Raw genomic sequence first — 57671 nt, 5'->3', positions numbered from 1 at the left:
TCGGGGTCACCTGTCCCGGATGCGGGGGTGACCTCGAACTACAGGCCGATTTTTTCGTTCTAACCTGCCAGCATTGCGGCTCCCATTTGCGGATTGTCATGCCGGAAACGCCGCCGGTTTACCTGGTTCGCTCGGAAAAGCCCAATAGCGAAATCCGTTTCCAGATCGATCGTTTTCTCAAACAGAACAATCTTCCCCTGACCCGGTCGGACCTGTCAATCAGAAGTATCTATTATCCTTACTGGAAAATCGATGCCGTTGTTTTGAAAGTCAGGAATAAAATTGTAGAACGTTATACCGGGCAACAGGATAATTGCGAACAGGAAATCACTTGTGAACAACATATGACCGATATTCGCCTGACTCCTTACATCGCCACCGTGGCGGCGGGAGTAAGACATGACTATATCCCCCAGACCATTGGGATGCGAACGGAATATATAAGAATGGTTCCGTTTTCAAGAGAAAATGTCGAGGATGACTTCGGTTGTTTGCCTATTCTCAAAACCTGGGAACAAGCCCGTACAGACCTTCAGGGAGCCATTTCGGCCATCGGTAAAATCGATCAGGCCGATTTCGGGAAAAACAAAACCGAATTGTTTCACCCGATCGGTTCACTCCTCTATTTTCCCTACTATCTGGCCGAATCTCCTCATCGGGATACTAACCGCTTTTTTATTATTGACGGCGTTACCGGGCGAGTTGTCAAACATCTCGAAAACATGCCGGAGGAAGATTTTTTGTTTGAAGATGATCTGGCCGTTCATGAATCCTCCAGTCTCCAAGTGGATTTTCATCGTTGTCCCGAATGCGGTTTTGATCTCCCGACCGACCAATCATACATCTATATCTGTGATAATTGCCGGCAGTTGATTATGATGGATAAAACCAAGCTGACTGATAACGGCCTGGCCCAGGCGGTATCAGATATCGGGCCCCATGACCGGCTTTTTCCCTTCTGGTCCTTTGGCCTGTCCGACCCGGATATGGTCCGCTTTCGACCGGTAATCGGCGGTATCCATGATTCCAACCGGCTGGTGATTCCGGCCTTCAAATTCCCCAACCTCGAGTCGTTGTATAAACTGACCAGGCGAATATCATCGGCCTACCCCAAACTGGATCTGACTCCGCTGGATAGTCTCGATGGCCGCTTTGCCCGGGTTACTCTGGGTTTGGAAGACGCCTGTACGCTGGCCGAAGTTGTTATTTACCGCGATCGGATCCAGAAAGGAATTCGTTCCGAATCGACCGGATGGAAATTCGAACCCGCTGAAGTCAGCCTGTTCTACACTCCTTTTCACCCCGAAAGTTATTTTTATGTCGATTCGATACTGGGGGCGGTGACTTTTGAGAAAAAAACGGTCCCCTGCTGAAAAACGACCCCTGCCTTGAAAAATTAAAAAACCGGCTCAATGAAGCCGGTTTTTTTAATAAGGAGAAGAAGCCAAAAAAACCCGACGGCGAGAGCACGGCACCGTCGGGTCAAGGTGCTCATTCTCACGAATGAGCTATTTGGCTTCCCCCCGAAAATATTTATTATGACAAATCCGGTTGATTAGTAAAGTCCTATTATCCCCGGAACGGAATTCAATATTTCCTATCCGTTTAATATTTAACAACAAAAACCATGCCGGAAATCGATTCCGATATTCGATCAATTATTCGTTGATAATTAATGACTTACATATGGAGAGGGATTTTATTAAGGCAATAAAGGTTAATTTCACCGGATGGCCCGATCGTTCATATGGTAGAATTAACCTGATTGAATCTTCAATTCTATAATCATTTTGCGGAGATTGGAGGGATCGAGAGAAAGCATTCTCGCTGCGGCGCTGATATTGTTACCGGATCTGTATAATGCCCTGGCAATAATTTTTTTTCTGGCATGGTTAAGCTGCAAATTGAAACTCTGGTCATTGATTTCCTCGCTGATTCCGAAATTCAGGTATTCTTCCACATTATCGCGGGTAATATAAGACGATATCGAAAGATCTATCAGTGATTGGACGGCATGCAATAACTGGCGGACATTGCCCGGCCAGTCGTATTCGATCAGAAGCTCCATCGCCGCCGGCTCAAAGACCTTGAAGCAGTTTCCGTTTTCAAGGTAGTACTGCTCGCTGAAAGAGGTCACCAGGTCGGGAATATCCATCCGTCTCTCAGAAAGCGGCGGCAACTCGATAATAATTCCCTTCAGCCGATAATAAAGATCTTCCCGGAAAACCTTTGCTGCCACCATCTCATCCAGATTCTTATTGGTAGCACAGATTACGCGGACATCGACTTTCTGCATATCCGGAGACCCGATTTTTTTTATCTGTCCGGTTTCAATCGCCCGCAGGAGTTTGGCCTGGGTAGTAACATCCAGATCGCCGATTTCATCCAGGAAAATCGTGCCCCCATCGGCATATTCAAAAAGCCCGATCCTATCCTCGACCGCCCCGGTAAAGGAACCTTTCAAATGGCCGAAAAGTTCCGATTCGACCAAGTCCGGTTGTTTATGATTGCAGTTGAAAATTTTTATTCCCTGCCTCTCCCGGCGACTGCGGTTGTGGATAGCCATGGCCACCAGTTCCTTACCGCTTCCGGTGGGTCCCGTAATTATCACCCGGCTTTCGGTCGGGGCAACCTTTTCTATCAGCCGATAAACTTCCTGCATCCGGGCCGATTTCCCGACCATGCGGTACTGCGAGCGAGCCAGGCTGACTATCTCCTCCGAGCGATTCCGGTAGCTATGTATCTGAATGGCGTTTCTGACCGCCCGCCGAAGCCGCGCCGGACGCTCATCTTTAACAACATAATCATATGGGTGGTATTCTGCTTCGATCTGTTTTTCCGAGTATTCGCCCGGATGGCCGGTATGGAATATGATGGGGAGATCAGGATTGATTTCTTTTATACCTGCGGCTGTTTGCAGACCATCCATCCGAGCCATTTTTATATCCAGAATGACCACTTCCAGTTCGGGCTGTTCTCGGATAATTTTAAGAGCCTCCTCTCCCGAGGCGGCCAGGATGACATTATACTCATCGATAAAGGTTTCGTTGAGAGCCCGCAAAACAGGACCATCATCATCGACGATTAAGATCGTGCTCTTGGTTTTCATAATTTAAAATTTAATTAAGCCTGAGTATCTGATTCCAGTAATGACATTAATATAATAAATTTGGTGCCTTTGTCCAGTTCTGATTTGATTTTAATATCGCCGCCATATAATTCCGTTATTTTTTTTACGATTGCCAGACCGAGTCCCGTCCCGGTGTTCGGTTTGGTACTGAAAAAGGCATCAAAAACCCGGGGAATATTTTCCTGAGGAATCCCCGTCCCGCTATCGGCGAATTCTATCCTGATATATTTATCCTCAGCGGGCCCGGCTTTTATTGCAATAGTCTTACACTCCGCTCCGTTAAGAGCGTCAAGAGCATTTATCATCAGGTTATTGAACAGCGAAAAGGCATGAGCCTGGTGGCAGTATATCGCCGTCTCCGGGGGTATATCGATATTGATCTGCACCTCCTGCTCCTTTATTCTATCCGCGTTTTGCTCGATAATAGCGTGTAACACCTGCTGTAAATTGATTGCTTCCGTCCGGCGTTCAGATTCCAGTTTTGAATATTGAGTGACAAGATCTATCATCTTGTTGGCATTTTTTATCGACCCGCCGATCATTTCCAGCAGACGCTGAATTCTCTCAGGATCTTCAATCCGCCCTGATTGAAGTAAATCCTGGAGTTTGTCCAGCAGACTTCCGGCTGGGTACAAAGCATTGCGGATTTCATGGGCTACGCCTCCGGCAATATCTCTGGCAAGCCTGTATTTTTCGGCGGCAATCAGCTTTTCCTGGGTTTTCTTTAATTCCAATAAAGTCTTATCCAGTTCGTTTTTCTGACGTGAAATGATTTTATTCTTGGCCCGGAATTTCGCCAGGATCAACCAGACAACACCGATTATGATACTCAAAGGAATAAAGGCGGCCAGAAAGGCAAGAATGGGATGGCGAGAGAAAATGGTAAACCAGGGGGCTTTTTGAAACCCGAAAATATAGTTTTCTCGGGCGAAATCGTTATTGATAAGAATATGCTCCCGTGCTGATCCGCCCCGGGCACCGGTAGTAAAATAGGTCGAAACCCTGATATTATCCTTCGAATCGGTTATGGCCAGGGGTTTAAAATTTATATCGGTCAGGAGCAATCGATTATCGCCGGTTGCAAATAATAACTGCCGGTCATCTCCTCCCAGAAAGCTGCGGCAATCCAGAATTCTTGAGATAACATACAGACTGCAGACTTTGATTAAGTTTATCGACCGGTCGTACACATAGACATAATTGTCTCTATAATCGAATATAATTTCGTCAATATTATCCCCATCCAGATCAAGCGTTTCAGAAACGAAAACCTGGCGCTCGGGACCCGGATTAATTTTCTGAAGTTCTTTTCCATCCAGCGAATACAGCCCCAGCCATCCCCGTCCGCCGGGAATATCCATTCCCGCAGTATCTTTACTGAAATAGAAATCGGTCAGTATTTCCGGCCGGCCGTCACCGTCATAATCCACCAGTACCGGATTTGTCCCCGAAAATGTTTCCCCTGCCACGACTTTCCACTTTTCTTTCCCTCCGCCATCCAGGACCACCAGATATGTATGCTGGTCATCCATATCCTTTTCACGGACCGCATTGCCCTTGGACGAGATCCCGAAAATAATCAGAAATCCATCCTGTTCAGGATCGCGAATAATATGAAAATTGGCATCGTTGACAATTCCGGCGATATTATATTGCCAGAGAACCTGATTCCGAAAAATATCCAGGCACATTATCCCGCGCGGATAGAGATCATAGCCGGTATCGAAACCGATAAGAATTTCGGCCCGCCCGTCTTCGTTTAAATCGTGGGCCGCCAGAATATCACCTGTGCCATCCCAGTACCCGTTACTATCAAGATCGTCGCCGGTTACCAGACAACGACGATAAATCAGACCGGAATCAACATTGTAAACCTCAAACCACAGGCTGTCGAAGGCGGTATAAGTGACCGCGATTTCCTCGTTGCCATCACCGTTAAAATCATAGGCAAATGGTTTGTCAACCCGAAGAGTCCTCATATTGAAATGTCGAATGGCTCGGGAACGATAAATATCGGTGTAAAATATCAGGCATGACAGAGTATCCGGGGGACGCCAGTTCTGGCCGACGGCGGCCATCCCCGGCCGCTCATCATTATTTAAATCCACGGGAATGCATATGTCGCCGTTGCGATTGGTATTCCTTATTTTTGTTAAAAAGCGGTATGGCAAAACCAGGGGATCGTCGATAGGGTCGATAATATATTGTTCCGCGGCCATGACCGATGTAACGGCCGCGACACCCAGGATATAAAATAAAAATAGTGCTAATTTCATGGACATAAAAGACTTGCCTGATTTTTACAGGATAATATATCATGAATATGGAAGACGTCAAGATCGGATTTTTTAAAATATCCGGTCAATGATTATCATTAATTTCTCTGAAAATCTATTTTTTGATTGACACGAAATCTCAATACATTTATACCTTTAATAATCGGTAATGGGAGTCCGTGGTAAAATTAATACCCGACCGAATACGCCATTATTTTACATTTATTAATCTTTTTGATCGGCGGTGAAAATTATCGGATATATTTTGTCGGTCTTATGGTTGATCGGCGGCGGCGCGGCAATATACCTGATTTCCCGATTATTCGGACTGAAATACCGGGCGCCTCATTTTGATAATCCCCGAAAAAGCGCTACGACTGCTTTGCTGGCGGTTTTTATTGGAATCCTGGCAGTATCTGTACTTTTCTTTTCAATTCCGCAAATCAGCCGGGATGAAACTCAAAACGGGGAAATTCAGCCGGACCCCGACATTAAACTACCGGCTCAATTCGATTCCATGGCCGTCGAAGAAATCCTTCCCGATCTGGAATTCCTCCAGCCAGCCGATTCCGCCCTTCTCAGGGAAATGGCTTTTGTCAAAGACAGCTGCCCCGTAAATGATTCAGCAGAGTCTGCGGTTGATAATTCTCAGCCGAGGTCTTATTATATTTCCGAGATTTTTAATCTGATCATTATCTCTTTGCTGATACTAATTCCCGTGGGAATTGCTCTGAAGACTCTCCATGAGTCCTATTCCACAGCCGGAGTTAATTCCAATAACCTGTGGGGCTCACTTGTAATCGGTTTGATTATCGGATTGGTCGCTATATTTGTAACTTTGGTCAGGAATTCCGGTCATCCGGGTTTGGGATCGCTGCATTTCCGGGCTTTTATTTATTTCTCGATAGTCGGTCTCGCCGAGGAATTTGTTTATCGTGGTTATTTGCAGACTCGCATGATGGCCTGGTTGAAGACGATTCCCGGATGGATATTAACTTCGATTATAATGGCTATGGCTCATTTCGCCCAGAGAATCGGTGTCGGGGGAATGGACCCCGGATCCGCTCTTTTAGACTGCCTGGCATTGATTCCGATTAGTCTCTTCTTCGGCTATACTTATCTGAGAACCGGCAATATTTGGGGTGTCGGTTTGATGCACGCTTTTTCCGACTGGATAAATTTGTTCAGATAATAGCCCCGGAAACATCGAATCCGAAAAGATTGTATCTATTTTGAAATCGAGCCTATAAAAGACTGGGTTGGGATGGATCAAATTATGTCGTGGCTATATTCTTCTTCGGAGAATCCGAGTTTATTCATTATTTCATGAGAAATTTCTTCAATTGCCCGCCGGGTGACATCGATGGTCTGCCATCCAATCTCATCATACAGCTTAAGGCAAAATTTTAGTTCTTTCTGAATTTCATGGAGATCATAATATTGTTTTAGTTTTTCATGTTCGGATTCGGCCCGAACCAGATATTGCAGGCGTTCTTCGCGGACTTCGGCCAGAATCTCCGGGTGCATGATCAATCCGAAAATTATTTCCTTGTTCACGACCTTGAGGCGATCAAGCAAGTATTCCTTTACATGATCCTCCGGAAAGATGGGGATATTGGCCACTTTGAGTCCGTGATTGCAGGCCAGGTACATACTGATCGGTGTCTTGCAGGTTCGTGAAAGTCCAACCAGAACCAGATCAGCTTCAGTTATCAATGGTCCCCCGCCATCATCGTGTTGAACCGTATAGCCGATAGCATCGACTTTCTTATAATAACGATCATCTACAATCTGGAGAATACCGGGGCGGTAATCAGGATGAACCCCCAGGAATTTCGATACCGTTTTAAGCATCGGGCGCAGGACATTGAGATGGAGAATGCCTCTCTTAGATAACTTCTCATGAAAATACCGGCTTAGATTTTCGGATATGATGGAATAAATAACGAGGTAATCGTTCTCGATATTCTTTAAAATCACGTTGATTTTCTTTTTATCTCTGGCTTCTTGGTAAATGCCAGCTATGGAATATTCAACTTCGTGCTGGTCATACTGGGCCAGGACCGCATCCATGAGCCGCTTGGCGGTTTTCCCGGTTCCATCGGAGACTATGACTATTTTCTTTTCCTCATCCATGCCGACCATTAACCTCATGATAGAGGGGGGGTACATACCCTCCTCTATTGAATTTATGTCGGCAGATAAGGATTTTCAAGCAATAAACGAATTCAAAATAAATCAATAATACCCTGAGGCCGTCAGGACTCCCGGCTGTTCCAACAGACCCAGGCGTCTGGCCAGGACGGCCAGGGGTTGAATTAATTCCGTTGTCCGAACCAGAACCGAGGTTTCTTCGCTATTGGCCGGATCTGATTTCAGCAACCTGTTCAGCATTGATTTTTTCTCCGGAAATTCCTTCAGGTCGATATCCGCATCAGGTTCGATCCCGGTCAGCTCTTTAATCAGCGCGATGGCTTCAGGATAGCCGCCAAGTTTATCCACCAGGCCGAGTTCCAGGGCATCTTCGCCGGTCCAGACTCGCCCGCGGGCGATCTCGAGAACCTTTTCCAAAGGCAAATTGCGGCCTTCGGCTACCTTGGCCGTGAAATCCTCATAGATTCGATCCAGTGCCGCATCGCCTCTGGCCATCTGGTCGGGAGTATAATCATCCACCCCGCTCCAGATATCGGCATTGGCACTGCTTTTTACCTTGTCCCAGGTAATACCAATTTTCTTCCACATTTCCCGGGTATACATTTTGCCGCCGTAAACGCCGATCGATCCGGTTATCGTCCCGGGTTGGGCGACAATTTTATCGGCCGCCATGGATACGAAGTATCCGCCGGAAGCCGCCACTTCACCCATGGAGACCACCACCGGCTTGCCTTTTTCTCGGGCCCGCTTGACCTCATGCCAGACCACATCCGAAGCGACATAGGATCCTCCGGGGCTGTCAACCCGGAATAAAATGGCTTTCACATCATCATCGTCGACCGCTTTCCTGAAAGCCTCCGCTACCGTTTCGGCGCCCATAATGATATCCCCGAAAAGCGGATCATAACCGCTGGCGCCCCGCGAAACGCCTCCGACTCCGAATATAAGAGCCACGGTTTTACCCTTTGAATATGGCCGATCGGAACGCTTGAAATATTCATTCAAATACAGCAATTCGGCTTCTTTATCAGTTAGTTCTTTAATTCTCTCATAGGCCTCATCCCGATAGGCCAGACCATCCACCAACCCGGCCTCAAGAGCCTCTTTTCCGATAAAGGGCCCGTGATCGATCATTGTCCGCAGTTTCTCCTGCTCCAGGTTTCGGGCCCCGGCGATATCACCAACCATTTGACCAAACATCGATTCTGTCACCCGTTCGTAAGATTCACGATGGGCCGGGGTGCATTTCTCCTGCGTGAACATGTTAACAGCGGTCTTGTATTCATACCGCTGACCCATCCGCGGAACCACCCCCAGCTTATCCAGAGTTCCCTTAACAAAAGGCGTTTCGGCCATAATCCCGGTCAGACCGATATCCCCTGAAGGTTGCAGGTAGACTTCATCGAAAGCCGAAGCCAGGTAATAGCAGCCGTTGCCGGCCCCCCATTCGCCGAATGTTTCCGAAAAAATGACCGCTATCTTCCCGGCCCGACGGAAATCGATAATCGCCTGCCGGATTTCCTGTATCTCGGCCAATCCGATTCGGCCCGCTCCGGTGGTGGCAATAAGCCCGATAACCCGGTCATCGGAGGTGCCTATTTTCAGGGCCTCAATCACATCCCGAACAATAAGGCTATTATTCAGCATGGCCCGGGCCAGTGGATCATCCGGGATATATTCCACAAATGATTTTTCAAAGTTGACTTCAAGAATAGTCTTTCCCGGAACACTATCCTTGCCGGTCAGCGTTAGAAGCGCGATTGCCACTACCAGGATCACGACCACGGCGATGACCCCGATTACCGCAAAAAGCTTACCCCAGAAAGATTTCATTGATAACCTCCACAGATTAATGACACCATATTATCATTATATGTATTTGACGTTCGGATCCGGCCAAAGGTTGCCGGACTCGTGCAAAGATTATAATTTATACTATTCCGTGATAAATGTAAACAGCCATGATAAAACATTTATCTCATCTCCTTTCATAAGATTCCGCCGTCAGCATTTTATGCAGATACTTATTCTGTATCCGCCAATAAATCTTCCCGATTCCTTAAATGAAATCGAGATGGCTATTTTTTCCCCATGGAAAATCCGTTTTATTATATCGAAAAACATCTTTCAATTCCTTCTGTCCGAATTTTGGCCTGTCTGACATGCCGGAATAATCTTCATGAATATAGGCCGGCATTTGCTTTCGGGTCGTTCGGCCGCGTGTAACGGCGGCCGCCTGATCCCGGGTGGTCAACCAGTCTGGTGGTAGTATTGAAAGATGAATTATTCCATGGAGGGAATTAAGAAAGGTTGCAGAATAAACTTATGAAATCCTTAAAACCTGACTTTCTTCCTCATCCGGAATACCATCTTTCACTCCGGCCACCGGTTTGCACGGTTGACCAGTTTCCGTTTTGAATCATAAACGGGTTCATAATTTCAACTCCTTCAATTAGATGGATTCCGATCACAGTCCCTGAATCCGACCTTAAAAGACCTCTGACATGTCTCATATTTTTCCTCCTTTCCGAAAATAGATAAAAAAAGCCCGGGTGGTTAACCCGGGCGATACATGCAATATTTTATATCCCTGGTTATCCCATTCCCCACAATCCGGTCAGCGACCGAATAAAAAGGCAATTCGAAATTTCAATCGGCGTAAACATATATATTTCCTCGGTCTTTTATTCCTATTCTTAACAAGAACTGATAATTAATTTTAGATAATAATACCCATTTATCCACCTGTCAAGAAAAAAATACCAAAATTTTCGCGAATTTCAGACTCCCGATATCAAGTGCGTTATATGCTTTAATCTGTCCCTTGATGTATTTCAATACTCAATAGTATATTTATTAATAATTTTTTATCGCTATGATTTCGGGGACGCTGTTTTAGGTTGCCTTATCATTTGCGGTCTCTTATATTGGGCCACAGAGGATAGCACTATTGGCTCAGATTTTTCCAAAATGGACTAATAGACTCCCCACTTATGCGGCTGTTATAGTGGTGATTAAAATCGTGGCGGTGGTCGCTTTCGTCTGGTATTTCTTTTCGCCGTGGTACACCGATGTCGGCTACCGGCCGCTTCAGTCGGTTCCGTACAGTCATAAACTGCATGCCGGTGACCTGGGGCTGGATTGCCGGTACTGCCACAACGCCGTGGAATTATCGCCGGTAGCCAATGTTCCTCCGACCCAGACCTGCGTGAACTGCCACACGCTGATTCTGCCCGACAGCGACCGTCTGTTGCCGATCCGCGAAAGCTGGGGGAAAAAAGAGCCGATGCGCTGGATCCGGGTGCATATGCTGCCGGATTACGTTTATTTCGATCATAGCGCTCATCTCCGAGCCGGGGTGGGATGTTTCAGCTGTCATGATAATGTGGGTGAAATGGTTGTGGTCCAGCAAAAACAGCCGTTGAGCATGTCCTGGTGCCTGGATTGCCATCGCAATCCCGATCTATATCTGCGCCCGCACGAGGAGTTGACCAATATGGGCTGGGCGCCACCCGAAAGCCAGTTGCAGTTTGCTGAGCGGCTAAAAAATGAACTCAATATCAATCCACCGGTGGATTGTTCGGGATGTCACCGATGAGTGATAGGGATATGAAAAAGACCAATACATATTACTGGACCAGTCTGGATCAGCTTAAATGCACGCCGCGGTATCGCCGGCATCTTCTGGAGCAATATCGTGACCGGGATAATCATCATGATGATAATACCGTAACCCGGCGTGATTTTCTGACGGTTATGGCCGCTTCCCTGGCGCTGGCCGGATTGGCCGGATGCCGCAAACCGGTGGAAAAAATCATTCCCTACGTTTCCCAGCCCGAGGAGATTATTCCGGGAGTCCCGCAGTATTACGCCACCTCGATGCCGCTGGGACTGTCGGCTTTCGGATTGATCGTCGAATGTCATGAGGGACGGCCGACCAAAGTCGAGGGGAATCCGGTCCACTCCTCCACCGGCGGAGCTACCGGCCTTTTTATCCAGTCCTCGACCCTTGGCCTCTACGATCCGGATCGCTCGAAGATGGCTCGAAATCGTAACGTTGAAGTCACGTATGATACCTTTGTCACGGTTTGGCGGGAACTGCATGATAAGTTTATCGCAAATAAGGGCGATGGCCTGGCGTTTATATCAGAAGAATTCTCCTCGCCCACTCTGGCCCGCCTGAAAACCGAGATACTGAAGGCTTTCCCGAAAGCAAAATGGGTCAGCTATGAACCAATAAGTGATGAAAATATACTCGGGGCTGTTAAAAATCTGACCGGAAACGACTTAAGACCGATTTACAAATATGACCTGGCTTCGGTAATACTTTCTCTCGATTCCGATTTTCTTCAGACTGAGAGTGAGGCTTTGAGGGCGGCGCGCGAGTTTGCCGACGGGCGGCGGATGAATAATACGGACGACAGCATGAACCGTCTGTATGTGGTTGAAAGCGCCTTTACCATAACCGGCGGCATGGCTGACCATCGGTATGCCATTCAAAGCAGCCGGATCGACGCCTTTCTCTCGACCCTGCTGAAGGAACTTCAGAAGCGCGGTCTCGATATCAGCGGAAATATCGCGGAATATCATGAGACTTTTGACATATCATGGATTTCTGCTCTGGCCGAGGATTTGATGGCCAATAAAGGGGCCAATCTGGTGGTCGCGGGTCGGCGTCAACCCGCTCAGGTTCATGAATTGGTACTGCTATTGAATAATGCCCTGGGCAATATCGGGCGGACCATGGATTTAATCCCGATGAGGGACACATCCCGATCAGACACCGGGCAGTTGAAAACAATGATCGATGCCATTGCGGCCGGCAAAGTCGACACCCTGGTCATCCTGGGCGGTAATCCGGTATACAATGCCCCGGTTGATCTGAATTTCGGCGAAGCGATTCAAAAGATAGAACACAATATTCATTTCAGTGAATATTACGATGAAACTTCGCAAAAATGCGAGTGGCATATTCCCCGTGCTCATTATCTTGAAAGCTGGGGTGATGTCCGTGCCGCCGATGGTACGGTCGGCATCATTCAACCGATGATCGAGCCGCTTTATGGTGCTCATTCCGACAGCGAAATGTACTCCCTGATGGCGACCGGGCGGGATCAGCGAGGTTATGATATCGTTCGTGAAACCTGGGGCAATATTCTGAACGGAGGTGATTTCGAGAATAGATGGCGCCGGGTTCTTCATGAAGGCTTGCTTAAAACCGAACCGTTATTATCATACGGGTTCCGGCCACTTAAAAATTTCGGGGCCGTTTTTGAAAATCTTCCGGATTCATCAAAGGATTCATCCGATGAGCTTGAGCTGGGCTTTTATCCATCGTATCTGTATGACGGCCGTTATGCCAACAATGGCTGGCTCCAGGAATTGCCGCATTCGGTCAGCAAGCTGGCCTGGTCCAACGCCGCCCTGATAAATCCCCAAACGGCGGCAACCCTGGAGGTGGGAAATAATGATATCGTCAGCTTGGGATTGAATTCCCTCGAAATCGAAATCCCGGTCTGGATCGTTCCGGGAATTGCCGATCGGACCGTTGTTCTCCCTCTGGGTTACGGTCGTGATAAAGTTGGCCGGGTGGCCGATGGGGTCGGAGTCGATACCTATCGTTTACGAACTGCGGCCGGGATGTCATTTATAAAGGGCGCAAATGTTACTCAAACGGATCGGGTAAGCCGCTTGGCCAATACTCAGGATCACAATCTTATGGAAGGCCGACCGCTGGTCGGCGAGGCCACTCTTGAGGAGTATCGCAGTAACCCCGGATTCGTATCTGAAATGGTAGAGCACCCCTCCTTAAAGTCGATATATCCCGATCATGATTACAGCACCGGTTATCAATGGGGTATGGTTATCGATCTGAATACCTGTATCGGATGTGATGCCTGCACCATTGCCTGCCAGAGCGAGAATAATATTCCGATCGTAGGTCAAGAACAGGTTTACCGCGGACGGGAGATGCACTGGATCAGAATCGATCGCTATTTCTCCGGCGACATGGACCATCCCGGCATGGTTCATCAACCGGTTCCCTGCCAGCAATGCGAAAATGCGCCTTGCGAGGCAGTCTGCCCGGTCGCCGCCACCGTTCATGACCGCGAGGGATTGAACAATATGACCTATAATCGTTGTATCGGAACCAGGTATTGTTCCAACAACTGCCCGTATAAAGTACGAAGATTCAATTTCTTCAATTATACTAATAGGCTACCGGAAACCGTCAAGATGGCCCAGAACCCGGATGTCACCGTTCGTTCTCGCGGCGTCATGGAAAAATGTACTTTCTGCATCCAGCGGATCAATCGTGCCAAACAGGCCGCCAAAAAGGAGAATCGCGCTGTCCGCGACGGTGAAATAATAACCGCCTGTCAGCAGGCCTGCCCGACCAGAGCCATCACCTTCGGGAATATCAACGATACTTCGAGTGCCGTGACAGCTTTAAAGAAAATGGATCGCAACTATGAACTGCTGGTCGAACTCAATGTTCGCCCGCGAAATTCATACCTGGCCAGACTGCGGAATCCTAATCTGAAACTGGCGGAAGGTATGGATAATAATGATAAAGCGGAACAGGGTTAATTAGTGGATACCATTGCCAGAAATGCGGCCGGATTGCCGGAGCATGATCCGCCCCTTATAACCGGCCACCAGACCTTCAGGAGCATTACCGACAAAATCTCCGGTATTGTCGAGCGCCGGACCCCGCGAGTCTGGTTTTTGGCCATGGGGGCCGCTCTTTCGCTTCTGATGGTGCTTCTCGGATCGATCGGCTACCTGGTTTACGAGGGCATCGGCATCTGGGGATTGAATAATCCGGTTGGCTGGGGCTGGGCAATTATCAATTTTGTCTGGTGGGTCGGTATCGGTCATGCCGGAACCCTGATCTCGGCTATTCTTTTCCTGTTGCGTCAGCGCTGGCGGACTTCCATAAATCGCTTCGCCGAAGCCATGACTCTTTTTGCTATCTCCTGCGCCCTGATTTTCCCGGCCATCCATGTCGGGCGGATCTGGGTGGTGTACTGGATGTTTCCGCTGCCCAACCAAATGAATATGTGGCCCAATTTCCGTTCTCCCCTGCTCTGGGACGTTTTCGCGGTCAGCACCTATTTCATCGCCTCGCTGCTATTCTGGTACACCGGACTGATCCCGGATCTGGCTACTTTCCGTGATCGCGCCAAGAATAAAATCAAGAAAATTATATTCGGTATTCTGGCGGTCGGGTGGCGCGGAGGTAATCGCCAGTGGCGGCATTACGAACTGGCTTATCTTATACTGGCCGGTATTTCCACGCCGCTGGTTCTTTCCGTACATAGTGTGGTTTCGACCGACTTCGCCGTCAGCATTCTGCCCGGCTGGCATACGACTCTTTTTCCGCCCTACTTCGTCGCCGGGGCGATTTTCTCCGGGTTTGCCATGGTCATCACCCTAACCATTATCGCGCGCAAAATTTTCCACCTGGAGGATATCATTACCCTCAACCACCTCGAAAAAATGACCAAGGTTATTCTGCTTACCGGTACCATGGTCGGATATGCTTACAGCATGGAATTTTTCATTGCCTGGTACAGCGGCAATATATATGAGCAATTCGTATTCATGAACCGCGCCTTCGGCCAGTACGCCTGGGCCTACTGGATCATGATAACCTGTAATGTTCTCGTCCCGCAATTGTTCTGGTTTAAAAAACTGCGCACCAGTATCCCGGTCCTGTTCATTGCCTCAATCCTGATCAATGTCGGCATGTGGTTCGAGCGCTTTGTAATTGTGGTGACATCCCTGGCCCGGGATTTTCTCCCGGCCAACTGGGATTATTACAGCCCGACCATCTGGGATATAAGTATTTTCGTCGGGTCGTTCGGTCTATTTTTCACGCTCTTCCTTCTGTTCATCAGATTTTTACCGATGATTTCGATGGCCGAAGTGAAGACGGTTCTGCCTGAGGCGGAGGTACCGCATGGAGGTGGTCATGAGTAATCAAATGAAAATCCAGGGGCTTCTGGCTCAGTTCGACAGTCCGGCGGTCCTGATGGAGGCCGCTCGAAAAACCGGCGAAGCAGGGTATCGAAAATTCGATTGCCATTCTCCTTTCCCCATCCATGGCATGGATCGGGCAATGGGCCTGAAGCGTTCCCCGCTGGGCTGGATTATCGGCCTGGCCGCGTTGATCGGGACTTCCGGTGCCCTGGCGCTTCAATGGTGGACCAGCACCATCGACTATCCCCTGGTTATATCCGGCAAACCATTCTTCAGTTACCAGGCTTATGTCCCGGTGACTTTTGCCCTTGGAGTCGTGTTTTCGGCTTTCGCCGCCCTGATCGGTATGCTGGCGATCAACGGCCTGCCCAGATTTCATCACCCGGTTTTTTATTCCGACAATTTTGTTCGCGCTACTGATGATGGCTTCTTTATCAGTCTTGAAGCGGCCGATCCGAAATTCCATATCGAGCAAAGCCGCATTTTTCTGGAATCAATTGGTGGCAAAAATGTGGAGGTCTTGAGCGGAGAATGAACCGTTTGAATAAAAATATGCTCATGGTTTTTTGGACAATCATGGTTCTCATATTTATGGCCGCTTTTATGGCCGGATGCGCCCGGGAAAGGCCGTCGACGCGGACGCCGATCCACGTCAATCCCAATATGGACCACCAGCCGAAATACCGACCCCAGAGCGAGAGTAATTTTTTTGCCGACAGCGCCAGTATGCGGGTACCGGCCGCCGGAACCGTGGCACATGGTCAGTTGCGGGATAATATCGTCTTTTATCAAGGGAAAAAACCAACCGGTGAATTCGTGAAGGAAAATCCGATTCCAATCACCATGGAGTTACTCCGAAGAGGCCATGAACGCTTTGATATTTATTGCTCTCCCTGTCACAGCCGTCTTGGCGATGGCAAAGGAATCATGCTAAGCCGGGGCTATGTTCCGCCGCCGTCGTTCCATACCGATCGTATTCGATCCATACCGGACGGACAGATTTTTGATGTCATCAGCAACGGCTTCGGCAACATGCCATCTTACAGCCACCAGATTCCGGCCGATGACGGCTGGACCATTGTGGCTTATCTGCGGGCCCTGCAGCTAAGCCAGAAAGCCGGTGTCGATGATGTGCCGGTGGAATTGAGGGATAGAATCAAATAGGCCATATGGAATTCAACCGCCAAACATACCGTCTGACTACCGCCGGTAACACCGGGAAAATTGCGGCTTTTCTGGCGGTTTCGGGATTGATCCTGACCGCAATCGGATATTTAGTCAACAGCGATCAATTCTATTTCTCTTATTTAACCGCGTACATATTCTGGTTGTCAATCGCTCTTGGCGGGCTCTTTTTTACCATGCTTCATCACCTGGTCGGTGCCAGATGGAGTGTTGTTCTACGGCGGCTCTCTGAAAATATTATGGCCGTCATCCCGATTATGGCTCTTTTCTTTATTCCGGTGCTTCCGGGGATTCACCATGTCTTTCACTGGAGCCATCCCGAAATCGTCGCCGGGGACCATCTGCTCCAGGCCAAGGCCGGTTATCTCAATGTGAGTTTCTTTATTATCCGGGCCATTGTTTATTTTGCCGTCTGGATTATTCTGACCGTTTATCTTTACCGCCTGTCGCTGGCCCAGGATGCCGGTTATCATCCGGAACAGACCCGTAAATTCAAAGTTGCCGGAGCTGTCGGGATTATCCTTTTTGCCATTACCCTGACCTTTTCATCATTCGATTGGATGATGTCGCTTGAACCACACTGGTATTCGACTATTTTCGGTGTTTACATTTTCTCCGGGGGCCTGCTGGCCCTGCTGGCCATGTTAACCGTCATTGTTATGCTTTTCCACCGTCACGGCATTCTTGATGCAATCATAACCCCGGAACATTATCATGATTTGGGTAAACTGATGTTTGCGTTCACCGTTTTCTGGGGATATATGGCTTTTTCGCAGTACTTCCTGATCTGGTACGGCAATATTCCCGAGGAGACGATCTGGATGTTGCACCGCTGGGAAGGCTCATGGAAAATAATCTCTCTGGTTCTTGTTTTCGGGCATTTTGTGTTCCCCTTCTTCTTTCTCTTTCCCCAGGCAGTTAAGCGAAACCGGGCAATGCTGTTGCTGATCGGATTCTGGATTCTGATCATGCACTGGGTGGACATTTACTGGATCGTCATACCGACTCTGCACCAATCCGGATTTGGCCTGTCATGGATTGATCTGACGGCCGTGATCGGCCTGGGCGGGGTATTCTTCTGGATATTCTGGAGAAAAACCACCACTCATCCTCTGGTTCCGGTTGGTGATCCGGATTTGGAAAAATCAATACACTTTATCAATCATTGAGGAAAGTCAATGTCCGATAGCGATATCACATCCAATTCCGAACCCGGCTATGACAAAGGCGAAGCCAGCGTGAAAAAAGTTATTTTCTGGGGGATTGTGGCCGTAACGGTTTTTGTGGCCGCCATTATCTGGGCGGTTGACTATTTTACGGCGGTCAAGGAAGAGGCAACCTATAGCCGGGTGCTAAGCCCCAGTTCAACCGATCTGCGGGATTTAAAGGTGCATGAAAGCGAGATTCTAACAACCTACAAGTTACTTGATTCGGCCGGAGGAATTTATCAGATTCCGATCGAGCGGGCCATGGAAATCCTGGCCGATGAAGCTTATCAGAAAAAGAAGGACAAAGCCGCAAGGCACTAATCTGATTTTTTAATAGCGCCGAGAAATCTTCGACTTCGGTAACTGCCCTGATGGCAGTTATTATTTTGTCCGCGATTTTAACCATTCATATACCAATGACCGATCGTGGTGTTGGTCTTGATCCGCAGAATTATTTTTTATCTGAGGTAGTATCGGATATGGGCTGTTTGACGACTGTTTCCGAATTATCTTCTGCCCCAATTTGAAGAATGTACTCCGCCACCATTTCCAGTTGCTCCTCGCCCAGATGAGCAAAAGACGGCATCGGTGCGAATTCCGGACGCTTCTTCCCCGGATTCGATGCCCATTTAACAATTCCTTCCGGATTGCCCTTGTAAATGGAATAAACCTCCCTCAGCGATGGTGCCGCCAGGACTTTATCGACCGCATGGCAGGCCGCGCAGTTGCGGAACACCTTTTCCCCCGTCATTCCCCCACCGACCGCTTCTCCGGCTCCATATCCGGCCTCGATACTCATCCGTGTCGCCGTCTCAATGGCCCGAAAACGGGCCGTCTCATCGGCCATTAATTGTTTGTGGTCATTCAAACAGGTTTCGCGGTAAATATGCCGTCCGGTACCCATCGCCAGCACCACCAGCCCGAAAAATCCCCAGATTAGTAAATAATGATGCCCAACCCGGATATTATCATTTCTTATTTCCCGGCTCAGAATATAAAGCACCACCAGGGCAATGATTACCCCGGTCAGAATGACCATAATCATTATCATGCTGATCCCGTCATAGGGCAGGGTGAAAAGCAACAGCGGGCCGAACAGAAGTTGCGCCAGAGTGATATAAAAAGCCGCCCTGTAAAACAACCGCCGTAACTGCGGGCGGGTGAATTCCGGAAGGAATTTCTCCACATCGAATCCTTTCCGGCCGAACCACCCGGCCAGAAACAGCCCGGTCAGGGCCAGCGACGCCGCCAGAAAATGGAAATAGCGCGGAAAGACATTGCCGATCCGAAGCGATGAAAAGAATCCGGCCGCTTCCGGCCATTTCTCCGGAAACAGCATCAGGTTAATATTGGCCAGAAAAATAAAGGGAATCGAAAGGAACAGAATGGCCGCGAATGATCCCACCAGAAGATGCAGTCGCTTGTTTTTCTCCCGCCATTTGTCCCACATGTACTTATGAATATAAGCCAGCAGAAAAGCCAGTGTCACCAGCGGGATGATCGAAATCCAGGCATATCCGGTAATGGCGTTGGCCGAATAAAAATGGGTCGTATATACCAGGTTGATACATAAAAGCGGCCCCACTCCAAGTACCACCGCCAGGCTCTTGTTGACCGTGATGGTCTCCGCGATTTTCCTGGCCAGGGCATCGTACTTCCTATTGGTCAGACCGATTATCTCGAAAATTACCGAGAAAACCGAACCGCCGACCATCATATTGACAAACAGGATATGCGCCAGAAACAGCACCACCAGTAATATCTTTAACTCGTAATCTCCCAGCGGCAGGTTCAATTCCAGGTCACGCGGGACCGGAACCTGAATCGCCAGCGGCAGAAACACTTTATGTATCAACCCGATCATTATTCGGCTTCATCCTCAATCCGTAATTAAGGTGTTGCATCCCCGGGCGGTACCGTCCAGTCGGCATGGGCCCCCACAATAAACCTGGGATCTTTCCGGAAATCCTTTAAATAGGCCACCAGCGCCTCGAGTTCTTTATCATTTCCGGGAAATGGCGGCATATAGGTCCGCGAGTTATGCATGGTTTGGATAAAAGCCGTCATGGCCGTTTCGTCCCATTCCCCCGGACCGTACAGGTTATTGAACTTGGTCATCATCGAATTAATACCCCGGGTGGTATGACACCGCGAACACGCCACCAGGAAAACATCCCGCCCGGCCGCGATTTTGTTACTCGAAGTCACCTGGTGATTCTGAACAAAGGTGGCATAAGGCAATATCCCATCCCGCTGAAAAACCGGCAGATCAGAAACTTTGACCCCGTTGGAATACATGTAATCCTCGATAACATAGGGCTTGCGAATAAACTCTCTTACCCGTTCGAAATGCCCCAGCAGCCATAATCCCAGAATAAACGGAATCACCAGCACCAACCCGGTGATGTACCTGGGTTTGATAACTCCCAAAAGAGCCGCCAGCATCAGGGCAATAATAGTCACAATCATTATGATCGCCAGAGTCTCATGCCACTGCATAAATCGCTGGGTTAACAGGCCGACATCAATATTGTCCTTCATTGAATCGGGTACTACCTTCCAGTACCACCATGATCCGACAACAAGCGGTGCCACCCAGGCCAGCATCCAGATCCCCACAAACCGGACCATCCTTTGCCGCAGTTCGCTCCCTTTCCGGGTGAAGAAAAAGAGCAGAAACCAGATACACAATCCGGCCAGACCCATTGCGTAGGCCGTCCGGAATAGCAGTTGCGGGAGATAAAGAGGATTGGCGATTCCGGACCATAACGTCCGCTCCACCGGCCATGACCCCGAACCCATCATAAAGCCCAAAATGGCCACAATTATCAGCATTGTCAGCCAGGAAAATGCACTCAGGGCCGCCCCGAATCCGATATGGACTTTTTTCCATATTCCCTGCCCCCACCTTTTCCAGGTCAGAAAATAGACCATGATAAGAACCACTTCACTGATAAAAACCAGCCATTCGGAAAACCAGGCCCAGAAAAACACTCTCAGCAGGCTACCGATTCCAAAGGGGGCAATAAGTGCGGTCGAGAACCAGATTCCTACCCCGGTCAGCGCCCCGGCCGTGGTCGTCACAACAAAAAGAACGAAAGTAACTTTATATGCCACCCGATCCCATTCCATATTACCTTTGCGGACTCCCCACCATTCCAACAGCGTTATCAGCGGATAGGCTCCCACGGCCAGCGGGTGATTGATGAAAACATGGACGATGGCTATGACGGCAATCAGGATACGATTGCCGAAAAAGTCGAGGAAAAACATCGGAAAATCCATGCCGATAATATGTCGGCAAATCCGGCAATTCGCAACAATTTTTTGTTTTTGAGTTTGTATTGATTTGATACAGCATTGACTGCCATCATGGATTATTTCTATCCGCCTTTCGACCGCCAGTCCGACAACTACCAACCGGTTATCAACCAGATTCGATTCAATGCCGAACCTTCTATGGATACCTTGCGGTTTTCACGAACAACGATTGAGGGAAATGAATATTTCATCAAGCGTCATGGCTGGGGGGTTTTTGCAATCAATTCGCCGGAGCGCGCCGATTCATCGATAATAGGCTGAATGACGTTTATCCCGGGATATCATCATTTTTTGATAAAGACTGACATGAACCAAAAGAAAAATGCCGAAGGGGGGATTCGAACCCCCACGACCGTAAGGACACTGCGCCCTGAACACAGCGTGTCTACCAGTTTCACCACTTCGGCATTAACAGGCTATTAAAATAGCAATTTTGCCCCGCTTGGCAAGTGAATTTTTATGACATAAGCCAATTCAGCTGACAGACAATTCCTTTGACTAAAAAATCGAAATAGTATAGATTAGCCGCAACGGAAAAATTTTGATACTGTAATTTAGTAATTTCCAAGCGCTTAAAAGATAATGCGAATCAGTCATTCTACCCCCGCCGAATCAAGCCGATGGCAAAAATTAATCATTATCCACCTTGACCTCCTTCTGATTTTTATCATTGCTGTTATTATAAGAATCATCTTCCTTTCTTTGAGTCTTAACCAGATCGGTTATGATGGCCTGATGTATGCCTCTCCCGATGCCAAACTATATGTCAATATGGGCAAAAGCCTGGTAAACGGGACAAATAGCTTCGAGCATGGTTTTTTCATATTCGGACCGGGGTTTGCGTATTTTCTGGCTTCGTTTTTCAAGCTTTTCGGCAAAGGTCTATTCCCCTACATACTTTTTCAAATCATTGTCTCCGGCATGTCATGTCTTTTAATCTACAGATTGTGTATGGAGCTCACCGATTCATATAGAATTTCTATACTCTCGGCCATTCTGGCCGTGATATCATATACGTCGATTACCCTCAGCATTGTCATCCTGTCCGATACTGTTTACATGTTTGTTTTTCTTCTTTCATTAATATACCTGGTCCGGGGTTTGAGGAAGATGAGGTGGCGGTATTTCATTATCTGCGGTTTTTTTGCCGGATTGGCCGGTTTGATTCGTTCTATTGGCCAGTTTTGGCCATTGATGATACTCCTGATGGGAATCCCCTATTACCATTTTCAATATCGTCGGCTGAAATCCGGCGCGAAAATGAAAACAGTGGTATTCAGACTCGTAACAGCGGCCATTATTGCGACCTTAATCATGTCCTTCTGGGTTATCAGAAATTACCGGGTGCATGATATTCCCGCTCTGGCTTCCGCCGGTGTCATGGGCGCCGCCAAGGTTGCCGCCCTATCTCTTGAAAAAATAGAAAACCGGCCTATGGCCGAAATAAGAAGAGAATGGATCACCGAATATACCGGCCACCCCGAATCCACCGCCGTATCATTGGAGGAATCATTCCATATTGAAATAGATAAAACCAGAGAGACTTTCTTCAAACACCCGGGGCCAATGCTGCGACGGTATATTGGATTAACCTGGGATAATTTGAACGCCACCAATTTTTACCACAGAATATTACTGCCCCAATGCCAATTTCTATTGAAACTGGAACATAAAATAAATCATTATGACCTGAATTTCCTGAATTTCTGGATATCACTCACAGGCATGGTGGTGCTGATCATCCGGCGCCAATTTCGTGTTCTGATAATACTTGGAGGTGTCTATATTTACTATGCTCTTTTAATTGGCTTTAACCCCTGGCAGGGATCCCGCGTGTTTTTCCCCGGTCAAATTGCTTGGACCATGCTGATCTCCATTGTTCTTGTAAATCTCTATGATTTTCTGAAAAAATATTTGGCCCGCCGGTATTCCTGATAAAAAAAAGCCGCCATCTCGGCGGCTTCGATGTTTGAAAAATACGCAGTTTAATTTAGATAGGCTCTCAATGAACGGCTACGTGAAGCATGCCGCAAACGACGGATCGCCTTTTCTTTGATCTGACGAACTCTCTCGCGAGTCAACGAAAACCGTGCCCCGATATCCTCCAGGGTAAGGGCCTTCTCATGATTCAACCCGAAATAAAGGCTGATAACCTCGGCCTCTCTCGGTGTCAGAGTATCGAGAGCCTTCTCGATTTCCAGTTTCAGCGATTGATCCAGAAGTTCCTCGTCCGGCGCAGGCTGGTACTCATCCTCAAGGATATCGATCAGAGAATTATCCTCGGAAACCGAAAACGGCGCATCCAGCGACAGATGCGAGTTGGAAATTTTCAGCGTGTCGGAAACTTCACCGGCCGATAAATCAAGCTCCTTGGCGATTTCATCCGGTGAAGGAACTCTTCCCAGACCCTGCTCCAGGGAACTGGAAACCTTGCCGATTTTATGCAACGTTCCGACCCGGTTCAATGGTAACCGGACAATTCGGCTCTGTTCGGCAAGGGCCTGCAATATGGCCTGCCGAATCCACCAGACGGCATAGCTGATAAATTTGAATCCCCGAGTCTCATCAAAACGTTTGGCCGCCTTGATAAGTCCGATATTCCCCTCGTTGATCAAATCAGCCAGCGATAAACCCTGATTCTGATACTGTTTGGCTACGGACACGACGAAGCGGAGATTGGCCTTTGTAAGAGCTTCCAGGGCTTTTTTCGATCCCTGCTTGATTTGTTTGGCCAACCGGACCTCTTCCTGAGCATCGATTAAAGGTGTTTCCCCGATTTCACGGAGATACAAATCGAGCGACCTGTCCTCATCGCGGTACTTTAAAGATTGTTTAGCCACAGTTATCAATATACCTCCTTAAAAGAGCGCTTTCCGATATGCGCCCCCCTTTTTCTATGGCTTAATCGCCTTATACTCAATCGAACCGCGGGGATCCACCAGAAGGAACGGAATCGCCTGATTCCGATCCTTGAGTTTCTCCGCGATTTGCTGCAGGTCGGCCAGATTCTTTACCTCGACATTGTCAACCTGCGTTATCACCGACCCGGGCATAACTCCGGCCACATATGCCTGCGAGCCGCGGGCCACGCGATTTATGAAAACGCCCGGATAATAGTCCGAACCTATCTGGCGGGCGATATTCTCGGTATATGTCAACAACTCCATCCCCAGCCAGGTAACCTGCTGATAGGGATCCTGAAACTGCGAGGCATGGGCTTTTTGATATTCATCCCGGTCGACAATCTCGGCCCGGGTTGTTATCTTTTTTCCGTTGCGAAGCAGCTCGATTTCCGATTCCTTATTTTTCTGGGCCATTGATATCAGTACCGAAAACTGGTCGGAATCGAGAATTTCCTCGCCATTAAACGACAGCAAAATATCTCCGGTCTGAATTCCGGCCACAGCTGCCGGCGAACCCTCGAAAACAGATTGAATAAACACTCCTTTAACGGCATCCAATCCCTGCTGACGGGCCTGAGCTTCATTGACATCGGCCAGATAGACACCCAGCCAGCCCCGGGTGGCCTTACCCGTGGCAATCAGATCGGGAACAATCGCCCGGGCCAGATTGATCGGAATGGCAAAACCTATTCCAACCGAAGCCCCGGTCGGGCTCGAAATAGCGGCATTAACCCCGATCGCCTCACCCTTGATATTCAGCAACGGTCCTCCGGAATTACCCGGGTTAATCGAGGCATCAGTCTGAATATAATCCTGGTAACTCGGCGTTCCATCACCGAAACGAAGATTGCTCCGGCCTTTGGCTGAGATTACCCCGACTGTAACCGTCCGATCCAATCCCTGCTGAGGGAAAGGATTCCCGATTGCAATGGCCCATTCGCCAACCCGGATTTTCGAGGAATTGCCGAAAGATATAGTAGTAATCTTTTCCTGCGGTTCCACCTTCAAAACCGCCAGGTCGGTTTGGGGATCAACCCCGATAATTTTGGCATCATAGCGATAACCCGAGGAAGTTCGCACCTCGACTTTCTGGGCGTTTTTGACCACATGATAATTGGTCAGAACATAACCGTCATCCCGGAAGAAGAAGCCGGAACCGGATGACATAGTCGGTTCCTGGGGAATATTGAAGAAACGCCAGAATAGATCGTCATGGTAGCTGTTGCCGGCGCTCTGCTCGGCAACAATATTGACCACCGCATCCTTCACCCGGTTGACCACTTCGACAAAGGGTGAGGTACTTTCGCCGCTTTCATCCTCGACCACAGGATAGCGCGAGGGCGCCATGGTTGCTTCGGATTTCTTGGTAAAATCAAGATTAGAGGCGACAATTATTCCTGTCACAATACAGACGACAGCGAATAAAACGATGGAAAAATAGCGAAAACCAGTTCCCAAAAGAGACCGCGACCTCTTTTTCAAAACTCATCCTCCAAACAACACAGCTTTTCAAGATACAAACCATTTAACGGTTTGTCAATTAAATTATTGGATTTTATTTACTTGCTTTAATCATTTACCCTCTTATACCAACCCCGATTATTTTTTGTTTCCATTTTTAAATTTAAAAGGCTAAATAACTTCTTGCCCATCAACCCCTTATTATATACGTTAACCGGGGCTGATTTCGGAGAATATAGGCGTAGAATCATTGACTTTTTCATTGCCTTATTTTAGTATGAGGTTTTATTATGAATTATCAACCCGAACGAAAATTAATTGCCGAATTCGGCCGATTTCTGGACCGCAAAGGATTGGTTGCCGGATGCGATGGTAATCTGTCTCTCCGCGTCGAGGAAAACAGGATTCTGGTTACACCATCCGGTTTTTCCAAAGGGCGCTTGTCGGAAAACGATCTTGTCCTGGTGGATTTAGACGGTCGCCCGGTCAACGGGACCGGAAAACCATCCTCCGAGACAGCCATGCATCTGTTTGTTTACGAAAGCCGCCCGGATATCAATGCCTGTTGCCATGCCCATCCGGTCTATGCCACTGCCTTTGCCGTCATCGGAAAAGAGCTCCCCTGGGATATTCTTCCTGAAGTCGTCCTGACGGTTGGACATATTCCGTTGACCAATTTCGCTCCGCCGGGAACGGACGCGGTTCCTCGATCGCTGGAACCTTATATAGCCGACCATGAGGCCTTTCTGCTTAAAAGCCACGGCGTCCTGACCCTGGGAAAAACAATGGAGACGGCTATCAATCGTATGGAAACGGTTGAACATCTGGCCCGAATTGCATATATTGCCGGACAAATGGGAACGCTGAACTCGCTTGACCGGGCTGAGATAAAACGGTTGCAGGGCGTCAGTAAGACTCATTCCGAAAGACCAGATTATGATTAAAAAAGTGATCCTGGATAAGGCGGATCGTCTCTATCATTTCCCGTTCGATATGGAAGATTTCTTTCCGAAAAGGACTATTAAAACCGGGGAACGACGAATCCCGACTCTTGATCTTGGTCATTTTAATTGGCCGCATAAGAATGGAAAGCCTGATTGTGGTAGTAATTTTCTGGCTTCAGCCAGCCCGAATGACATTGCGCGGCTGAAAGAATCCTTATCCGGCTGGCTTAATGGCGAATACCGCATGGCGGTTGACCCCAGGAAAGAAATTTACATCGGTCAGGGTATTCACAGGATTATTTTTGATCTTTACCTGGCCTTTGTGGAGCTTGGCGATATTGTTCTTTGCCCGGAACCAGGAATGCCTTTTTATCGGCGTTTGGCCATTGCGGTCGGTGGCGTCCCGGTAACCTATCCCATCTCGGCTAAATCGAATTATAAACCATCGGCCGTGACGCTATCCTCGAATCTGGGTAAAACCGCTAAAATCCTGATACTGAATAATCCCAACAATCCTTTCGGAACTGTCCTCGATGACACTGAACTGGCCGAAACCATACGCATTGCCTCCAGGCAGAACACCTTCATTATCAATGATGCCGCTTACTGCTCGCTGGCTCCTGAAAAATATCGCCCGCTCCGCTCTCTCCCGGGTGGCGGCAAAGTAAGCTTGGAAATATATTCCATTCCCTTTACTTTCGGTTTGCCGTATCTGCCTTTCGGATTCGCCGTCGGACCATCCGATGTAATCAACGGCTTGGAGACAATCGGGAAAACGCTGGGCGTATCCATTCCGGCCGTCTGGGTGGATCAGGCCATGAAATCAATCGCGGCATATCCATCCGAGGGTCTCAGAGAAATCAAACGTAAAATCGACAATACCCGTCTTGAAGCCGAACAGCTGGTTGAAAAAATGGAATGGAAAGTCATCGGTGAAAAATCATCTCCCTTCCTGTGGATAAAAATCCCCGAACGCAAACAGGCCGCTTCATATGCCGCCGCCATCCTGAGGCGGAAACATATCCTGACGCTGCCGGGGACCGCCTTCGGCGAAACCGGGGAGGGCCACCTGAGGCTATCCCTGACCGCCACTCCCGATGAATACCGCGAGGCCACCGCGCGCCTGATGAGAAAATTGACGATCAAAGCTATCAGTGGAGAAAAATAACATGGATGTTATTCGACTCAATGGAATGGTCTTCTACGGGTACCACGGCGTCTCTGCCGCCGAGAAGGAGACCGGCCGCCGATTCGAGGTTGATTGCGAACTCGAGGTCGATCTGGCCCCGCCCGGTGAATCGGACAGCCTTCAGGATGCGGTCGATTATGTCGCCGTCCATCGGAAAATCAAGGAAATCGTCGAGGGTAAGGCATATTCCCTGATGGAAAGCCTGGCCGCCAATCTGGCCCAGACTATTCTGAATGAATTCCCGATTTATCGTGTAACCTTGCGAATACGCAAAGTGATTCCGCCGATCCAGGGAACTATTGACAATATCGAAATCGAGGTTACCCGGCGTCAGCCTGATACTTCCAAGATTTTGGCCGATAATGAAAATAAATAGTCATTTCGACCATAAGGAGAAAATAATGTCCAGAATAGTTTATCTTGGAGTCGGTTCAAACCTCGGTAACCGTGAGGCCAACCTGCTCAGAGCCTGCCGCCTGATTGCGGAGATGGAAGGCTTTGAACATATTCACTGCTCACCCATCTATATCAGCGAGGCGGTTGATATGGACAGGGATACGCCGGGATTTTTGAATATGGTTATCAAGGGCCAATTCGCGTACAGCGCCCAAGAGCTTTTGACCAATCTGGAAAATATTGAGAAAAAAATCGGGCGTGAAAGCAAGGGCGATTACCAGCCCCGGACTATTGATCTTGACCTCCTTCTGTTCGGCGATGAGATCATCAGAACCGATCGTCTGCAGGTGCCGCATCCGAGGATGACCCGGCGAGCTTTTGTCCTGGTGCCGCTTCTCAACATCGATCCGGATCTGCTTCATCCCGAAAGCGGCCGCAGGCTGGATTCATACCTTAAATCCGGAGAGGCTAAAAGCATTATTATTTACAGGGAAATAGAACAACCTCATGTCCGAACCTAACTATATCGCCCTGGAGGGCGTAATCGGCGCCGGGAAAACCACGCTGGCTCGGATGCTGGCCGAAAAAATTGACGCCGAACTGCTACTTGACGATGCCATGAATAATCCCTTTATCGTCGATTTCTACAAGGAAAAAAACCGTTATGCTTTTTCCGCCCAGTTATATTTTTTGCTAAGCCGCTATCAGCAGCAGCAATCCCTGATCGTCCGTGACCTGTTCGCCCAGAGGATTGTTGCCGATTATACTTTTATCCGCGATCAAATTTTCGCTACTGTCAATCTCAGCAAACGCGAACTCATTCTGTACGAAAGAATCCTGCCCCTTCTCAAGGCCGATATTCCTCCGCCGGATTTGACCATCTATCTTCAAACCTCCACCCCGGTTTTGCTGGAACGGATAAAAAAACGCAATTACGGTTTCGAGCGTTCTATCGATGTTGATTATATCACCGAACTCAACGATGCTTTCAACTACTTCTTTTTTCACTATGATGATTCGCCTCTGCTGGTCGTAAAAACCGATGATATCGACTTTGTTGACAACCGCGATGATTTTGAAAATCTGGTCGAGTTGATTAAAAAGCCGATCACCGGCAAGAAATATTATGTCCCGGCCGGGCATACCATGCCGTAAAATGAGGAAAACATGTCAGCTCATGACGACCGTAATTCCAATGGCAAAATGACCATCCGTACTTTTATCAGGAAAAAGGTTCACGGTGAAAAACTGGCGGTCCTGACCGCTTATGATTATTTCACCGCCCGGTTTCTCGACCGGGCCGGTATCGACTGCATCCTGGTCGGTGATTCGGCCGGGATGGTCATTCACGGCATGACAAGTACCCTGCCGATCACGATGGAAGTCATGCTGGCCCACACCCGCGCCGTCGCCCTCGGCACCAAACAGGCCCTGGTCGTGGCCGATATGCCCTTCCTGTCCTACCAACCGTCATTCGAAATCGCTATTACCAACGCCGGTCGATTTTTAAAAGAAGCCAACGCCGAGGCGGTCAAACTTGAAGGCGGGACGGAGATGGCCCCGACTGTTAAAAGAATTGTCGAATGCGGTATCCCGGTTATGGGGCATATCGGCCTGACGCCGCAGTCTATTCATGCTTTCGGCGGTCATCGGGTCCAGGGCCGCAAAGAAAAATCGAAGCAGTACCTTCTCGAATCGGCCCAGGCTCTTGAAGAGGCCGGAGCTTTCTCCATTGTTCTGGAACTGGTCCAAACCGCCACCGCTACCGAAATAACCCGGAATATCAACATCCCCACCATCGGGATCGGGTCCGGGATTGGATGTGACGGCCAGGTCCTGGTGGTCAATGATATTCTGGGGCTTTACGATATCTTTAAACCGAAATTCGTCCGTCGTTATGTCGACCTTCCCCCACTTATCGAACAGGCCGCCCGCGATTTTATTAAAGACGTAAAATCCGGCAATTACCCGTCTTCGGATGAGTCTTTCGAGTAGGCATTAAAGGCTTATCAATTCCACTGATTTTAAATTCCGCCTGTTTCAGTAATATTTTCCAGCAAAAATCCTCATCCGGGAACTTTTAAAACCGCGTATCGGTTCCATATACTGGATCAGTACGATCCAATTATTTAAGTGCCCGGAGGTGTTTGAAATGAAATCAAATTCAGATCTTGAAATAAAAACCTGGCAGGGTTTAGTCAGTATTGCCATGATCTCCCTGCTCTACTTTATGCCGGTTTTACTTCACTGATTGTCGGAACAGATTCTCTAAATCCCCGAAACTTATCGGGGATTTTTAATTGTTGTCATTTACCTTTTTTGTCTTGATTTCCATCCCGCTCCCGGTTAAACGACATCAAAAGCCTTAACCCGGATGAATAATAATTTACAAGGCGAATTTTATCATTTTCGGTTTAACCAGGCGCTCGAAATCGGCATATTGCATTATTAAGACTTCGGTCTGCGAGCAGGCATTAAAGGCTATCATCTTGTGCCCGGTCAATTTTTCGGCCACATAGACACCGAGACCGTAAAGATTCCCAAACGGCGGCATGGCACCCAGTTCGCAGTCGGGAAACATATCGCGGAATTCCGATTCGCGGGCCATTTGGACATCATCGCATCCAACCGTATCCCGGAGCATTTCGAAGTCGACCATATTGGCGGCCGGCAAAACCGCCATAGCCATTTTACCCTCCACTTTGACCATTACCGTCTTGACCATCTCCCCGCCCGGTATATGCGCCAGAGAGGCGATAGCCTGGGCCGTGAAGGCGGGCGGATGTTTTTTAATTTCATAATTGACCCGGTTTTGGTCAGGAAATTCCAGAAGTCGTCGGATCGGCATAACAACCTCCCTGGATTGGTTATGAAACAGAAATTTGGGAAAAAACCACTTTGGTCGTTTCAATCGACCGCGGAAATGGAATCTATTTAAAAAGAAATGGTAATTCTCTGATATCAAAGACGCGGATATGTCTATTTTGTCAAAATGGCCAGGATATCATTAGACAAATAGTCCCGGTTATAACGAGTAACCTCAAATATGGCAACATCCTCGCGGGCCTTAATCTTTTCGGCCAATCCACCCCCATTAAGAGCCACAGTGGCAATTACCAGACGGTTTGAATCCATCAAATTCAGAATTAAGCGGCGGAATTTTGCCGAGAAACACTCCATTTTCCCGATCTCATCAATCACGACCGGAGCTTCAGATGAATGGTCAAAATCGATTTCATCGAGAAATAGATCAAAAGACTCGACATCGACTCCATATTTTCCGACACGATATTGACTTTCGATGTTGATATGCGATAGAATTTTCACCCCCCCCTGTAAACTAATCAATTCAAAACCGACCCGTCGCCCATTCTCCCTGATTTCCGAGGTGTAAAAGCCGACTGGCCGAAGCGCTTCCAACTGCCTGGCCAGAGTATTAATCAGGGTTGTTTTACCCACCCCGGGAATACCCGTAATAAGACAATGCCTTTTACCCAATTTCATATGCCCGCGCCATTTATTATCGTTTTTAAGAAATAAATATTATTGTCAATGAATAATATGAAACAATCTTGACCCCCGCACCAATTTAATATAAGGACAAAATAGCCCTTTTTGCAAGCCTTTTTACCCTGTTCGAGATATTATCGAACCGGGATCAATTGTTAATAATTTTGGTTGAGCTTGTATAAATCAATATGTAAGTTGAGACTTATAGAATTGGCGGCATTTATATGGATTTGAATTTGAAAAACAAATTTATTCAGAAATGGGAAAAGTACTTTCCGGACGCCGAATACCCTCTCGTTTTCTATTATACCGATGATAAATCACGGGGCACACCGATCGAATCGAATGAAAAATGGCATTGCCTGATCGGGGACTTGAATCGCGTTCGAAATGGCCGAAATGCCATTTTCGAAAGTGCCACCATCGGCTGTTCCGGGGCACGGGAAAATCTTGGGTATCCGGTCGAGGAGCGTCTGGATTTTGAGTATTTTTTATCATGCGGGCGAGCGGGCGAAATCGAGGGTATCCGTCACAAAAAAAACCCGGAGCTGGTCAGAAAAATGCAGGCGGCCCGTCCGGCCTTTAAGGCCCCGGACAAATATATCGTATTTAAACGCTGGGATAATCTGGACCGGGATGATCACCCCGTCTCCGCCATATTCTTCGCCGCGCCGGATACGCTGGCCGGGCTGTTCAGTCTGGCCAACTTCGATGAGGTCGATCTTCAGGCCGTCATAACACCTTCATGCGCCGGGTGCGCTTCGATTGTCGCCTACCCCTATCTGGAATATCAATCAACGCACCCCCGGTCGGTTATCGGGATGTTTGACATTTCGGCCAGACCCTATGTAGATCCCTGTCATTTAACTTTTTCGGTTTCACTAACCAAATTGGTTGTTATGATCGATAATATGGATGAGAGTTTTTTGATTACCGATAGATGGGAAAAGATCGCCGGGCGCATGCGTCGCAACAGAATTGAATAAGAACAAGGTTTATGACCTCGGGCTATAAATAATGTTATTTTTTCTAAGTAATATATGTTTATATACCGTTATAGACATATAGGAGGATGGAATAAATGGGTCGCCGCAAAAATACTGTCAGCTATATATTTTTAGCTGTCGGTCTGATGATGGTTCTGGGCTGGGGATGCTCCGGAAAAAGCGATAAAATCCCCATTACGACTTCATCCCCGGAGGCCCGCCAGGACTACATAAAAGGACGAGATCTGGGTGAACGACTTCGGGCTCTCGAGGCGACCGACTATCTGAATAAGGCGATTGAGAAAGATCCTAATTTCGCAATGGCATACCTGAACCTCGCCTATCTTCAATCCAGCGTCAAGGGTTATTATGACATGTTCGAGAAAGCATACGCCCTGCGAAACCAGATTTCCGAAGGCGAGCAGTTGATGTTGCATGCCGCCCGGGCCGGGAATAACGCCGATCCCATGAAACAACTGGAATATCTGCAGCAACTGGTGGCCGAATATCCCAACGATGAACGGGCTCATAATATACTGGGAACCTACTGGTACGGCCAGCAGGAATTTCAAAAGGCTATCTCCGAGCTTGAAAGAGCCATTAATATCAACGATGAATTTTCGCCGGCCTATAATATGCTAGGCTATTGCTACCGTTATCTTGGTCAGTACGATAAGGCGGAAGAAGCCTTTATCAAATACATCGAATTGATCCCCGATGATCCTAATCCCTATGATTCCTATGCCGAATTAAGACTCAAAATGGGTGAGTACGGTCAGTCTATCGAAACCTATTATGAAGCTTTGGATATCGACCCAAATTTCGTCCCCTCGCATATCGGAATTGCCACTAACCTGAATTACCTCGGCAAACACAAGTCCGCCCGGGAACAGCTCCAGGAGTTATATGATATCGCCCGCGATGATGGACAACGTCGAACAGCTCTTCAAGCTATGGTTATCTCTTATGTCGACGAGGGAAAAATGGACCAGGCACTGCTTACCATGGACCAGCAGTACAACCTTTCGGAAAGGATGAATGACATTACGGCCATGACCAATGACCTAGCGATTATGTCCCGAATACTGCTGGAGATGAATCAGAGCGACAGGGCCAGAGTCATGATCGACAGCAGCCACAACCTCTTTGTCAATTCCGACTTGCCGGATGAATTAAAAGCCAATTCCGAACGAAATTACCTTTATTTTTATGCCCGTATTGCCATCAAACGCGGCGATTTTGCCGAAGCTGGCAGAATCATCCAGGAATTCAAAACCCGGGTCGAGGAAGCCAATAATCCCTACCAGACCAGACAAATCCATGAACTGGCTGGAATGCTGGCTCTGGAGCAGGCCGACTATAGTACAGCCCTGACCGAATTTTCTCAGGCCGATCAGCAGTCCCCGTACCTGTTTTACCTGATGGGAAAGGCTTGTGAGGGCAATGGAGATATGACCGAAGCTCTGGATTGGTATGAAAAAGTTGCCTACTTCAACGATCTTAATAGTCTCAGTTATTCCTTTATCCGGCAGGCCGCGATCAAAAAATTGCCGCGTGACAGACGGCGGTAATTGTTTCTATTAATACCCGTTTTTTCGCTGAATAAAATTTCTCCAAACCGGCATTATTCGCTTGTCATTGGTATTTCAATTGTTTACCATGACTCCGTAATTATCCAACATCAATAATATTTCTATGTGAGGCACTCATGAAAAAGCTCATGGCAATTGCTGCAGTTTCATTGACTCTATTTTTAACGGGGTGTGATGATGATTCGGGGACCAATGATGACGGTGCTGCCGTTATTCTCCCTCTGGTAACTGATAATATCTGGCACGGCACTTATACAATCTACGACAGTGAAGGGACACCATCAGCCCCCGTTTATTACAGCTTCCGGATCGATGATGATACTACGGTCGAGGTGTTGGGCGATGACCAGATCTGGTTCAAGATGGAGCGAACCCTCGGGACATATTCATATGTTGCCGATGATCTTTACCGCAATCAGGCCAACGGGTTATGGATGTGGGAAAAATATGACGAAAGCGGTACCGAACCAAATCTTTGGGCCAAATACAAGGCAACCGCTGGAGATATTTATTTAACCGGATCGGAATCTGCTGATTCGGCAGCCGTGGTATCCATTTCGGCCAGTGTTTCGGTGCCCGCCGGAAATTTCACCTGCTATCGTTATAAGATTGTCAGCCACTCGCTTACCGGTCGCAACGAAGAATACTGGTGGCTGGCCGCTGATCACGGCTTTATAAAATATCAGGAGTATTACAAGCCCGAGGGTGATCCCCAGTATCTGCAATCCGAATGGGAACTTGACAGTCTGGATTTGAATTAATTTCCGGTCTTCAAAATAATAAGCCCGCTGCTTAGGGCGGGCTTATTTATGATAATCTGACGAGTTTACCAGTTTTTGACTTCTCTTAATTTTTTAATCTGGCTGAGATGGTTTTCGCCGTGACCGGAATAAATTTCCAGCAGGCGTATCATCGTCACTTCGCCGATTTCGGGGTGGCTGGCCGATCGAGACCAGTCTTTTTCGCTCAGGGATTCCATTAACTCGCACCAGCGTAAATGGAGTCCGGTCAATATCAGAAGCGAGGATTGCACGTTGATTTGCCGAGCGTCGATCGTTTCCGTCCAGCGGTCCTGATCGTAGGTTTTAAGAACCGGATTATCTTCAGTCAGAATCAGTTTCATCCTGGCAAAGGCATTAAGATGGGCATCGGCAAGATGATGGACGACCTGACGGACTGTCCACTTGCCGTCACCGTACGGCGTGTCGAGTTGCTCATCATCAAGATCGCAAACCGTCCGGGCCAGAACCTGGGGCAGGGTTCTGATTTTTTCGATCATTTTATTTCTCTCGTCGACCGACCGCATATTATTCCCTCCGGGTCCTTATCCGGCTGTTTTTTTGATCGTATCGAGGAGAGTCCCATCGCGCCATTCAATCACATGAACCGCCTCATCGCCGATTTCCGCCGTCGGCGGAATCGTCCCGAACTCATGGGCTTTATCCTGCGCCTTCTGATGCAATTGCTCAATATCCAGAAGTTTCACCCCGAAATCCGCGGCCCGTTCCAGAATGGCTTCTTTATAACTGCTTCGGCTTTTCGGATTAACCGCGGCATAATCCTCGGTGACCACGACATCAATGACCTCACCAGGGGTGGTCCGGGTATATACTTTATCAACCACCTTAGGAAAACCTTTTCCGTCCTTACCCGTGGCCAGCGGCATGAAAATAATCGTCAGATCGGCCCCGGCCGCGACATCCTGCCCGCCTCCGATTCCTCCGATTATCCGTCCCCCGGCACAGACCGTATTCAGGTTGAACTCCAGATCGACTTCGAGGGTCGACAGAACCGCCAAATCCAGCAGGTTAACTGCCGCTTCCTTATTGGCCACCGAAGCATAATAGGCGGTCGTGATTTCGTGATGATGATGATTTGTCAGAAGTGATTCGAACATTCTGGGACTGGGCTCGAAGAGCTGGCCATGCATAAGCTGGTGGAGCGTTCCCTCATCAAGCATATCGACGTGCAACGAGGTTACTCCGCCGATAGAAAAATTGGCCCGGATATTCATCTCCTTGAGCATACTCCGGATATTTTCCAGGATAAGAAGCCCGGCCCCGCTCCCGACCTGAAAACTGAAATCATTCTTCACCACTCCGGCGGCTTTGATAACCCGGGTGATATTGTCCGCCACCCTGGCGTTGAAAGGATTGGTGCGGGCTTTGTTCATATCAAGCGTCCCGGATCCGATTCCGCTATTTAAACCGGGGGTATCGACTTTTACCACGAAATCCACCTGTTCCATGGAAATCGGAGTGGGCATGACTACCGTCGGACTGATTGTCCCGGCCAACAAACAAACATATTCGGCGTACTCGGCATCGGCCGAGAAAAGACCAACGGGACCGCAAAGATGTTCCGGTTTACCGAGAAGTCCGTTGGCATTGCCATAAGCATCGGCAATTGGTACCGGTCCGAAGGCCACTTTGACCGTCACCTCGCCGGTCTGGAGTTTTCTCACCCGGTTGCCATGTGAAAAACCTACTCCCACCCAGGGCAGTAATTCACCATTGACAACATGATTTCCCAATTTCCGGTAGGCATTGCCGTACAGCCCACCGATAACTCCCTCCTGGACGGCCTCGATTAACCAGGGATCGACATTGTCAAAAAAAGCATTGCCGTAAACTTTAATATTCTTTTTCCCCGTTTTCCTTAGGGTATCGACCACCAGCTTCAAGCCGCAGTCGCCGGTCCGGTAATAATGCGGGTAAGATATGGTATCGCCATCGGCGATCACCTCCATCACTTCCTCCAGGGAGACCACTTTATTTTTCCGATGCGGTATTTTTCTGGTGATGGTTCTTCCCACCAGCCGGCCGGAATAATCCCTATCGCTGAAAGCTGAAACGAATGGTTCGTATTTTATTCCATTATATTTCATTTTTGACTCCTCAGAATTTTATACCGTGAAAGATTATACACCGGCAATGAAAATGTCAAGAACCCGATTAATTTAATAAATTTCGGAACTTTTCGTCGATTCGCCGGTAGGAAATTGAAAAGAACATTCTGTTTCTCCTTAAAGTTGCCAACGGCGGGAATCGGAAACGATTCCCGTATTTTTTTATTCCGGCATGTTGAATTCCTGATATTGACATATTCTGAGGATCAGCATTATATTCTAAACAGCTACTTGGGCAAGATTAAACATATAAAAGGGAAACATATGGATCTCCACATGATCAATCGCCGGCTTTTAATTGTCGTGGCGGTAATTTTGATCGCAGGTTGCTCCGATGATAAGACGACCGGACCGGAAATGTCGGATATTGCCGCCCCGCTGGTTGTAAAGGTTGTCTATCCTTATGGACCAATGTCGAAATGCGGCAACTATTTTGCCGGGCAGGCGGCCGAATATATTTCAGCCGCCACCGATTATCTCGAAGTTTTCGACCCCCCTGATATGGCCGGATGTGTCAGTGCGGGAATCCGGGCCGATGATTCCGTTTCATATTCCTGGGAAATCGTTGATATTACCGTGACCATGGACCGCAAAGAGACCTCCGCCGGATATCACTGGTGGATTTTTTATGATGGAACCGATGGTGATATCATCTATAACGACTGCAAAATCATTGAAGCAGAACAGGCGGCCGATGAATCGGAGGGGTGGATGGAGCTTTATACCGATTTTTCGGGTAATGATACCACTCACTGGGAATGGACCAAAAACGATGACGGCGATATAACCATGAATATGAACTGGTTTGATAATGACCTTAATACTTATGAACTCGAGGCCGTATTTCGGTCTGGAGGAGACGGATATGCCCAGCATTCGCGGAACGGCACTCCGGTCTGGAAAGTGACCTGGATTAAATCCGGATCGGAATCATCCGGGGAATGGTTTGATTATATCAGCCAGCCGAATATATCAGGGACCTGGACTTACTGAGTCAAGGTTTCTTTAGGTCACATTAGTGATATACCAAGCAAGCCTTTTTCATGGAAACCGCCCATCAATCGGGAGTATAAAAATTGATGAAAATAATTTTTTTGAAAATAGTCCTGCTGGTCCTGATAATGACTGTCTCCTGCGGCGATGACGGCACGGGAAGTGAAGGGACTGTTATCTGGCCGCTGACGGTCGGTTATCGGTGGGTCGGGACCATGAATGAGTATGATCCCTACGGCGTTCTGGTAAATTCCTACCAGTATGAATTTCATGTGAGGAATACGAACACAATCAGCAATAAAACCTGGTATGTGCTGGAAACGGTCGCCCTTGATGATACTGTCACTTACCCCCAATTCTTGGCCAATCAGGATGATGGGATCTGGGCCTACTACTTCGCAACCGAGAAATCCGCCTCGGCGGTATCTTCATCGCTCTGGCTTGAATATCCGGCCACCGTCGATGATTCCTATCTGACAGGCGCCGATCAGAATATTACCGCCCGGGTAGCTTCCACCGATGCCATTGTCACTCTCACCAGCGGCGACTATTCCTGCCATGTCTATACTATGACTCCCCAGGTTAGTTTTCCGACGGTCGAGACTTTTTACCTGGTTCCCGACCTCGGTCCGGTCAAATTGGCAACTTATGCCCCCGGGCCGGATGATACACCGTACCTGTCGCGTCTCTGGTTATTAGATTATTCGGGCATGTCGCAATAATCGGACCTTTCGTCAGACTGATCCCAAAAAAGGCTTGTCCGTTATTGACAATATGGATAATATTCTATAAGAAAATTCTTGAACCCGGAATAAAATTTTCGGTTATATATCAAAACATTCATTTGAGAGGCCAATATGAATCCTAAAATGACGAAGACTATTTCAATAGCCCTGGTATTGATGTTACTGACTATTTCATGCGCCACCGTTCCGATAACCGGTCGGAAGGGACTGAATTTAATTCCCAGTTCGAGTATTAATTCCCTGAGTTTTCAGCAATATTCCGATTTCCTGTCGGCCAATAAACTGAGCACTGATCAGGAGAAAACCGTGATGGTGAAACGGGTTGGGACAAATATCCAGCAGGCCGTCGAAAAATATTTTTCGGACAATAACATGACCGGTTACCTTGATGGTTATGAATGGGAATTCAATCTGGTCGAGGATTCCCAGATCAACGCCTGGTGTATGCCGGGCGGTAAGGTGGTGGTTTATACCGGGATTCTTCCGGTCACCAAAAATGAAACCGGTCTGGCGGTGGTTTTAGGCCATGAAATCGCCCATGCCGTGGCCAATCACGGCAACGAACGGATGAGCCAGGGATTGCTTGTCAATTTCGGCGGAATGGCCCTCTCCAAAGCTCTCGAATCCAAACCCGAAGAAACCCAACAACTGGCCCAGATGGCTTTTGGAATCGGTGCCAATGTCGGGGTTCTACTCCCATACAGCCGTTTGCATGAAAGCGAGGCTGATCATCTTGGTTTGATTTTCATGGCCATGGCCGGTTATGATCCCCGTGAAGCGGTGACGTTCTGGGAAAGGATGGCCGCCGACAATTCTGGTTCAACGCCGGAATTACTGAGGACCCATCCATCCGATGAAAAACGAATCGAAGACATAAAGAAAATTATGCCGGAAGCCATGGAATATTATAATAAACGCTGACCGGCAATAATCAGTTTGGACTCCATAATACGAGCCGCTGTCCGCAAATGCAGGGCGACGGCTTTTATATTGCCTCCTCGGGCATCGTCAGTTATTATTTATTATCGCTTTCCGAAGGAGACTTTAACATGATCATATCAACTATAATTCTTACAATTATACTGATGTCGAGTTTCAATCAGGCCCGATCCGAGAAAATCACTTTCAATGATCTCTATTCCTTTCCCCAATTCGGTGACCTTCGCTTTTCACCCGATGGCCGCCGGATTGCAGTGGAAGTGACAACCTATGATACCTCTGATGATTCCTCGGTCGATCGCATCTGGACAATCTCCATTGATGATGCCAAACCGCACCGGATAACTAACGGCCCCACCGGAGAATGGCGGCCGCGCTGGTCACCGGATGGAAAATATCTGGCCTTCGAATCCGACCGTGAGGGTGAAGTCCAGATATGGCTTCTTCCGCTTGATGGCGGCGAAGCGCATCCCCTGACATCGCTGGCCACCGGAGCAAGGGGCCCGGAATGGGCGCCCGGTTCGGACAAGATTGTCTTCTATTCGAGAGTCTTTCCCGACTGCCTCTCCGATAGTTGCAACCGAAGCCGCCTGGAAGAAATCGACCGCAATCCGATCAGCGCCAAAATCTTCGATCATTTATTGTTCCGGCATTACTGCTTCTGGAACGATGGGCGTACTAACCGCCTTTTCACAGTCGACACTTCCGGCCAGATCACCCCGGTAACCGATCCGGATTATGATGCCCCGGCTGCTCTTCTGGGCGGAAATCTCGATTATGGTTTTTCTCCCGATGGACAGGAAATCTGTTATGTCGCCAATACCGATTCTATCCCGGCTCTTGGCACCAACAACGACCTGTTTGTCATTCCATCCGGAGGGGGAAAAAGCAAGCGGATTACACCCGAACAGGGGCAGGATTGTAATCCTCGGTACTCGCCCGATGGCCGTTATATCGCCTATCTGGAGCAGGCCCGGCCGGGCTATGAATCGGATCAGTCCGACCTGGTTCTCTATGATCGAGAAAACGGGAAAAAATTCAACCTGACTTCGGAGTATGATCGTTCAGTCGGAAATTTCCTGTGGAGTCCCGATGGAAGATTCATCTACTTCCAGGCGATTGAGCATGGTTTTTCTATGATATGGAGAATTGACACGGCAAACCGATCAATCGAAAAATTGCTTTATGATGCCTGCTATCGGGGGATGGATATCTCCCCCGATGGCCGCTTTCTGGCGGTTGGCCGCTCTCTCTCAAATAAACCTTATGAAATTTATTTGTACGAAATCGACACCGGGAAATTAAAACAGCTTTCCCATTTCTCTGATGAATTGACCGCCCGGGTAGATATGCGTCCAGCTGAGGAATTCTGGTTTAAAGGTTTTATGGGCGATTCGGTACGTGGATTTTTGACTCTTCCGCCCGATTTCGACAGTCATATCAAATATCCGCTGGTTCTCCTTATTCATGGTGGTCCGCAATGGTGCTGGCTGGGAGATTTTAATTATTACGGCTGGAACACTCAGTTGATGGCGGCCCACGGTTATGCTGTCGCCCAGATCGACCCCCACGGATCGGTCGGTTATGGACAAGAATTCAAAGAATATGTGTCCGGCAACTGGGGTAAGGGGGATTATGAGGATTTAATGATCGGAGTAGATTATCTTCTGGAAAAAAAACCGTTCCTCGACTCCACCCGCATGGCCGCCCTGGGCCGATCTTACGGCGGTTTCATGACCAACTGGATCTGCGGCCACACCGACCGATTCCAATGCCTGATTACGGTCGACGGCATCTTCAGCCAGATCAGCAGCTATTTCTCAGCTGACGAACTCTGGTTCCCAGAATGGGAATTCAAGGGAACGCCCTGGACCAACCGGGTCGAATACGAGCGGGCTTCGCCATCAACCTATCTTAAAAATTTCAGCACTCCGACCATGATTATCCACGGGCAGATGGATTATCGGGTCGATGTTTCCGAGGCATTTCAGATGTTTACGGCTCTTCAAAGACGAGGAATCCCTTCGGAATTGCTCTATTTCCCCGATGAGGGGCACGCTGTGGGCAAAATAAAAAACCACCGGTATGTCTATGAAAAGCAATTTGAATGGCTGGAAAGATGGCTGAAATAAGCAATCGGTTAGATTTAAAGATTATCGAAGGAAATAAATCGCCAGAAACGTAGCAATGATTAAAACCGAGGCGGAAACGGCGATAATGATTTTCTGTTTCTTATCGAGTCCCTTTTTAACCGGCTGAATTGGGCGACGGCGTTTATTGGTATCCACCAGATTCTTTTGAAGCTGATCCCAGTCAGTCAGAAATTCATCGATCGAGCGATACCTTTTGGCGATTCTGATAGCCAGCATTTTCTGAAGAATCGTGTCCATTCCCCGGGGCATCGATTCCTTATCGCGCCCCAGAAATAAATTACTCTGACGATCATAAACCGGATTCTTGCCGAACAGCATCTGGTGCAGAATAACTCCCAGGCTGAAAACATCACCATGTTTGCTGATCTGTTTTTCCGGAGGGGCATACCAGTTCTTTTCCATCAGGTCGTAATGAGGTGGTAGACCAAAATCGGTAACCCGGACTTCCTCATCGCCGGTAAAAAGGATGTTGGAGGGACGCAAATTGCCGTGAATAATACCATTTTTGGCGGCAAATTCGAGAGCATCGGCCACCGCCACGATTATCCTCATGGCGTCCTTGAAAGAATATGGTTTAACCATCCGGTCGGCCAGAGAACCGCCGGGAGCATATTCCATAACCGCCACCATCCGCCGTTCATCGCCCCCGGCGCCGAAAATATGAATGATGTTTTTATGCTTCAGGCTCGAGAGCAAACGGGCCTCTTTGAGACCTTTGCCACTCCGGGCGTTTTTCTTGATAATAAATAAATCCCGGGATTCCTTGTTCTCCACCAGCATCGTTGAACTGTATTTACTTTCCTTAAGCGTATCCAGAAACTGGCATTTGCCGATAAAGGAATCAACCCCGACAAATCCATTTCGCGGTGTTTTTCCGGCCTTGATACTTCCGGAAATGACATTGAGAATATCATTTTTAAGTTCGACCGCTTTTTGGTACCGATCCCGCGGATCCTGGGCCAAACACTTTTTTATAATATCATCGAACTTCCCCGAAATCTGCGGATTGAGTTCGCCGGGCAGTTTAAAATGGCCGGATGGCCGCTGACCGGTCAGGATTTCATAAATAATAATGCCGACCGGATAAAGGTCGGCGGCGGGAGTCACATGGGCCGATGATATTTTCTGCTCCGGCGACATGTAAGCAAATGTCCCCATGACAACATCGGAACTGGTCATCTCATGGTCGGGTTTATGGACAATATGGGCGATCCCGAAATCCGCCACCTGGGCGTTACCCTGCTTATCCACCAGGATATTGGCCGGCTTGATATCCCGATGAATAACCCCGTTTTTATGAGCATAATCGAGGGCCTTGAGAACCATGATTATGACTTCCAGTTTCTCTTTGATGGAGTACTTTTCGGAATTAATAAGGTCTTTGAATGATACCCCATCGACAAATTCCATGATGAAATAGTAACGGCCGTCAGTCTCCCCTTTATCTATAACATGAACGATGTTGGGATGGTTGAGATGCGCAATGGTAACCGACTCCTGGTCGAACCGTTTGACTATATCGGGATCGCTGATCAGGTTCGGAAAGAGGATTTTTATGGCTACGTATCGATTAAGAGAAATCTGGCGGGCCTTGAAAATTTCAGCTATGCCCCCCTGTCCGATTTTGGAGATAATTTCGTAATCCTTAATCTCCGGGACTTCTATATTTTTCGTATCCTGCAACATATCAATAAAATCGAGGATAACCCCAACATCAGGGCTATCCTCCTTATTAATCGGCAGGGAAGGACAAAAGATTTATTTCAAAAGCAGCATCTTTCTGGTCAGATTCTGCTTACCGGTCGAAATCCTGTAAAAGTACACCCCGCTGGGCACATCGCCGGCATTCCAGACAAGCTCGTGATGACCGGCCGGGAATTCTTCATCGGCCAGGATCGAAACACTCTGTCCCAGCAAATTGAAAATCTCCAGTCTGACAGTTGCCTTCTCGGGCAGGCTGAAGGAAATGGATGTGGTCGGATTAAACGGATTGGGATAATTCTGATTTAACTCAAAAGCCACCGGCAACAGGTTGTCGGACTCATCGCCTACGCCGGTTGGTCGCCGAATTTCAATGGTCCCGGCCGCGAAAGTGGTGCCCAGAGCTGACTCACCACTGCCATCGGAAATTTCCGAACGAATCCATCTGCTGATCGCCGCCCCGGAATAACTCAAGACTTCTTGATGGTAAATCGAATCGATGGCAACGGATGTTTCCGGGGCATCGTCGGACGCGGTAAAATACAGGGTGGCAACCAACCCGGAATCATCGGAGAAAGTTGCCAGAGGATTAATTGCGGTCGGTTCATAGGCAATTGTCACCTGGCCATCATCAACTCGATAATATCCATCCATTCCGGAACTTATCATAGAACCATCGAAATCGACATAAGTGCAGGTCAGATACTGATTGTCGAATTTAAGGGGGAGCCGGAGTGAAGTCAGATCCAATTCATTTCCCGCCAGCCATACTTTTACTGTAAAAGATTCCCCGGCCATGACGCTTTTACTTTCGACTATAATATCGCCGGCAAAAACTGCCGCTCCTGAAGAAACGGCGGCAAATATGCAGGTTAGTGCCGTAAGTGTGAAAATCGTTAACTTTCCTTTCATACTTATCAATCCTTTCCCGGCCCGATTGACGGGCATATGTTGTTATTATTCATATTTATAACCGGCCTTCGCCGGTATTTTCACACGTCTAAAGTGCAAAGCCGGTGCCGCAACCGGGGTTATAAACCGCCACCGGAACAATGAAAAATAGAGATGTTCGGATTTTGAACAGATCGGTCTTAAGATTGATTGAATTACCGCGGCTCGGGATCGTGATTTCGGGACTGACCGCCCTTTATAATATTATGACTCAATTCGGCGGCCTCTTTTGCCACAAAGAAACTTGTCTTCGGGCCAATATTGCCTTAATTTGAGTATATATATATGGAAAATATTTTTTTCGAAAGGAGTTCTCGATATGGCCAGAGTGGCAATTATCGGATGCAAAAGAATTCAGTATCAGTTATGTATCGCCTGTGAAAAATGCTTAAAAGCATTAGGCAAAAAAGAGGGTGAATTTGCCGCCTACGATGATGACGTGGAGTTGATCGCATTGGGCAACTGCGGCGATTGCCCGGGATTAATTATGCCCAAAATAACCTTGATGAACGAAATCGCCCGAAGCCTCGATCGAGATTACGATACCATCCACCTGGGTACCTGCGTTATGAAAGCCCAAAAAACCGGACAATGCCCGCTTGACCTGGATAAAATAAAAAAACTGGTCAAAGAAAATTTCGGTAAGGAACTAATCCTGGGAACCCATGATTACTGATTTTTAACTTATATCAATCATTTTTATTCGTATTTATCTGATAATTAGTCAATGTGTAAATTTTCAGAGGAGAATTATGCTGCCGACAGAAATAAAGAAAGATATCCACTGGGTCGGTGTCGTCGATTGGGATCTGCGTGATTTTCACGGCTATTCGACCGAAAAAGGATCCACTTACAATGCCTACCTGGTCAAAGGAACTTCTAAAACCGTCCTGTTCGATACCGTCAATGCCAAATTCACCGGGGAATTTATCGAAAATCTCCGCGAGGTTATTGAGCCGGGGAAAATCGATTATATCGTCTGCAACCACGCCGAGATGGATCATACCGGATCATTGGCGGAAATTATCGACCTTGTCCATCCGGAAAAAATCATCTGCAACAAAATCTGCCAGGATGCCCTGCTGGCTCACTACAACCGATCCGACTGGCCGTTTGAAATAATCAAGGAGGGAGATGGTCTTGATCTGGGCGGACGGACGGTACAGTTTTTCGGTTCTCCCATGATACATTGGCCGGAAAGCATGGTATCTTATATACCCGAAGAAAGACTGCTTATCTCCAATGATATTTTCGGCCAGCACTGGGCCACCAGCGAAAGGTTTGACGATCAGGTCAACCAGGGTGAATTATTCTGGCAGTCGGCCAAATATTATGCCAATATTTTCATGCCGACTTCACCGTCCGTGGCTAAATTCCTGGCCAAACTGGAGACCAATAAACTGGAGCCGGATATGATTGCCCCGGACCATGGACTTATCTGGCGTCGGGGGATTCCCGAGATCATGAAAGCCTATCATTCATGGTCAGACGGGCAAACCATTCCCAAGGCACTGGTGGTTTATGATACCATGTGGGGAAGTACCGCCCGGATGGCTCGCGCCATTGGCCGGGGATTATCCGGCAACGGGATAAGTGTCAGGTTGTTCGACCTTCATTATAACCATCGTAGTGATATTGCCACCGAGATGCTCGATGCCCGCGCTATAATCATCGGGTCTCCCATTATCAATAATCATATCCTGCCCAAAATGGCTGATCTGCTCTCCTATCTGCAGGGTCTTAAACCGATGAATAAAATCGGAGCTTCATTCGGTTCCTATGGCTGGAAGAACATGATCACCAAAATGCTTAACGAGCAGCTCGAGAAAATGAAAGTGACGCTGGTCGATGAGGGCGTTTCCTCGAAATACGTTCCCTCACAGGAAATCCTGGGGCAGTGTTTCGAGCTGGGGCGTAAAGTCCGCATGGTTGTTTTAGAGGGCTGATTCAATCACTGATAAATAAAAAAAGCCGGGAGAATTGATTCCGGCTTTTTTAGCGGGTATTATTTCATGAAAAAATCAGTCTTTCCACTTTTCATTATCAACTTCACATAGAACCGATTCCAAGTCGTTGAAAACGATCTTTTTCGGTTTCAGAGGCAAAGGCGGCAGAGCAAAATCCATTGTCGGCCCGGTAATCATATACCGTACCCGAGCTGTCCGGCCCTCGCCGAAATCGATAAACAGCGGCACATACATGATAAAATCATCCGGGACATTCTCCTGACGCACCCGGCAACTGACCAGATACTTCTTTCCCCCATCATCTTCCACCTCGTCCACTTTATAAGAAAAATTATATTTCGGGATATGGATATCATATATCCACTGGTTGAAAAACCAATCCAGATTTTCGCCCGCATGTTTCTCCGCTATAACCCGGAAATCATCAACGGTGGCCGCCTTGCCCTCGTAAGTGTGATAGAAATCGCGCAAGAGCCCCATAAAGACATCTTCATTCATCGTTTTCAAATCAATCAACATATTCCGCAGCATATGCAGGACCCAGGCTCCCTTATCATAGCACATCAGGTTATATCCATCTGGGCGCTCGGAACTTGAAGCCCGCGTCCCAAGGCCAATCGGCCCGGCAAAACGATCATCATCGATTTTGCGCTTGTGCTCATTGATAATCTCCCTGCGGGTTTCCTTCAGATGGTCAAAAAACAGTTTGTTATCCTTATATACCAATTGCAGGTACCAGAGACTGAAATATTCGGCAAATCCCTCGCTTAACCACTTATCCCGATAACTTTCATAATCGACCCCGATTCCCCACCATTGATGGGCAACTTCATGCGCCCTTAGCATTTTGGCGTAACCCATTCTATCCGTCCGTTGAAAATTAAATAAAGACAGATGGATCAATCCCGGAAAGGCCTCTCCGCCCAAGTCACTCAGTTCAGTGGCATCAAAGTGATCCACCGGGGAAGCATCCAATACAGCCTGATAAAAAGCCAGACTGGTGGCGACATCGCCGCCGACCTGTTTTTCCATATCCTTGCCGGATAAAAGCCCCAGAGACAAATAATATTCCTTCAATTCCTGATGACCCATCTCCGAAATGTACACCGAAACGGGCAGAATATCATCATGCTCAATCTTGTATTCCTTGAAGAAGCCAATATTAAAAGAGGCATTGCGAATCGGTTTTGAGGTAACGTAGCGGGAAGTCGTCACCTTTTTCTCGGTTTTTTCCGATATCTTATCGCCGACGCTGACCACGGTATGGTCCTTATGATAATTATAGGTAATATCGAATATCGATCGTTCCCGGATATCCGGATTAGAGGGATACCAGCCGATTGATGATTTTAAAATCAGCCAGTTGGTACTCCGGTCGATTAGTTCCCCATGATAAAAAATGGTTACGGAATCCACCCGGGTGCTGTCAAGGATCGCGGGGTATTCAACCCAGAGAATTGGATTTTCCTCTCCCTTGAAGAAATCGAGAGGCCGGCCGTCACCGCCGAAAACCGAATCTACCTCCAGATCACTATATAAGTAAAAATACAGCCATTTTTGACCGGCGAACCCGGCCTTAAAAAACAGCCTGGCACTTGCCGAAAAATCAAAGTTGGAACCGAAATCACATACCAGGCTGCATTTATCAATATGATAACTGATCAATTGGGTTTCGCCCGCATCATATTTACAAATCGGTTCTCTATTTTTTGAAAATCTTACCGGGCTCTTCCGCATCAAACAGATTTCCTCATCATCGGTAGGATCGTTCATATAAAAAAAAGGGACTCCGTCATCTTCACCATCAAAATAGGCATAAAAAAGGCCATTCTCCGTCCCATCGAGTAGCGGTTTGATAATCTGCCAATCGAATTCCAGGCCCTTATCCTCTCCCATATATTTCAGGCACTCTTTGATCACGCCCCTTGCCTTTCCGGGGACTTCCAAATAAGTAAATTCAAGTTGACTTTTCAATTTCCGGGCGGTGCTGTCACAGAATAGCAGAAACATATCGGAAAAAGCCCTGTTCAGAGTATCCTGTTCATAAAATCGTTGAAGCTGCATTTTCTCCATTTTATCTGGCGGATTGAACAAAATTCTCCCCGAACCGCTGAAAAACGCTCCGCATACGCGTTCGTTGATAGGTTCACAGAGAAAAAGACTCCCTTCTTCCAGAATGATCTGCAGGTCCGGCTGATTAATGATGAAATCGGAAACTGATGCGCCATTATATTTATCCGGTTTCATTTCCATCAGGGCTTTATAAGTCGCTTCATACGATCCCGAAAGCCGCCCGTTATCAGCCAGAGAGTTCCGGGTTGATAATGTCATGGCGATAAATCCCAGAAACAGGGAATAAATCACTCCATGTCTTAATCCGGTGATCAGGGACATAAGATACCTCTATATAGTTAATTAGTCATATCGAACATAATATGGATATTGTTGTTTTCTAATGTAATTAATATATGGGTATTAATCAATTGAAAAGAAATCGGCCTTATATGAGCCAGTTATACCAAATATGCTTCCTGAAAAATCGCTGTATAGTATGACTTTGTCCGGCGGGGATAGCATACCGTCATGTCAATCACAAATATTAACGGCGGCACTTTGACCTTATATTGGGCCTATGCCGCCGTCTATTACCGACTCGTCCCCCCTGTCCGGATAATCCATCGGAACCGAGTCGGAATTCGCCCCAGAGAAGGTGATTTTCTTGCCAATCAAGAGAGTTCCAGAACAAATCTCCCGCCAAATTTAGCGATGCCATCGAGAACTACAAAGAATCTGTTTTTAATTCATATTAACAATGATGAATAATACTCTGGCCGAAGGTGGTTATATTATCATTTTTGATTCGATAAATTACGCCTCCATTATAAGTACATTCATACAAACTATACACAACCGACATTATAACGGCCCAAACAAATGACATAATACCTTTATCACAGGTTAGTCTTTGATCCAAGAAAATTGATATCCAATTTGCAGGAGTGTGCTCGAATTCCCGCCCCATCAAGATTATATTTTAATATAGTCTTCCTGCGGCCGGCGTCAAGCCTTTTCTACCCGTCGGGGATTCCATAAAAATAAAAAAAACCGGCGGACAAGACATCCGCCGGGCAAATACGTTATGAAATTATGATCATGGACCTGTATGCTACTTGAGTAACATCATCTTTCTTGATTCGCTAAAATCACCTGCCTTAATAACATAGAAATATATACCGGAGGCCGCCGGGCGACCGCTCTGGTCATTACCATCCCAGATAATCGAATGCCGACCGGCTTCGTAGCCGCTGTTGATCAAACTGCGGACCTTGCGTCCCAGGGCGTTATAAATCATCAATTCGATCTGACCGGCCTTCGGCAGATCGAATTCGATGGAGGTCGATGCATTGAACGGGTTAGGGAAATTCTGTCTGAGAGCATATTCGGTTGGTAGCAGTCCATCCGTATCTTTCTCGGAAGTGAAACGGCGACTGATATCAATCCGTTCACCCGCACCGATCCAGGCTACATCCGGGTAGGTCCTGACACCATCGATATATATCATGAACAGGTCGGCTACATCAGGATAGCCGGTTGCTTTACCCACCATATCATCCAGGCCATAGACCGGCGTGAATTTAAGGAGCCCGTCACGACAGACGCCCTTTCCGCAAAGGACATCATTTGTCGAATAAACTTCAATGACAGCCTCGGCCGATACCGGTTGATTGTCAAGCGTCATATTCGAACCATAGACCGACATCCATTTCGAGGTCGGGACTGGACCGGTTATACTCCGCTCAGTTTTGGATACGGTCTTCGCAGGATTTGTTATAAAGCCGGGATAGCCGAGATAACCGTTGGATGCGGACTTGACCCAGTAACCCATCAGCGGTTTCATTTCGGTCAGCGTGTTAAAAGCGTCAAAACCGGGAATCCAGGTCAAACCGCCGTTATCGAATCCCAGGACGAATGCCACATTGCCCACAACCGAAGCCAGGGCGGTTTCAACCGCAAGCGGTTTATCGGGCCAGTAGCTGATCAGGTTAAGCCCGGAATAAATATTGATACCATCATACACTCCGATCGGCATCCCGCATATCTCAAGATCGGCGGCGCAATCCATCCGGAACCAGTAACCATGTTTATAATCGACGGTTTCCAGGGTGGCGAATTGATCCAGATCAGGATCGTAGGTTAACCCGCCCATTCCGAAACCGAGAATAACATCAATACAATCGACAATCTCGGTAATCAAATTCTCGACCCGATCTTCATAGGCAACATTCCACGAAATCAGGTTCCACCCCTGGTTGAGATGAATTGTACGGCAGACCTCGGTCGAAAATCCGCAGAGTTCAAAAATATCGCCGTTTTGCGTCCAGAGAATCGCCGGATCGGTGACAACCTGTCGACCATTAATCCGGAAAGTGATTAAATCTCCCGGTTCGGCACCCTCATCGAAATCGCTAAAAATATCATCACGATATATTGGCATAAAACCGTAAGAACCGTCATCCTTTACCGGAATCACACCGCAGAGAACTCCATCGGGATCATAGGCGGTGATTATTGTCCCGGGAGCGATTGCCTCGCCGTCAATCATCGGCATCCCGCAATAAACATTGATCCATTCATTAGTTGGAGTCACCTGGGGTTCGCCGAATTCACCCCACTCCACCACCGACCAGCATTTATGCAGGCTGTGGATACTGTCGTTGGGAAGCCAGTTATTCCAGGTTCCGGGAGCGTGAAGAGGATCGTCAGGATCATTGTTCGGCCCGTACATGGCCAGAGCGATTTCGATACCTTCATTATTCGGTTCACCCAGCGCCCAGTTGCTGAATACAAACGGCTCCTGTGTGATCCAGCACCATTCGGTATCAGCGTAGTAACCACCCAGCCAGAATTGATCCATAATACCGGGCTGGGCTGGGCCGGCCAGAACTTCATTGAGAATAAAAGCGTTTTCTTCGGCCGATGCCGCCGTGGCCAGATAGCCCGGCATAAAATCCTGAGTCAGGGTCTGGGCCAGTACCCGGGCATCTTCCCAGTAACGCTCCCCCGTTATCACGGCATACCAGTGATCATTGCCGCCATCCTCACTCCGCCACTGCACCATATTAACCAGAAGCGGCTGACTGCCAGACGGAATCGCCCCCATATCGTTCCGGGTACCATCCGGATCGTTATAGGCAGGATCGGGATCGCCGGTATTGACACAGGGGGAACCGGCCATAAGGCTGAAATCGGCATTGAATTCGGGATCGTCACTGATTGCCCCATCGCCGATATCAAGAATATTAATATACTCAATCTGGTTATTATAAACATCATTGTACGACAGTAACGGCTGAGCATGGGAACTGTCTATTCCCTGGCAGTGTATCCCGTAACCCTGATTAAAGGCGATGATATTGTTTTTAATAACCGGGGCGATGGTTGAAAATGAGGAGATCCCGCCATTGGCGCTATGGACAATGGTATTGTTGATTATGATGGCTCCGGCGGGGCCGGCAGTGGCGCTGGGCGGATAGCCGGGTCCGGCCAGTGATACCGCCGCCCAGTCAGTAACTGCTTGACCAGCCATGATATTATGCCTGATGGTCGGAGCCGAACTCCCGCAATAAACCGCCATCCAGCCTCCGATAAGAGCAAACCCCTCCAGCAAGGCGTAGGAGTTCTCGCCATGATTGAAAGTCACCAGGGTTTGATTGGAATCGCTCGTAATCGCTGTCTCCAGAGGACCGTCACTTGATTTGACGACGATGTTTTTGCCCTTAAAATTGATCGCCTCGTGATATATCCCGGGATGCACAATAACCGTATCGGCCCATAATGATAAATCGATAGCCATTTGAATGGTCGAGCAATCATAGGGGACATGTCTGGTCATGGGATAGTAATCGACCATTTCATATGGTATGGCGCCTATATCATTCCGGGAACCGTCGAGATCACTATAAATCGGGGCAGGATCACCGGCGTCGATACAGGGTGAATTACCCATTAGTTCGTAATCATATGTGGCCGGATTATAAAATTGCGGATTGGCGGAAATATCTCCAACCCCGGCCCAGGCATCGCCGGCAAAATTGGGATGATTATTCCAGAGATCATTATAATCGGCAATCTCGAAATTCCCGTAAATTCCATATTCGTTGGAATTGGCCACGATATTATTTTTCGCCACCCCTCGATTATTGATTGTATAAATACCGCGGTTATTGCGATCGAATGTATTATTGATAATATCCGCTGTGCCTGAATTTATACCGACACAACTGATTCCGCCATTTTCATAAAACACATTACGGGTAATTATGGCATGCCCCCCCTGGCATGTTATCACGGCGATATTATGGCCCCCGGGCATAATATTATTCCGAAATATGTTGTGATGAATAAACGGCTCGCAATTATCACCTACCACGACCGTATAGCTGTTTCCTCCGCCATAAACGGTGAAACCGGAGAATTCGGTCCCGACGCCTTCATTATTATTGAACGCGATAGTCGGGATATCCGGATTATAAGGATGAAGAGCAGTGTACTCGGCACCCGCATCACCGATTATTTTAATCCTCTTCCCCAGGTAATTAATGTTTTCCTCATAGTCACCAGAAGTCACAAGAACCGTATCGAAATCATTGGCCGCCTCGATAGCCTCCTGAATCAGCGAATAATCTGCCGGGACATGAATGACCTGACCCGAATCCCAGATTATATTGCCCTTGGTCAGGATAACCTCGATATAATGGGGGCTGTTTAGCGCCGCCGGGGCAGATATCATGACTGTATCATAATACTCCTCACCCGTCAATCCATCAACATCATACGACAGGATTAGTTCTCCAGGAGTAATCCCGCTGTCGGGCAAAAGATTCAACCAGGTCGAGTTATTGGAGGCCACCCAGCTGAGCGGATTCATGCTGGAACCGATTGAAATTGTGACGTCTTCCGGATTATCCGATCCCGGCCAGTACTCGGTCACAACTATATCGGTGCTGACCGTCAGGTAATCTCCCTCCTCGAATATTTCCCAACAATATGGTCCATTAAAATAAACTTCAGGATCATCGAATAGCCATTCGTATATTTCATTATCAGGCTTTATGGAATCGATACAGAAAGTCCCTGTTTCATCGGCATGAAGAGCAAAGCTGATATATTTGGTCGGTTCGGGATCGACCTGCCATCCCAGCGTTCCGACACCGGTGAAGTTGATCATATCAGGTAAAATTCCATCCCACTCAAAACCGAAAAAGGAATATAAAAAATTCCATTTCTCACCCCATCCGTTAAACATAATGATCGATCGATCCCCAAATGAGCCGCCCGGATAAATACTGTCGGCGCTGGTCCCTCCGACATCACGATGAGATAAATTTGTAATACTGCCATCCGGACTGTATATAGTACAAGTAAAACTGATCCCCAACATCTCCGCCCAATCGTTTTGCAGATAAATATCCATGGTGAAATCACTGCCCGCGACAATTTTGCCATTTGGCGAGGCCTCCGGGACAATGGCCGTAATACTGGTGGCACCGGTCCCGATTGCCAATCCGGTCAGCACCAGAAAAACTACTGTAGTCCGTAATAATTTCATAATCCCACTCCTTTTTATTTATTGAAATTACTATATGTTTCCCGCTTAAATTGGCCTTTTCTTTCCGGCCAAGTAAAAGGTTTATTTTGCCTGTTTAATCTTTAATCTGGATTGGAATATCAGGGATATATTCGGGATCGCCCGGATAAAAATATTTCCGTCTGGTTTCCCTCCTCAGGAAATGGCGATGTATACAATCAGTTTATACCAAAAAATAAACTTCTCCGGAAAAATGTCAAGGACAAATAAAGCCCCATTCGGCGATTTAATGGCTTCAGGCTTTCATGGTTGTTATATATGGCTAATAGAAATTTATTTATCACGGTCAATCAAAAATAACGCCGTCATTATCCGGCTCCCGGCAGGCAATAAATACTGAAATCCAGGACAAATTTTCCTGCATCAGGGCCAATTCTTTCTATTGACAGATTATGACATAGACTATATATTTATAATGTTAATTCGCGATGAATTAATTTGATGGGTTTTGGACCTTAAAAATTTCTAATATCATCTCACCTGCTGTAACCGGGTGCACGGATTGCGAACGGAAGAGCAATATTTTTGTGTTTTCCCGGTTTAGGCAATATTTAATCGGACTTCAGCAGTAGTTCGTCTGGTTATTTTGTGTTTTGTTTACGAAATGTAATTTTAAACAAAAATCGTCTTAACGGGTAATATTCGAAGGGGGGTGGTTGGTCGAATAATATTAGCAGTAAACGACATTTATAATGTCGTTTATAAATTCTCCCGGTTGGCTTTGATATTGCTTGAATGAACCTCCGGGGGGATAAGTTGGGAACAAACAAATGGATTTCGAAAGGAGATAGGAATGACGAAAAGATTATCGGCAATCATAATATTCTCCTTGATAATCATTGCCATTCTATCAATCGGCGTGTTTGCCGCCAAGACTCCGACCGACAATACCTGGTCGCACCGGATCTGGTCGGAAAAAAACACCCGCCACAAACTGGCCGGAGCCGAGCATCAAATCGGCTATGCTCCGCAAACCGGTTCTCAGACTTTGGGTTTCGATGAAATTCGGTCAACTTCACCCGGTATTCAGGTCGGTATAACTACCTACGACCTGCAGAGTAACACCCGTATGAATCGCCAGATCGACTGGCGTAACAGTGAATACGTCCACATGATCTGGATGAAATCGACCACCTATGAATTGGCTAGTATCGATCGCGGTACCGGTTATGAAGTCTGGGATTCCGATGAAGCGACATTCGTATTTGAAGGGACCGGCGGCGGTTGCGACATTCATGCCCGTCTTGGCCCGGGTGTCAACTACTCCGGCTATATCGGTCTGGATGTCGACACCGAAGGCAAGGTTGTCATTGCCAACCATCACGATGAAGGAGCCGGTTATGCTTCGACCGTTTGGTATGATTTTGACGTCGCCGCCTGCTTCTTCTCACCGTATAAACGACCGGTTCCTGATTCGACCATGAACTACGGCGTTCCGCCAAACCAGCAGAACACCGATGAAGCCGAATTTATCTGGCCGCAACATGAGTATCAGGTCTGGAACGGTGATACGGTCACACATGTCTTTTCAATGCAGTTTGAAAATGATATTGATCCGTCGTTCGTGCATTATTTCCGTCGGGTCGGTTCCGATACTGTGGGCGCCTGGGATTATCCGCCCATGATTGTGGATACCATTCCGAATATCTGTCAGTCTGTCGCGGCCTCCCGGGTGAGCGGTAAAGTGGCCTTGATCTGGGGCGGCGATCCGGGACAGTATCCCGGCGATCCCGAATCGATGACCCAGCCCGGACTGGATCCCGATCTGGGAAGTTATCAACGAACGCTGGATATTTTTATCATGGTTTCCAATGATATGGGAGCCAACTGGGGATCAAAGCAGAACATCTCCGGCTATGACTCGACTAAAGGCGGATGGCTTTTCAGCGGCGATTTAAACGGTCTTATCGACTCCAATGATAAACTGCATATCGTAGCAGTGGCCCGCGAAGCTATTACCACCGGAACATCGCTGGGCGAATGGGTCAACTTTTATGGCTCACGGCTGTTCCATTGGGATGAAACGACCGATGAGTGGCGGACTGTCAAGGATGCCAACTGGGATATTACCGATGATGCTATAAATGACAGCACCTGTACCGGTGGCGCCTGGAACAATACTACTATCGTCCGCCCGATGATCTCCGAATGCGACGGCAAGTTCTATACCATTTTCACCCAGTTCCTCGATGTTCCTCATGGAATTATCTCGGACTGCGCCCTGCTTCGCTGGCAAGGCGCCGGTTATTCGGGAACGGCCAACGGTGAAATTTACATTTCCGTTTCCGATAATGACGGTTATAACTGGGATCTGGCTCGCAACCTGACCAATACCCCAACACCATTGTGCGATACTGCCACCGGAACCGAAAATCCCTGTGAATCCGATCATTATCCATCGATGTCGCGTTTCGGTATGGAAGTGGTTGACGGCGATTTCACCGGTGTTCCGGTTGTCGATCCATCCGGATCTTACAGCGGCGATTTTTATCTTGATGTTCTTTACATCAATGATAAATTCCCCGGCTCATGCATGCAGGATGCCGGTATCTGGACCACCAACCCGGTCAAGTGGTTCCGGGTTCCCTGCGTGGAACCGGTTCCCAACCCGGTGCTGACTTACTCCCCGGCCAAAATTGATCAGCCGACCTGGACCAAACCCACCGTTCAGCTTGACACGGTGGTAAGGCTGGAAAATGTGGGTAATGCTCCCCTGACAATCAATTCTATTACGGTTGCGACCCTGCCCGGCGATCCGGCCTGGCTCGATATCAGCAATTATGGCCCGATTACGATTTCGCACCTGTCGCCCAACTTTACCACCATCGACTTGTATATGAATGATGGTGGTGTTGTGACGACCGCGCCGGCTGTTCTTACCGGATATGTGATCATCAATTCCAATTCCGTCGGCGGAAGCATCGATACGCTTCCGGTCAATCTGATCGTGGCCGATACCGTTCAGTTCCCCGATGATTCTGAAATTCGTACGGCCTGCGTGAGACTGTCGTTTACCAATACAGGTGATATCGGTGATGGCGGCTCCGGCGGTGGCGGCGGATATAACCTGAACTATTTCAATGATTGCGACACACTGGAGAACATCAGCGGAGCTGATGATCATGCCAAGGTATACCTCTATGATATGAGTCCCTTTATATGCATGATCAAGAGCGGCGACACCGTCCTGAACTATGCCATGTATGATGCCACCTGGCTGTCCGAAAACGGTTTCCGTCCTCTGGTCAGTCCCTCGGCGGATTCCAGCACTTATCCGGATTACCAGTATGGTTACTCTGGTATTTTCGTCTCCAAGGATTCGACCATTGAGTTTGATCAGGAGCTCTTTGCCCCGACGGCATCTGACAGTTGTGACTTTGTCGTTTTGAAACAGCGGATTATTCCCAAGGCGGCCTACACCGGC

The 57671-nt window shown here is 47.9% G+C and carries 43 protein-coding genes and 1 tRNA gene (1 of these 44 running past the window's edge); 27 read left to right on the top strand and 17 right to left on the bottom strand.

Features of this window, described 5'->3' with window-relative positions:
* Positions 1–1373, top strand: partial view of a hypothetical protein gene (locus JXQ28_10600; GenBank protein MBN2278183.1) — the 3' portion only. Its footprint begins 40 nt before the window's first position; only the last 1373 of its 1413 coding nucleotides appear in the window; its start codon lies off the left edge, out of view; its stop codon occupies positions 1371–1373.
* Positions 1374–1756: 383 nt separating this feature from the next.
* Here JXQ28_10600 and JXQ28_10595 read toward each other — a convergent pair whose 3' ends face one another.
* Together JXQ28_10595 and JXQ28_10590 are read right to left on the bottom strand one after the other, a co-directional pair.
* Entirely contained in the window at positions 1757–3109 is a 1353-nt protein-coding gene (locus JXQ28_10595) for a sigma-54-dependent Fis family transcriptional regulator (protein MBN2278182.1), read from the bottom strand.
* Between the two features lie 14 nt (positions 3110–3123).
* Positions 3124–5412, bottom strand: a complete 2289-nt coding sequence (locus tag JXQ28_10590) for a HAMP domain-containing histidine kinase (protein MBN2278181.1) — start codon at positions 5410–5412, stop codon at positions 3124–3126.
* Positions 5413–5671: 259 nt separating this feature from the next.
* Between JXQ28_10590 and JXQ28_10585 the strand changes: the two genes are divergently transcribed.
* Entirely contained in the window at positions 5672–6598 is a 927-nt protein-coding gene (locus tag JXQ28_10585; protein MBN2278180.1) for a CPBP family intramembrane metalloprotease, read from the top strand.
* Between the two features lie 77 nt (positions 6599–6675).
* Here the strand turns inward: JXQ28_10585 and ppsR are convergent, their stop codons facing one another.
* Positions 6676–7578, bottom strand: a complete 903-nt coding sequence (ppsR, locus tag JXQ28_10580) for a pyruvate, phosphate dikinase/phosphoenolpyruvate synthase regulator (GenBank protein ID MBN2278179.1) — start codon at positions 7576–7578, stop codon at positions 6676–6678.
* A gap of 66 nt (positions 7579–7644) precedes the next feature.
* Entirely contained in the window at positions 7645–9393 is a 1749-nt protein-coding gene (sppA, locus tag JXQ28_10575) for a signal peptide peptidase SppA (protein MBN2278178.1), read from the bottom strand.
* A gap of 1117 nt (positions 9394–10510) precedes the next feature.
* Here sppA and JXQ28_10570 point away from each other — a divergent pair.
* From JXQ28_10570 to JXQ28_10540, 7 genes are read left to right on the top strand one after another with little or no spacing between them, the layout of a single operon-like run.
* The gene (locus JXQ28_10570) at positions 10511–11158 is read left to right on the top strand and encodes a cytochrome c3 family protein (GenBank protein MBN2278177.1); all 648 of its coding nucleotides are present in this window, start codon (positions 10511–10513) and stop codon (positions 11156–11158) included.
* On the top strand, positions 11155–14151 hold the full coding sequence (locus JXQ28_10565; protein ID MBN2278176.1) for a Fe-S-cluster-containing hydrogenase: 2997 nt from the start codon (positions 11155–11157) through the stop codon (positions 14149–14151). The genes JXQ28_10570 and JXQ28_10565 overlap by 4 nt, the downstream gene beginning before the upstream one ends.
* 3 nt (positions 14152–14154) lie before the next feature.
* On the top strand, positions 14155–15546 hold the full coding sequence (gene nrfD, locus JXQ28_10560) for a polysulfide reductase NrfD (protein ID MBN2278175.1): 1392 nt from the start codon (positions 14155–14157) through the stop codon (positions 15544–15546).
* A complete protein-coding gene (locus tag JXQ28_10555) occupies positions 15527–16081 on the top strand; it encodes a DUF3341 domain-containing protein (protein MBN2278174.1) in 555 nt (184 codons plus the stop codon). Before nrfD ends, JXQ28_10555 begins: the two co-directional genes overlap by 20 nt.
* A gap of 17 nt (positions 16082–16098) precedes the next feature.
* Positions 16099–16710 (top strand): cytochrome c, encoded by a 612-nt coding sequence (locus JXQ28_10550; GenBank protein MBN2278173.1) that lies wholly within the window; start codon positions 16099–16101, stop codon positions 16708–16710.
* Positions 16711–16715: 5 nt separating this feature from the next.
* A complete protein-coding gene (locus JXQ28_10545) occupies positions 16716–17900 on the top strand; it encodes a hypothetical protein (GenBank protein ID MBN2278172.1) in 1185 nt (394 codons plus the stop codon).
* A 9-nt stretch (positions 17901–17909) separates the two neighbouring features.
* On the top strand, positions 17910–18260 hold the full coding sequence (locus JXQ28_10540; GenBank protein ID MBN2278171.1) for a hypothetical protein: 351 nt from the start codon (positions 17910–17912) through the stop codon (positions 18258–18260).
* Between the two features lie 130 nt (positions 18261–18390).
* On the opposite strand, the gene JXQ28_10535 is transcribed toward JXQ28_10540, so the two are convergent.
* Complete coding sequence (locus JXQ28_10535) at positions 18391–19803, bottom strand: cytochrome c (protein ID MBN2278170.1); 1413 nt, start codon at positions 19801–19803, stop codon at positions 18391–18393.
* Between the two features lie 26 nt (positions 19804–19829).
* On the bottom strand, positions 19830–21212 hold the full coding sequence (locus JXQ28_10530; protein ID MBN2278169.1) for a c-type cytochrome: 1383 nt from the start codon (positions 21210–21212) through the stop codon (positions 19830–19832).
* An 87-nt stretch (positions 21213–21299) separates the two neighbouring features.
* Here JXQ28_10530 and JXQ28_10525 point away from each other — a divergent pair, with 87 nt between their 5' ends.
* Positions 21300–21521: a hypothetical protein gene (locus JXQ28_10525; GenBank protein MBN2278168.1), complete on the top strand. Its 222-nt coding sequence runs from the start codon at positions 21300–21302 to the stop codon at positions 21519–21521.
* Between the two features lie 62 nt (positions 21522–21583).
* On the opposite strand, the gene JXQ28_10520 is transcribed toward JXQ28_10525, so the two are convergent.
* A tRNA-Leu gene (locus JXQ28_10520) sits at positions 21584–21667 on the bottom strand.
* Between the two features lie 295 nt (positions 21668–21962).
* On the opposite strand from JXQ28_10520, the gene JXQ28_10515 reads away from it, so the two are divergent.
* Positions 21963–23195, top strand: a complete 1233-nt coding sequence (locus tag JXQ28_10515; GenBank protein ID MBN2278167.1) for a glycosyltransferase family 39 protein — start codon at positions 21963–21965, stop codon at positions 23193–23195.
* A 50-nt stretch (positions 23196–23245) separates the two neighbouring features.
* Here the strand turns inward: JXQ28_10515 and JXQ28_10510 are convergent, their stop codons facing one another.
* Both JXQ28_10510 and JXQ28_10505 read right to left on the bottom strand, forming a co-directional pair.
* A complete protein-coding gene (locus JXQ28_10510) occupies positions 23246–24109 on the bottom strand; it encodes a sigma-70 family RNA polymerase sigma factor (protein MBN2278166.1) in 864 nt (287 codons plus the stop codon).
* A 45-nt stretch (positions 24110–24154) separates the two neighbouring features.
* On the bottom strand, positions 24155–25645 hold the full coding sequence (locus JXQ28_10505; GenBank protein ID MBN2278165.1) for a trypsin-like peptidase domain-containing protein: 1491 nt from the start codon (positions 25643–25645) through the stop codon (positions 24155–24157).
* Between the two features lie 269 nt (positions 25646–25914).
* On the opposite strand from JXQ28_10505, the gene JXQ28_10500 reads away from it, so the two are divergent.
* Genes JXQ28_10500 through panB form a run of 6 tightly spaced genes read left to right on the top strand, consistent with a single transcriptional unit; the run spans position 25915 to position 30148 of the window.
* Positions 25915–26568: a class II aldolase/adducin family protein gene (locus JXQ28_10500; protein MBN2278164.1), complete on the top strand. Its 654-nt coding sequence runs from the start codon at positions 25915–25917 to the stop codon at positions 26566–26568.
* Positions 26561–27736, top strand: coding sequence for a pyridoxal phosphate-dependent aminotransferase (locus JXQ28_10495; protein MBN2278163.1), 1176 nt, complete (start codon positions 26561–26563; stop codon positions 27734–27736). The genes JXQ28_10500 and JXQ28_10495 overlap by 8 nt, the downstream gene beginning before the upstream one ends.
* 1 nt (position 27737) lies before the next feature.
* Positions 27738–28133: a dihydroneopterin aldolase gene (gene folB / locus JXQ28_10490; protein MBN2278162.1), complete on the top strand. Its 396-nt coding sequence runs from the start codon at positions 27738–27740 to the stop codon at positions 28131–28133.
* A gap of 25 nt (positions 28134–28158) precedes the next feature.
* Complete coding sequence (folK, locus tag JXQ28_10485) at positions 28159–28674, top strand: 2-amino-4-hydroxy-6-hydroxymethyldihydropteridine diphosphokinase (protein MBN2278161.1); 516 nt, start codon at positions 28159–28161, stop codon at positions 28672–28674.
* On the top strand, positions 28661–29308 hold the full coding sequence (locus tag JXQ28_10480) for a deoxynucleoside kinase (protein ID MBN2278160.1): 648 nt from the start codon (positions 28661–28663) through the stop codon (positions 29306–29308). The genes folK and JXQ28_10480 overlap by 14 nt, the downstream gene beginning before the upstream one ends.
* Before the next feature lie 12 nt (positions 29309–29320).
* Entirely contained in the window at positions 29321–30148 is an 828-nt protein-coding gene (gene panB / locus JXQ28_10475) for a 3-methyl-2-oxobutanoate hydroxymethyltransferase (GenBank protein ID MBN2278159.1), read from the top strand.
* A gap of 391 nt (positions 30149–30539) precedes the next feature.
* On the opposite strand, the gene JXQ28_10470 is transcribed toward panB, so the two are convergent.
* Complete coding sequence (locus tag JXQ28_10470) at positions 30540–31001, bottom strand: YbaK/EbsC family protein (GenBank protein MBN2278158.1); 462 nt, start codon at positions 30999–31001, stop codon at positions 30540–30542.
* A gap of 131 nt (positions 31002–31132) precedes the next feature.
* Entirely contained in the window at positions 31133–31657 is a 525-nt protein-coding gene (locus tag JXQ28_10465) for an AAA family ATPase (protein MBN2278157.1), read from the bottom strand.
* Positions 31658–31887: 230 nt separating this feature from the next.
* On the opposite strand from JXQ28_10465, the gene JXQ28_10460 reads away from it, so the two are divergent.
* From JXQ28_10460 to JXQ28_10450, 3 genes are all read left to right on the top strand, one after another.
* Positions 31888–32649, top strand: coding sequence for a DUF169 domain-containing protein (locus tag JXQ28_10460; protein ID MBN2278156.1), 762 nt, complete (start codon positions 31888–31890; stop codon positions 32647–32649).
* A gap of 95 nt (positions 32650–32744) precedes the next feature.
* Positions 32745–34220 (top strand): tetratricopeptide repeat protein, encoded by a 1476-nt coding sequence (locus JXQ28_10455; GenBank protein MBN2278155.1) that lies wholly within the window; start codon positions 32745–32747, stop codon positions 34218–34220.
* A 137-nt stretch (positions 34221–34357) separates the two neighbouring features.
* Entirely contained in the window at positions 34358–35002 is a 645-nt protein-coding gene (locus JXQ28_10450; protein ID MBN2278154.1) for a hypothetical protein, read from the top strand.
* A gap of 65 nt (positions 35003–35067) precedes the next feature.
* Here JXQ28_10450 and JXQ28_10445 read toward each other — a convergent pair whose 3' ends face one another.
* Entirely contained in the window at positions 35068–35547 is a 480-nt protein-coding gene (locus tag JXQ28_10445; protein MBN2278153.1) for a putative metal-dependent hydrolase, read from the bottom strand.
* A gap of 18 nt (positions 35548–35565) precedes the next feature.
* Positions 35566–37128 (bottom strand): hypothetical protein, encoded by a 1563-nt coding sequence (locus JXQ28_10440; protein ID MBN2278152.1) that lies wholly within the window; start codon positions 37126–37128, stop codon positions 35566–35568.
* A 285-nt stretch (positions 37129–37413) separates the two neighbouring features.
* On the opposite strand from JXQ28_10440, the gene JXQ28_10435 reads away from it, so the two are divergent.
* From JXQ28_10435 to JXQ28_10420, 4 genes are all read left to right on the top strand, one after another.
* Complete coding sequence (locus tag JXQ28_10435) at positions 37414–38142, top strand: hypothetical protein (protein ID MBN2278151.1); 729 nt, start codon at positions 37414–37416, stop codon at positions 38140–38142.
* Between the two features lie 86 nt (positions 38143–38228).
* Positions 38229–38864, top strand: coding sequence for a hypothetical protein (locus JXQ28_10430; GenBank protein MBN2278150.1), 636 nt, complete (start codon positions 38229–38231; stop codon positions 38862–38864).
* A 147-nt stretch (positions 38865–39011) separates the two neighbouring features.
* On the top strand, positions 39012–39809 hold the full coding sequence (locus tag JXQ28_10425; protein MBN2278149.1) for a M48 family metallopeptidase: 798 nt from the start codon (positions 39012–39014) through the stop codon (positions 39807–39809).
* A 128-nt stretch (positions 39810–39937) separates the two neighbouring features.
* Positions 39938–41959, top strand: a complete 2022-nt coding sequence (locus tag JXQ28_10420; protein ID MBN2278148.1) for a S9 family peptidase — start codon at positions 39938–39940, stop codon at positions 41957–41959.
* 21 nt (positions 41960–41980) lie between these two features.
* Here the strand turns inward: JXQ28_10420 and JXQ28_10415 are convergent, their stop codons facing one another.
* Both JXQ28_10415 and JXQ28_10410 read right to left on the bottom strand, forming a co-directional pair.
* Entirely contained in the window at positions 41981–43666 is a 1686-nt protein-coding gene (locus JXQ28_10415) for a serine/threonine protein kinase (protein MBN2278147.1), read from the bottom strand.
* Positions 43667–43738: 72 nt separating this feature from the next.
* On the bottom strand, positions 43739–44593 hold the full coding sequence (locus JXQ28_10410) for a T9SS type A sorting domain-containing protein (GenBank protein ID MBN2278146.1): 855 nt from the start codon (positions 44591–44593) through the stop codon (positions 43739–43741).
* Positions 44594–44951: 358 nt separating this feature from the next.
* On the opposite strand from JXQ28_10410, the gene JXQ28_10405 reads away from it, so the two are divergent.
* Positions 44952–45308, top strand: a complete 357-nt coding sequence (locus JXQ28_10405) for a CGGC domain-containing protein (protein ID MBN2278145.1) — start codon at positions 44952–44954, stop codon at positions 45306–45308.
* A gap of 76 nt (positions 45309–45384) precedes the next feature.
* Complete coding sequence (locus JXQ28_10400; protein MBN2278144.1) at positions 45385–46578, top strand: FprA family A-type flavoprotein; 1194 nt, start codon at positions 45385–45387, stop codon at positions 46576–46578.
* A gap of 75 nt (positions 46579–46653) precedes the next feature.
* On the opposite strand, the gene JXQ28_10395 is transcribed toward JXQ28_10400, so the two are convergent.
* Positions 46654–48993 (bottom strand): hypothetical protein, encoded by a 2340-nt coding sequence (locus JXQ28_10395; protein MBN2278143.1) that lies wholly within the window; start codon positions 48991–48993, stop codon positions 46654–46656.
* Positions 48994–49765: 772 nt separating this feature from the next.
* Positions 49766–54208, bottom strand: coding sequence for a T9SS type A sorting domain-containing protein (locus JXQ28_10390; protein MBN2278142.1), 4443 nt, complete (start codon positions 54206–54208; stop codon positions 49766–49768).
* An 832-nt stretch (positions 54209–55040) separates the two neighbouring features.
* Between JXQ28_10390 and JXQ28_10385 the strand changes: the two genes are divergently transcribed.
* A partial coding sequence (locus JXQ28_10385; protein ID MBN2278141.1) for a hypothetical protein occupies positions 55041–57671 on the top strand: 2631 nt, incomplete at its 3' end.

It is taken from the genome of Candidatus Zixiibacteriota bacterium (genome assembly GCA_016933955.1).
Taxonomy (GTDB): domain Bacteria; phylum Zixibacteria; class MSB-5A5; order GN15; family PGXB01; genus JAFGTT01.
Note: the sequence above shows the minus strand (reverse complement) of the source record. Positions and strands in the feature narration are given on the sequence as shown.

Excerpts from the sequence above, each read along its gene's own strand:
- JXQ28_10595 (MBN2278182.1), bottom strand. The coding sequence starts at position 3,109 with ATGAAAACCAAGAGCACGATCTTAATCGTCGATGATGATGGTCCTGTT.
- JXQ28_10590 (MBN2278181.1), bottom strand. The coding sequence starts at position 5,412 with ATGTCCATGAAATTAGCACTATTTTTATTTTATATCCTGGGTGTCGCG.
- ppsR (MBN2278179.1), bottom strand. The coding sequence starts at position 7,578 with ATGTACCCCCCCTCTATCATGAGGTTAATGGTCGGCATGGATGAGGAA.
- sppA (MBN2278178.1), bottom strand. The coding sequence starts at position 9,393 with ATGAAATCTTTCTGGGGTAAGCTTTTTGCGGTAATCGGGGTCATCGCC.
- JXQ28_10565 (MBN2278176.1), top strand. The coding sequence starts at position 11,155 with ATGAGTGATAGGGATATGAAAAAGACCAATACATATTACTGGACCAGT.
- JXQ28_10555 (MBN2278174.1), top strand. The coding sequence starts at position 15,527 with ATGGAGGTGGTCATGAGTAATCAAATGAAAATCCAGGGGCTTCTGGCT.
- JXQ28_10550 (MBN2278173.1), top strand. The coding sequence starts at position 16,099 with ATGCTCATGGTTTTTTGGACAATCATGGTTCTCATATTTATGGCCGCT.
- JXQ28_10545 (MBN2278172.1), top strand. The coding sequence starts at position 16,716 with ATGGAATTCAACCGCCAAACATACCGTCTGACTACCGCCGGTAACACC.
- JXQ28_10540 (MBN2278171.1), top strand. The coding sequence starts at position 17,910 with ATGTCCGATAGCGATATCACATCCAATTCCGAACCCGGCTATGACAAA.
- JXQ28_10535 (MBN2278170.1), bottom strand. The coding sequence starts at position 19,803 with ATGATCGGGTTGATACATAAAGTGTTTCTGCCGCTGGCGATTCAGGTT.
- JXQ28_10530 (MBN2278169.1), bottom strand. The coding sequence starts at position 21,212 with ATGTTTTTCCTCGACTTTTTCGGCAATCGTATCCTGATTGCCGTCATA.
- JXQ28_10500 (MBN2278164.1), top strand. The coding sequence starts at position 25,915 with ATGAATTATCAACCCGAACGAAAATTAATTGCCGAATTCGGCCGATTT.
- JXQ28_10495 (MBN2278163.1), top strand. The coding sequence starts at position 26,561 with ATGATTAAAAAAGTGATCCTGGATAAGGCGGATCGTCTCTATCATTTC.
- folB (MBN2278162.1), top strand. The coding sequence starts at position 27,738 with ATGGATGTTATTCGACTCAATGGAATGGTCTTCTACGGGTACCACGGC.
- folK (MBN2278161.1), top strand. The coding sequence starts at position 28,159 with ATGTCCAGAATAGTTTATCTTGGAGTCGGTTCAAACCTCGGTAACCGT.
- JXQ28_10480 (MBN2278160.1), top strand. The coding sequence starts at position 28,661 with ATGTCCGAACCTAACTATATCGCCCTGGAGGGCGTAATCGGCGCCGGG.
- panB (MBN2278159.1), top strand. The coding sequence starts at position 29,321 with ATGTCAGCTCATGACGACCGTAATTCCAATGGCAAAATGACCATCCGT.
- JXQ28_10470 (MBN2278158.1), bottom strand. The coding sequence starts at position 31,001 with ATGCCGATCCGACGACTTCTGGAATTTCCTGACCAAAACCGGGTCAAT.
- JXQ28_10465 (MBN2278157.1), bottom strand. The coding sequence starts at position 31,657 with ATGAAATTGGGTAAAAGGCATTGTCTTATTACGGGTATTCCCGGGGTG.
- JXQ28_10460 (MBN2278156.1), top strand. The coding sequence starts at position 31,888 with ATGGATTTGAATTTGAAAAACAAATTTATTCAGAAATGGGAAAAGTAC.
- JXQ28_10455 (MBN2278155.1), top strand. The coding sequence starts at position 32,745 with ATGGGTCGCCGCAAAAATACTGTCAGCTATATATTTTTAGCTGTCGGT.
- JXQ28_10450 (MBN2278154.1), top strand. The coding sequence starts at position 34,358 with ATGAAAAAGCTCATGGCAATTGCTGCAGTTTCATTGACTCTATTTTTA.
- JXQ28_10445 (MBN2278153.1), bottom strand. The coding sequence starts at position 35,547 with ATGCGGTCGGTCGACGAGAGAAATAAAATGATCGAAAAAATCAGAACC.
- JXQ28_10440 (MBN2278152.1), bottom strand. The coding sequence starts at position 37,128 with ATGAAATATAATGGAATAAAATACGAACCATTCGTTTCAGCTTTCAGC.
- JXQ28_10435 (MBN2278151.1), top strand. The coding sequence starts at position 37,414 with ATGGATCTCCACATGATCAATCGCCGGCTTTTAATTGTCGTGGCGGTA.
- JXQ28_10430 (MBN2278150.1), top strand. The coding sequence starts at position 38,229 with ATGAAAATAATTTTTTTGAAAATAGTCCTGCTGGTCCTGATAATGACT.
- JXQ28_10425 (MBN2278149.1), top strand. The coding sequence starts at position 39,012 with ATGACGAAGACTATTTCAATAGCCCTGGTATTGATGTTACTGACTATT.
- JXQ28_10420 (MBN2278148.1), top strand. The coding sequence starts at position 39,938 with ATGATCATATCAACTATAATTCTTACAATTATACTGATGTCGAGTTTC.
- JXQ28_10415 (MBN2278147.1), bottom strand. The coding sequence starts at position 43,666 with ATGTTGCAGGATACGAAAAATATAGAAGTCCCGGAGATTAAGGATTAC.
- JXQ28_10410 (MBN2278146.1), bottom strand. The coding sequence starts at position 44,593 with ATGAAAGGAAAGTTAACGATTTTCACACTTACGGCACTAACCTGCATA.
- JXQ28_10405 (MBN2278145.1), top strand. The coding sequence starts at position 44,952 with ATGGCCAGAGTGGCAATTATCGGATGCAAAAGAATTCAGTATCAGTTA.
- JXQ28_10400 (MBN2278144.1), top strand. The coding sequence starts at position 45,385 with ATGCTGCCGACAGAAATAAAGAAAGATATCCACTGGGTCGGTGTCGTC.
- JXQ28_10395 (MBN2278143.1), bottom strand. The coding sequence starts at position 48,993 with ATGTCCCTGATCACCGGATTAAGACATGGAGTGATTTATTCCCTGTTT.
- JXQ28_10390 (MBN2278142.1), bottom strand. The coding sequence starts at position 54,208 with ATGAAATTATTACGGACTACAGTAGTTTTTCTGGTGCTGACCGGATTG.